At 52.7% G+C, this 54312-nt stretch carries 50 protein-coding genes and 3 tRNA genes (1 of these 53 cut by a window edge); 33 read left to right on the top strand and 20 right to left on the bottom strand.

Annotated elements, in window-relative coordinates; genetic code table 11:
- Nucleotides 1-89: 89 nt before the first annotated feature.
- A complete protein-coding gene (locus tag CX651_RS04245; RefSeq protein WP_101053858.1) occupies nt 90-2189 on the bottom strand; it encodes a M13 family metallopeptidase in 2100 nt (699 codons plus the stop codon).
- 290 nt (nt 2190-2479) lie between these two features.
- Between CX651_RS04245 and rsuA the strand changes: the two genes are divergently transcribed.
- Entirely contained in the window at nt 2480-3172 is a 693-nt protein-coding gene (gene rsuA / locus CX651_RS04240) for a 16S rRNA pseudouridine(516) synthase RsuA (protein WP_054744570.1), read from the top strand.
- A gap of 47 nt (nt 3173-3219) precedes the next feature.
- Here the strand turns inward: rsuA and CX651_RS04235 are convergent, their stop codons facing one another.
- Genes CX651_RS04235 through CX651_RS04225 form a run of 3 tightly spaced genes read right to left on the bottom strand, consistent with a single transcriptional unit; the run spans nt 3220 to nt 5230 of the window.
- Nucleotides 3220-4158, bottom strand: coding sequence for a DUF4097 family beta strand repeat-containing protein (locus tag CX651_RS04235; protein ID WP_101053854.1), 939 nt, complete (start codon nt 4156-4158; stop codon nt 3220-3222).
- Complete coding sequence (locus CX651_RS04230) at nt 4155-4676, bottom strand: hypothetical protein (RefSeq protein WP_044735059.1); 522 nt, start codon at nt 4674-4676, stop codon at nt 4155-4157. Before CX651_RS04230 ends, CX651_RS04235 begins: the two co-directional genes overlap by 4 nt.
- Entirely contained in the window at nt 4673-5230 is a 558-nt protein-coding gene (locus CX651_RS04225; RefSeq protein ID WP_371873330.1) for an RNA polymerase sigma factor, read from the bottom strand. Before CX651_RS04225 ends, CX651_RS04230 begins: the two co-directional genes overlap by 4 nt.
- Before the next feature lie 573 nt (nt 5231-5803).
- On the opposite strand from CX651_RS04225, the gene CX651_RS04220 reads away from it, so the two are divergent.
- Nucleotides 5804-7666, top strand: coding sequence for a methyl-accepting chemotaxis protein (locus CX651_RS04220; RefSeq protein ID WP_101053850.1), 1863 nt, complete (start codon nt 5804-5806; stop codon nt 7664-7666).
- A 211-nt stretch (nt 7667-7877) separates the two neighbouring features.
- Here the strand turns inward: CX651_RS04220 and CX651_RS04215 are convergent, their stop codons facing one another.
- From CX651_RS04215 to CX651_RS04195, 5 genes are all read right to left on the bottom strand, one after another.
- A complete protein-coding gene (locus CX651_RS04215) occupies nt 7878-9500 on the bottom strand; it encodes a methyl-accepting chemotaxis protein (protein WP_101053847.1) in 1623 nt (540 codons plus the stop codon).
- Nucleotides 9501-9665: 165 nt separating this feature from the next.
- Nucleotides 9666-9752, bottom strand: a tRNA-Leu gene (locus tag CX651_RS04210).
- A 33-nt stretch (nt 9753-9785) separates the two neighbouring features.
- Nucleotides 9786-9872, bottom strand: a tRNA-Leu gene (locus CX651_RS04205).
- A gap of 52 nt (nt 9873-9924) precedes the next feature.
- A tRNA-Phe gene (locus tag CX651_RS04200) sits at nt 9925-10000 on the bottom strand.
- A gap of 267 nt (nt 10001-10267) precedes the next feature.
- Nucleotides 10268-11029: an outer membrane protein assembly factor BamD gene (locus CX651_RS04195; RefSeq protein ID WP_101053843.1), complete on the bottom strand. Its 762-nt coding sequence runs from the start codon at nt 11027-11029 to the stop codon at nt 10268-10270.
- A 122-nt stretch (nt 11030-11151) separates the two neighbouring features.
- On the opposite strand from CX651_RS04195, the gene rluD reads away from it, so the two are divergent.
- From rluD to clpB, 3 genes are all read left to right on the top strand, one after another.
- Entirely contained in the window at nt 11152-12126 is a 975-nt protein-coding gene (gene rluD / locus CX651_RS04190) for a 23S rRNA pseudouridine(1911/1915/1917) synthase RluD (RefSeq protein ID WP_025012060.1), read from the top strand.
- A gap of 1 nt (nt 12127) precedes the next feature.
- A complete protein-coding gene (gene pgeF / locus CX651_RS04185) occupies nt 12128-12841 on the top strand; it encodes a peptidoglycan editing factor PgeF (protein ID WP_101053840.1) in 714 nt (237 codons plus the stop codon).
- Between the two features lie 96 nt (nt 12842-12937).
- Nucleotides 12938-15511 carry an ATP-dependent chaperone ClpB gene (clpB, locus tag CX651_RS04180; RefSeq protein ID WP_101053837.1) on the top strand — a complete coding sequence of 858 codons (2574 nt, stop codon included), beginning with the start codon at nt 12938-12940 and terminating at the stop codon, nt 15509-15511.
- 113 nt (nt 15512-15624) lie between these two features.
- Here the strand turns inward: clpB and ispB are convergent, their stop codons facing one another.
- Nucleotides 15625-16596 carry an octaprenyl diphosphate synthase gene (gene ispB / locus CX651_RS04175; RefSeq protein ID WP_101053833.1) on the bottom strand — a complete coding sequence of 324 codons (972 nt, stop codon included), beginning with the start codon at nt 16594-16596 and terminating at the stop codon, nt 15625-15627.
- 273 nt (nt 16597-16869) lie between these two features.
- Here ispB and rplU point away from each other — a divergent pair, with 273 nt between their 5' ends.
- From rplU to CX651_RS04140, 7 genes are all read left to right on the top strand, one after another.
- Nucleotides 16870-17181, top strand: a complete 312-nt coding sequence (gene rplU, locus CX651_RS04170) for a 50S ribosomal protein L21 (protein WP_025012063.1) — start codon at nt 16870-16872, stop codon at nt 17179-17181.
- Between the two features lie 14 nt (nt 17182-17195).
- A complete protein-coding gene (gene rpmA / locus CX651_RS04165; RefSeq protein WP_011760936.1) occupies nt 17196-17450 on the top strand; it encodes a 50S ribosomal protein L27 in 255 nt (84 codons plus the stop codon).
- A 135-nt stretch (nt 17451-17585) separates the two neighbouring features.
- A complete protein-coding gene (gene cgtA, locus CX651_RS04160; protein ID WP_101053831.1) occupies nt 17586-18752 on the top strand; it encodes an Obg family GTPase CgtA in 1167 nt (388 codons plus the stop codon).
- Between the two features lie 23 nt (nt 18753-18775).
- Nucleotides 18776-19537, top strand: a complete 762-nt coding sequence (locus tag CX651_RS04155) for a threonine/serine exporter family protein (RefSeq protein WP_101053828.1) — start codon at nt 18776-18778, stop codon at nt 19535-19537.
- The gene (locus CX651_RS04150) at nt 19537-20004 is read left to right on the top strand and encodes a threonine/serine exporter family protein (protein WP_263619378.1); all 468 of its coding nucleotides are present in this window, start codon (nt 19537-19539) and stop codon (nt 20002-20004) included. Before CX651_RS04155 ends, CX651_RS04150 begins: the two co-directional genes overlap by 1 nt.
- Before the next feature lie 23 nt (nt 20005-20027).
- A complete protein-coding gene (gene folA / locus CX651_RS04145; protein ID WP_101053823.1) occupies nt 20028-20510 on the top strand; it encodes a type 3 dihydrofolate reductase in 483 nt (160 codons plus the stop codon).
- A 132-nt stretch (nt 20511-20642) separates the two neighbouring features.
- Complete coding sequence (locus CX651_RS04140) at nt 20643-21032, top strand: DUF3718 domain-containing protein (RefSeq protein WP_101053820.1); 390 nt, start codon at nt 20643-20645, stop codon at nt 21030-21032.
- Between the two features lie 5 nt (nt 21033-21037).
- Here the strand turns inward: CX651_RS04140 and CX651_RS04135 are convergent, their stop codons facing one another.
- Both CX651_RS04135 and yjjX read right to left on the bottom strand, forming a co-directional pair.
- On the bottom strand, nt 21038-22015 hold the full coding sequence (locus CX651_RS04135) for a bifunctional helix-turn-helix transcriptional regulator/GNAT family N-acetyltransferase (RefSeq protein ID WP_101053818.1): 978 nt from the start codon (nt 22013-22015) through the stop codon (nt 21038-21040).
- 238 nt (nt 22016-22253) lie between these two features.
- Nucleotides 22254-22790: an inosine/xanthosine triphosphatase gene (yjjX, locus tag CX651_RS04130; protein ID WP_101053814.1), complete on the bottom strand. Its 537-nt coding sequence runs from the start codon at nt 22788-22790 to the stop codon at nt 22254-22256.
- A gap of 231 nt (nt 22791-23021) precedes the next feature.
- Between yjjX and CX651_RS04125 the strand changes: the two genes are divergently transcribed.
- From CX651_RS04125 to CX651_RS04115, 3 genes are all read left to right on the top strand, one after another.
- Nucleotides 23022-25583, top strand: coding sequence for an acylase (locus CX651_RS04125; protein ID WP_101053811.1), 2562 nt, complete (start codon nt 23022-23024; stop codon nt 25581-25583).
- 419 nt (nt 25584-26002) lie between these two features.
- The gene (locus CX651_RS04120; RefSeq protein WP_101053809.1) at nt 26003-27316 is read left to right on the top strand and encodes an aromatic amino acid transport family protein; all 1314 of its coding nucleotides are present in this window, start codon (nt 26003-26005) and stop codon (nt 27314-27316) included.
- Nucleotides 27317-27331: 15 nt separating this feature from the next.
- Entirely contained in the window at nt 27332-28696 is a 1365-nt protein-coding gene (locus CX651_RS04115) for an L-serine ammonia-lyase (protein WP_101053806.1), read from the top strand.
- A gap of 2 nt (nt 28697-28698) precedes the next feature.
- Here the strand turns inward: CX651_RS04115 and CX651_RS04110 are convergent, their stop codons facing one another.
- On the bottom strand, nt 28699-29148 hold the full coding sequence (locus CX651_RS04110) for a GNAT family N-acetyltransferase (protein WP_101053802.1): 450 nt from the start codon (nt 29146-29148) through the stop codon (nt 28699-28701).
- 288 nt (nt 29149-29436) lie between these two features.
- Between CX651_RS04110 and CX651_RS04105 the strand changes: the two genes are divergently transcribed.
- Nucleotides 29437-30759, top strand: a complete 1323-nt coding sequence (locus tag CX651_RS04105) for a dicarboxylate/amino acid:cation symporter (protein WP_039033182.1) — start codon at nt 29437-29439, stop codon at nt 30757-30759.
- Nucleotides 30760-30820: 61 nt separating this feature from the next.
- Here CX651_RS04105 and CX651_RS04100 read toward each other — a convergent pair whose 3' ends face one another.
- Nucleotides 30821-31234, bottom strand: coding sequence for an META domain-containing protein (locus CX651_RS04100; protein ID WP_101053799.1), 414 nt, complete (start codon nt 31232-31234; stop codon nt 30821-30823).
- 124 nt (nt 31235-31358) lie between these two features.
- Here CX651_RS04100 and CX651_RS04095 point away from each other — a divergent pair, with 124 nt between their 5' ends.
- The gene (locus CX651_RS04095) at nt 31359-31538 is read left to right on the top strand and encodes a hypothetical protein (RefSeq protein WP_101053796.1); all 180 of its coding nucleotides are present in this window, start codon (nt 31359-31361) and stop codon (nt 31536-31538) included.
- A gap of 56 nt (nt 31539-31594) precedes the next feature.
- Here the strand turns inward: CX651_RS04095 and CX651_RS04090 are convergent, their stop codons facing one another.
- Together CX651_RS04090 and CX651_RS04085 are read right to left on the bottom strand one after the other, a co-directional pair.
- Nucleotides 31595-32317, bottom strand: a complete 723-nt coding sequence (locus CX651_RS04090) for a diguanylate cyclase domain-containing protein (RefSeq protein WP_157822662.1) — start codon at nt 32315-32317, stop codon at nt 31595-31597.
- Nucleotides 32318-32575: 258 nt separating this feature from the next.
- Nucleotides 32576-33529, bottom strand: a complete 954-nt coding sequence (locus CX651_RS04085) for a nucleotidyl cyclase domain-containing protein (protein ID WP_101053788.1) — start codon at nt 33527-33529, stop codon at nt 32576-32578.
- Between the two features lie 129 nt (nt 33530-33658).
- Between CX651_RS04085 and CX651_RS04080 the strand changes: the two genes are divergently transcribed.
- The gene (locus CX651_RS04080; RefSeq protein WP_146225996.1) at nt 33659-34195 is read left to right on the top strand and encodes a GNAT family N-acetyltransferase; all 537 of its coding nucleotides are present in this window, start codon (nt 33659-33661) and stop codon (nt 34193-34195) included.
- A 25-nt stretch (nt 34196-34220) separates the two neighbouring features.
- A complete protein-coding gene (locus CX651_RS04075; protein ID WP_101053782.1) occupies nt 34221-34550 on the top strand; it encodes a hypothetical protein in 330 nt (109 codons plus the stop codon).
- Between the two features lie 59 nt (nt 34551-34609).
- Here the strand turns inward: CX651_RS04075 and metK are convergent, their stop codons facing one another.
- Nucleotides 34610-35761: a methionine adenosyltransferase gene (gene metK / locus CX651_RS04070; protein ID WP_071475766.1), complete on the bottom strand. Its 1152-nt coding sequence runs from the start codon at nt 35759-35761 to the stop codon at nt 34610-34612.
- 444 nt (nt 35762-36205) lie between these two features.
- On the opposite strand from metK, the gene tkt reads away from it, so the two are divergent.
- The 4 genes from tkt to fba all read left to right on the top strand — a co-directional run bounded on the left by tkt (nt 36206) and on the right by fba (nt 41792).
- Nucleotides 36206-38200 carry a transketolase gene (gene tkt, locus CX651_RS04065; protein WP_101053779.1) on the top strand — a complete coding sequence of 665 codons (1995 nt, stop codon included), beginning with the start codon at nt 36206-36208 and terminating at the stop codon, nt 38198-38200.
- Nucleotides 38201-38331: 131 nt separating this feature from the next.
- Nucleotides 38332-39348, top strand: a complete 1017-nt coding sequence (gene epd / locus CX651_RS04060; RefSeq protein ID WP_101053776.1) for an erythrose-4-phosphate dehydrogenase — start codon at nt 38332-38334, stop codon at nt 39346-39348.
- An 87-nt stretch (nt 39349-39435) separates the two neighbouring features.
- Complete coding sequence (locus tag CX651_RS04055) at nt 39436-40611, top strand: phosphoglycerate kinase (RefSeq protein WP_101053773.1); 1176 nt, start codon at nt 39436-39438, stop codon at nt 40609-40611.
- Nucleotides 40612-40724: 113 nt separating this feature from the next.
- The gene (fba, locus tag CX651_RS04050; protein WP_039033070.1) at nt 40725-41792 is read left to right on the top strand and encodes a class II fructose-bisphosphate aldolase; all 1068 of its coding nucleotides are present in this window, start codon (nt 40725-40727) and stop codon (nt 41790-41792) included.
- 163 nt (nt 41793-41955) lie between these two features.
- Here the strand turns inward: fba and CX651_RS04045 are convergent, their stop codons facing one another.
- Nucleotides 41956-43371 (bottom strand): aminotransferase-like domain-containing protein, encoded by a 1416-nt coding sequence (locus tag CX651_RS04045; RefSeq protein WP_101053769.1) that lies wholly within the window; start codon nt 43369-43371, stop codon nt 41956-41958.
- A gap of 141 nt (nt 43372-43512) precedes the next feature.
- On the opposite strand from CX651_RS04045, the gene CX651_RS04040 reads away from it, so the two are divergent.
- The 7 genes from CX651_RS04040 to CX651_RS04010 all read left to right on the top strand — a co-directional run bounded on the left by CX651_RS04040 (nt 43513) and on the right by CX651_RS04010 (nt 50130).
- Complete coding sequence (locus CX651_RS04040) at nt 43513-44910, top strand: cytochrome ubiquinol oxidase subunit I (RefSeq protein WP_101053766.1); 1398 nt, start codon at nt 43513-43515, stop codon at nt 44908-44910.
- 2 nt (nt 44911-44912) lie between these two features.
- Nucleotides 44913-45920 (top strand): cytochrome d ubiquinol oxidase subunit II, encoded by a 1008-nt coding sequence (gene cydB / locus CX651_RS04035; RefSeq protein ID WP_101053763.1) that lies wholly within the window; start codon nt 44913-44915, stop codon nt 45918-45920.
- Nucleotides 45904-46086 (top strand): DUF2474 family protein, encoded by a 183-nt coding sequence (locus tag CX651_RS20300; RefSeq protein ID WP_240904979.1) that lies wholly within the window; start codon nt 45904-45906, stop codon nt 46084-46086. Before cydB ends, CX651_RS20300 begins: the two co-directional genes overlap by 17 nt.
- Before the next feature lie 139 nt (nt 46087-46225).
- Complete coding sequence (locus CX651_RS04025) at nt 46226-46963, top strand: DUF481 domain-containing protein (protein ID WP_101053760.1); 738 nt, start codon at nt 46226-46228, stop codon at nt 46961-46963.
- 221 nt (nt 46964-47184) lie between these two features.
- Nucleotides 47185-48639 carry a sodium:proton antiporter NhaD gene (gene nhaD, locus CX651_RS04020; RefSeq protein ID WP_101053757.1) on the top strand — a complete coding sequence of 485 codons (1455 nt, stop codon included), beginning with the start codon at nt 47185-47187 and terminating at the stop codon, nt 48637-48639.
- A 110-nt stretch (nt 48640-48749) separates the two neighbouring features.
- Complete coding sequence (locus tag CX651_RS04015; protein WP_101053754.1) at nt 48750-49538, top strand: winged helix-turn-helix domain-containing protein; 789 nt, start codon at nt 48750-48752, stop codon at nt 49536-49538.
- A gap of 43 nt (nt 49539-49581) precedes the next feature.
- Complete coding sequence (locus tag CX651_RS04010; protein ID WP_146225997.1) at nt 49582-50130, top strand: hypothetical protein; 549 nt, start codon at nt 49582-49584, stop codon at nt 50128-50130.
- 6 nt (nt 50131-50136) lie between these two features.
- On the opposite strand, the gene CX651_RS04005 is transcribed toward CX651_RS04010, so the two are convergent.
- Both CX651_RS04005 and CX651_RS04000 read right to left on the bottom strand, forming a co-directional pair.
- Nucleotides 50137-50685: a hypothetical protein gene (locus CX651_RS04005; RefSeq protein ID WP_101053747.1), complete on the bottom strand. Its 549-nt coding sequence runs from the start codon at nt 50683-50685 to the stop codon at nt 50137-50139.
- Nucleotides 50686-50695: 10 nt separating this feature from the next.
- The gene (locus CX651_RS04000) at nt 50696-51517 is read right to left on the bottom strand and encodes a cytochrome c3 family protein (RefSeq protein WP_101053745.1); all 822 of its coding nucleotides are present in this window, start codon (nt 51515-51517) and stop codon (nt 50696-50698) included.
- Nucleotides 51518-51943: 426 nt separating this feature from the next.
- Here CX651_RS04000 and CX651_RS03995 point away from each other — a divergent pair, with 426 nt between their 5' ends.
- The 3 genes from CX651_RS03995 to CX651_RS03985 form a co-directional block, all read left to right on the top strand.
- On the top strand, nt 51944-52690 hold the full coding sequence (locus CX651_RS03995; RefSeq protein WP_101053742.1) for a winged helix-turn-helix domain-containing protein: 747 nt from the start codon (nt 51944-51946) through the stop codon (nt 52688-52690).
- Complete coding sequence (locus CX651_RS03990) at nt 52683-53192, top strand: hypothetical protein (protein ID WP_039033082.1); 510 nt, start codon at nt 52683-52685, stop codon at nt 53190-53192. The genes CX651_RS03995 and CX651_RS03990 overlap by 8 nt, the downstream gene beginning before the upstream one ends.
- Nucleotides 53193-53317: 125 nt before the next feature.
- Nucleotides 53318-54312 carry the 5' portion of a hypothetical protein gene (locus CX651_RS03985; protein WP_229839761.1) on the top strand. It continues 616 nt past the right edge of the window, so 995 of the gene's 1611 nt are visible here — the first part of the coding sequence; its start codon is at nt 53318-53320; the stop codon falls past the right edge of the window.

Genomic DNA, 54312 nt, shown 5'->3' with positions numbered 1-54312 from the left:
TTTTGATCCTTTCAGTGAGATCGTCAAGCGATCTGTCTTAACTGATCGGCATTAGGCGCCTTGAGGCGCCTTTCTGAGCAAGCGTAAAATTACCAGATTTTCACGCGCTGGGCCGGTTCAATATACATGCCGTCACCTGGCTTCACGTCAAATGTGCTGTAGAACTGCGGCATATTGGACAGTGAACCTATGGCGCGGAACTTAGCCGGTGAATGAGGATCTGTGGCCACTCGGTTGCGCATGGCTTCCTCTTTGATCTTGGCACGCCAGATTTGGGCGAAGCCGAGGAAGAAGCGTTCATCACCGCTCAGACCGTCGATTACCGGAGCCTCTTTGCCCGCCAAGGATTTTTTGTAGGCCTTGTAGGCTATTGTGACACCTGAGAGATCGCCGATGTTTTCACCCAGGGTCAGACTGCCGTTAACGTGCAGGTCGTCAAACACATAGTAGCCGTCATACTGGGCGATTAGCGCCTTGCCGCGGGCGGCAAACTCTTTCAGGTCTTGTTCGGTCCACCAGTCGCGCATATTGCCTTCGCCGTCGAACTTGGCACCCTGATCGTCAAAGCCGTGACCCATCTCATGGCCGATAACCGCACCTATACCACCATAGTTGACGGCATCGTCGGCAGCCATATTAAAGAAAGGTGGCTGCAAGATGGCGGCCGGGAACACGATTTCGTTCATGGTCGGGTTGTAGTAGGCGTTGACGGTTTGTGGCGTCATGTGCCATTCGCCCTTGTCTATGGGGCTGCCCAACTTGGCCAGTTGCTTCTGATGTTCCACTTCACCGGCGCGGATCTCGTTACCGACCAGGTCGTCAGCTTTGATAGTCAGCTTGCTGTAGTCTTCCCACTTGTCGGGATAGCCGATTTTCGGGTTGAACTTGGCCAGTTTTTCCTTGGCGGCGACTTTGGTGTCTGCGCCCATCCACTCAAGTTCATCTATGCTGTCGGCGTAGGCACCGCGCAGGTTTTCCACCAGATGCTCCATCCGCTCCTTGGCTTCAGGGGCGAAGTGGCGCTTGACGTATACTTTACCCACGACTTCACCCAGCAGGCTGTTGACCTTGGCTACACCGCGCTTCCAACGAGGTTCCTGTTCTTGCTGGCCGTTGAGTGTCTTGGCGAAGAACTCGAAGTTTTCTTTATCCAGCGGCTCGCTCAGATCTGAGGCGAAGTGGGTCAACAGCTGCCAGCGCATATATGTCTTCCAGGTCGCCAGATCTGTGTCTTTGACTATCTGGTTTAGGCCTTCGATAAAGCTGGGCTGATTGATGATGATATCGGCTTGCTTGTCGGCGCCCAGCGCAGTCAGGTAGGCGTTCCAGTCGATGTCCGGCGCCAATGTTGACAGTTCTTTGACCTCAAATTTGTTGTAGGTCTTGGTGCTGTCACGGCTTTCAACCACATCCCAATGCTTGGCGGCGATGGCGGTTTCCAGCTTCATGATGGCTTCGGCGCTTTGTTGTGGCTCGGCAAAACCGGCCAGGGTGAACATCTTGACGATATGCTCAACAAAGGCCTTGCGGATGTTGACGAAACGCTCACCTTCGTTGAAGTAATAGTCTTTCTCCGGCAGGCTCAGGCCGTATTGCCAGATATGGGTGGCATAGCGGCTGGAGTCCTTGGCATCAACATCTATATAGAAGGCCATGGGCGTGCCGCCACCGAGAATTTGACTCTTGCCGAAGTAGGCCGCCAGTGCTTGCTTGTCTTTGATGGCATCTATGATTGCCAGCTCGCTCTCCAGTGGCTTGATCCCCAACTGGTTGAGCTTATCGCTGTCCATAAAGGAGCGGTAAAGATCGGCCACTTTTTGCTCGTCGCTGCCGGGCTTGAGATCTTTGCTTTGCGCCACTTCTTCAATAATGGCTTTGACATCGTCACGGGATTTTTCCCTGAGATCATAGAAAGCGCCTGTACTGGTGCGATCTGCCGGGATCTCTGTGTTCTTGATCCAGCCGCCGTTGACATAGGTATAGAAGTCATCCTGAGGACGAACAGACTTGTCAAAGTTGGCAAATTCAATTCCTGAGCCCAGAGCTTGGCTGACGGCGGCGGCAGTTGCAGTTTTGGCGACTTCCGGCTGTTTGGCTGTTTCAGCCTGGGTCTCAGCCGTTTTGTCATTACAGGCAGATAGGCCTGCGATGAGTGAGGCACACAATCCCCCAATGAGTACTTTTCTCATGCTGTTTCCTTTTCTTTGTTCTTTGCTGTCCCGCGAGGGGGCATTTTTATCAGATTGGCTGCACACCCGTTTGTTCGGGAAAAACCGCAGTGATGCCTATGTTAAGGCCTGTGTGGGAATGTAAACAAGTCCCGCAGCGATGACAGCGAGCCTCGGCGCCGCGGGAGTTGTAAGCAAAGGTTACAGGCGCTTATTTGAGTGAGCGTTTGACAGTCTTTGCCCTTTAGCCCGTCAGGCTCCATAATGGCGCGCAATTGACACGGCATAAACTCAAGAGGTTGGATAGCCAAGTGCGTTTAGATAAATTTATCTGTGAGTCTACAGAGCTGACCCGTTCCATGGCCAAGAAGGCGCTGCACCGCGGTGAAATCAGTGTCGATGGTGAAATCGTCAAGGACTCCAGCTTCAAGGTGCGTGATGGCATGAGAGTGTGTTTCGATGGTGAACCTATCAGCTTGATAGGCAACAGATATCTGATGTTGCATAAGCCGGTCGATACCATATGCTCAACCGTGGATGAGGTCTATCCTTCGGTCATCAGTCTACTGGAGATAGAAAAGCCCGAGAGCCTGCACATTGCCGGGCGCCTGGATGCCGATACCACGGGCTTGGTGTTGATTACCGACGATGGCCAGTGGTCGCACAAGCTAACCTCTCCCAAGAAGGAATGCGGCAAACGCTACCGGGTGTGGCTGGCCAGCCCAGTTACTGAAGACTTGATCCCACAATTTGCCGCTGGCCTGGCGCTGCACCGGGAAGAGGGGCTGACCCGGCCGGCGCAGTTGCAGCTGATTAGCCCGACCGAAGTCTTGCTGACTATTACCGAAGGTAAATATCATCAGGTGAAACGTATGTTTGCCGCTGTGGGCAATAAAGTGGAAGCCCTGCATCGTGAGTCAATCGGCGCCATAGAGCTGGATAGTGAACTGGAACCCGGTGAGTGGCGTTATCTGACCGAAGCCGAGATAGCCTCGGTAGGCTGAAGAAAAGGCACCAAGGCCAGCCGGAGGCCTTGGTGCGATACCGCTGATTATTGCTGCAGTTTAATCCGGCCACTGATGGTGTTGATACTGACATCGGCCTGGCCGGAACCGCTTTGGAACTGCAGCGATTCAGCCTTGGTGTACTTGGCTTTTTTCGGTGAGTCCTGAGTCAGTTGGTTGTCAATCTTGCCACCTGGGCCACCGCTGATATCAAAGGCGGCATTCGGCAGTTTGGCAAACTTGAGTTCAATATCGCCACTGACGCTATCGACATGGGCATTGCCGGCCAGGCTTTGCATGGCAATACTCAAGTCGCCACTGACGGTTCTGGCCTTGAGTGACTCGGGAGCCTTCAGGGTCAATTGACTCTTGCCCGAGACCTGATCCAGCTCCACTTCAATGGCATCACTCTCGGCGTTCAGTTTGCCACTCACCAGGCGATAACTTACCTTGCCCAGACTCTGTTTATCCTCAATGTCGCCGGAAACAGTTTCCAGATACAGTTCACCCTGGTTGCTCTGGGTGTGGATACTGCCGGATACCGTGGTCAGTTGCAGATTGCCTTTGAGATCCTGGCCCTTGATATCACCACTGACATTGGCCGAGCTGATCTCACCCTCCAATCCTTGCAGGTCATAATCGGCGGAAACGCCTTTAAGCTTCATATTGACTGTGGCGGGCAGAAAGATCTCCAGCTTTGAGCCGTCTTTGTCCCGGCTGTTATAGCTCTTGGGCAGCTTGTCTTCGATAACAAAGCTGCCGCCCTGCTGACCAAACACCAGGCCTTCACTGAGCTCATCCAGCTTGCCCTTGATGGCGACTTCAGCCTTGTCCCAACTGCGGATCTTCACCTCTCCCCGTTGGATCTTGATATTCAATTTGGCTCCGGACTCCAGCGCCGCACTTTGATCGACCTTCTCGGCCGCATGCAATACCGGGCTCAGCAGCAGGGCTGAAGAGAGTAGGGTTAGTGATATCTTGTTCATATGCTGATTCCTTGTTGATCGAGTTGAGTGGGCAGTTGTTCACCCCGGGTGAGCAGTTCTATCTCCCTTTGCTGTACCCAAAGCCAGAGTTGCCAAAGTTGTTGATCGGTCGGGTCTTGTTTTAGTGCCTGGAATATCTGCGCTGCGGCTTCCCTGAGTTCATCTATGCCGCGACTGAGCGGCGTGGTCATGCTGACCTTTTGCCATTGGCCGAAATTGACACTGGCTTCCAGTTGTTTCACCTGTTGTTGGTGTTGATACTGTAACTGCTCCAGCATGGCCAGCATCTGTGGGTCGACGCGGCTTTGGGTTTGCTGCAATCCCTGATAGCCGAGCAGGGATACCAACAGCAGACTGCAGGCGATAGCCAGATTACGCCAGCCGTTGCTGGATTTTGCGGCCTTGGGTGGCTGAGATTGTTCCAGCCTGGCGGCGATTTCAGGCCAGAGGTCACGCTCGGGTGTTTTTTCCCGTGGCAGTTGTTCTATCAGTTGTTCCAATGTTGGCTGCTTGTTCATGACAACATCTCCTGAAGCAAGTTTCTTGCCCTGTGGTACTGCGCCTTGCTGGTGCCGGTACTTGTGCCCATCATGGCGGCTATCTCTTCATGGCTGTAGCCCTCAATGGCAAACAGCACAAACACGACTCTGGCCCGTTCGGGTAACTTGAGGATCTTGCGCTCCAATACAGAGGTTTCCTCCGTGTGGGTTGTGGTTGATTCTTCTGTGTCTGCCTCTGTGGTCACCGGCAGAAATCTGGCCCAGAAGCTGCGCTGTTTTTTCAAACTACTCAATGCCTGATTGACGCTCAGGCTGTGCAGCCAGGTACTGAATTTGCTTTCACCGCGGAATTGGTCCAGCTTCTCCCAGGCTCGGATAAAGCAGTCCTGGGTCATCTCTTCTGCCAGTGGCACCTGGCCGGCCAGGTGCAAACACAATGCATAGACTCTGCCATGGTGCAGGCGGTAGAGCTCGGCGAAGGCAAGCTTGTCCCCCAAACGGGCACGCTGCACCAGCGGGAAGTCCACTTCTTGCTGGTATCTGGTTTCTGTCAGCTGTGGGCTGGCATTCACTGGGCTGTCCTTAATGGTTTGGGCGAGTCATGGTAATTGGATAGTTTGACCCGCTTAAAAGGTTTAAAAAAGAATAAAAAAATCCCAAAAATTTATCTGGTGGATTAATCAATCTGCTCGATGTTTTCTTTATTTGGTTATTTGCATATCCCTTAAACAAGCTTCACTGAAATCAGTTGTTTGCTTTCCGTTCCCTGGGAGGCCGGGGAGCCCCCTGGAAAGCTATTGTGTTTGGCAACCTGAGCACGACACTAACCTGTGATAAGGGAGTCATTGGGGAACCTTAGATTTTTATTGGGTTCATTTCTGATTTTTGAATATCGCATGCAATCGCTGTTTGTCGGGTTAAAACCTTCCTTGAATGACAGATGCTTGGCGCTTTCGTTTTTTTTGACTCAGTTAATAGAAAAATTTTTAATTTTTTTTGCACTGTGACAAGGCTAGTGACTGTTTTTAAATAGGTTAATCATTGACAATATAAGATGACATTTTTGTTACCGGATTAACTCAACTGACACTGGGACAGAATTGCGACTATTTTTTTAGAGTGACTCTTTTTATTGAGGTAACACCATGCTTATTCGCCATAAGTTGTTGCTGAGTGCCGCCGTTTCGATCGGCGCCTTGGTATTGATGTTTGCACTGCAGCAATATTCCAGCTCAGTGCAGACAGAACTGTCCATCGCCATCCAGAAAGTGGTTGAACTGGATAAAGAAGTATTAAGCATGCGCAAGAATGAGAAGGATTTTTTTGGCCGCCAGGATCTCAAGTATGTTGAGATACATCAGCAGGAAGCACAGGCTACAGCGCAGTTGATGCAAGAACTGGCACTGATCTTCAAGGAGTATGATCTCCCCGAGGCGCCGATAAACAGCTTTAACCGTGATTTAGCCAACTACCGCCAGTTGTTTACCGAAGTGGTGAAATTGCAACAGGAGATAGGCCTGGATCCCAAGACTGGTCTTTACGGTGAGTTACGCTCTGCGGTGCATAATGTCGAAAGCTTGGTGGCAGAACATAACGTGCCTGAGCTTATGGTGTTGATGCTGCAGCTGAGGCGTAACGAGAAAGACTTTATGTTGCGGCGGGATCTCAGCTACCTCAATAAGTTTGATAGCAATATTGAACGCTTCAATGAAGCCTTGAGCGCCAGTTTGCTGGACTACAGTGTTCGTAACAATATTGAGCAACTGATGAGCAAGTACCAGCAAAGCTTCAAGAGTTTGGTGGCCAAGGAACAGCAGCTGGGACTCGACGAGTCCAAGGGCATGATGGGGCAGTTGCGAGAAGCGATCTTTGCCACGGAAAGCTCATCTACCAAGCTGAAAGAATTGGCAATAGCCAAGGTGGAAAACGAGCAGCAGCACAGCTTCATGCAGGGGTTGGCATTATTTGGTCTTATTGCGTTGTTGTTGGTGGTCAGTACTGTGATGATTATCCGCAGTATTATGAGGCCGGTTGAGCGTATCACGGATGTCATTTCCCGCATCGAGCTTCAAAAAGATCTGTCGCTGCGCTGTGATGTGGACTCCAACGATGAGCTGGGCATGATAGGACGCCATTTCAACAGTATGGTGGAGAGTTTCCAGAAGCTGATCGAGCAGGTTATCGAATCAGTGGATGGCATGCGCCAGTCCTGTGAAGAGCTGTCCCGCAACGCCATCAGCGCCTCGGAAGGCGTGTCGAAACAGCTCAATGAAACCGATATGGTTGCTACGGCTATCACCGAGATGGGGGCTACCATAGACGAGATTGCCAAGAATACTGAACTGGCCGCAGGTAAGGCAGAACAGACCCACAACAATGCCCAGGAAGGCCAAGTTGAGGTTGAAGATACTATCAATAAGATCCAGTCTTTGGCCCAGCAACTGAACGACTCTGCCAATGTGGTGGCCGAGCTTGAAAAAGACAGTCAAACCATAGGCAGCGTACTGGATGTGATCCGCGGTATCGCCGAACAAACCAATCTGCTGGCACTGAATGCCGCCATTGAGGCGGCCCGTGCCGGCGAGCAGGGCCGAGGCTTTGCCGTGGTGGCCGATGAAGTGCGCAGCTTGGCGATGCGGACTCAAGAGTCGACCGAAGAGATTGCCAGCATCATTCAAACTCTGCAGAGCCGTACCCATTCGATAGTGGATATTATGGAGCAGAGCCAGAAGCAGGGCGGTGAGAGCGCTCAGCAGGCGGCCAGTGCTGGCACCTTGTTGGCGCAGATCAATGCCGATGTCACCAATATCATGGATATGAGCACTCAGATTGCTGCCGCTATTGAAGAGCAGAGTATGGTGGCCGCTGAGGTGAATAAGAACGTGGTGGTGATCCGTGATATTGCCGAGGAGTCGGCTCAGGCGGCAGAAGAGAATGCCACTGCATCCGATGAGGTTCGCCACCGCGCTGATTATCTGCACCAGGCGGTGAGCCAATTCAAAATCTAGTTATCCGGTCACAGATGAAAAACCGCGGCAATGTCCGCGGTTTTGTTTTAGTTGCAGTCGTAGTCTTTAGCGGTTGTGGCACTTTCTTGCTCTGCTGTGCAGACGGCTTTTGTCGAGGAGTCTGTCAGGAATGGCGGCAAAGGTTTTTGGTTCACAAAAGGCTTGGAGCTGACAGGGAATAAAAAATAGGCCCCGAAGGGCCCTCAGAGAGTTAGAGACGAAAGCGGGCCACTTCGGCGCGCATGTTTTCCGCCAGATGGCTTAAGTTGCTGACCGACTCGGTCAACTCGTTGGCTGCCTGGGCCGATTGTTGGGTGATGTCGCTGATTGCCATAATGCTACGATTGATATCTTCCGCCACACTGCTTTGCTCTTCGGCTGCGGTAGCAATGTGGGTATTGAGCTGGGCGATGGAGTCGACTGACACCACTATCTCTTTCAAGGCTTCACCGGCCATATTGGCCTTGCTGTTGGCCTGCTCGACCTGAGTGATGCCTTGCTCCATGGCAGTCACCGCCTCCTGCACACCTGTCTGCAGGGTGGCTATCATGGACTCAATCTCCTGGGTTGAGCTGTGGGTGCGACTGGCAAGGGTTCTTACCTCATCGGCCACCACGGCAAAACCCCGGCCCTGCTCGCCGGCCCTGGCCGCCTCAATGGCGGCGTTCAGTGCCAGCAGATTGGTCTGCTCGGCAATTCCCTTAATCACATCCAGTACCCTGCCTATGTTTTGGCTTTCATTGGCCAGATGAGTGATCACCTGCGCCGTACCCTGAATTTGCGCCGAGAGTGCCACCATGCTGGCAATCGACTCCTGCACTATTGCATCGCCATTGGCGGCACTGGCATCGGCGCTGTGAGCCGAGTCGGCAGCGGCCGTGGTGCTTTGGGCTACTTCTGAGACTGTGGCGGTCATTTCATTCATGGCGGTAGCCGTCTGCTCTGTCTCGGCCTGTTGTCTGTGCATGCGCTCGTTGGTTTGTTGGGTGAAGCTGGAGAGCTCGGTCGCCGAGTCGCTGACTGTATTGGCGGCATTGGCGATATTATTGAGGATCCCTCTGAGGTGAGATATCACATCTCTTAAGTTATCGGATATCTGCCCCAGTTCGTCGGCGTTGAAGGTTTTGAACTGCACGGTTAAGTCCGAGTCGCTGCGAATTTTCTTCAGCTGGGTGAGGATATCGCCTATGGGTAACATGACGCTGCGGTTGACCCAAACACTGAGTAGTAAGCAGGCGATAATGGCGACACTGACCAGAGAGATAAATAGCACAACGGAAGAAGAGTAGAGGCTTTGGGCTTGCTCTCTTTCCTGTTTGGCGACATCCAATTGCAGGGTGACCAACTCGGCAATCTTACCGCTGATGGGATCTATTACCTGATAGAGAGGAGTGATCTCCTGATTGAGCTGGCCTTGGATATTGCCGCTCATGGTGGCCAATTTATGTTGCAGACGTTTTATCTGTTCATCGGCGGGAATAAATAACCGCTTGGCCTCATTGACCAGTTGTGACTCTCTGGCGGTCAACTGAGTGGCTGTGTAATCCTGCCACTTCTGCTTGATGCTTCTGTCGGCCTCATTGAGCGCGGTACTGGCTTGTTCGGCACTGAAGTCTCCGGCATTGGCCTTGTTGATAGCATCGATAACAAAGACGGCGTAATCATCACCTATGCTCTTGAGATCTTTGAGTGGGACAACCCGGTCGCTGTAGATATTTTCTACCCCTGAGTCGATTTCGTTCATGATATTGATGGCGATACCACAGAGTAGCAGCATCAAGAGAAGAGGCACGGCCATACCGAGCAACATCTTGTGTTTCAGTTGTAACTTCATGCTTGAGAACCTTGGTCCAGAAGGGAACTTGTCCTTGGATGAGGCCCTGTCAATCCAATTTGTTGAGCCATACAAAAGGTATAGCAAAAAAGTATGAAATGCGTGAGACGAGAGAGGGGCAAATTTTGGATACAAAAAAACCTCGCATCGCGAGGTTTAAATGATTGGTACAGGTGAGAAGACTTGAACTTCCACGCCCGTGAGGGCACCAGCACCTGAAGCTGGCGTGTCTACCAATTCCACCACACCTGCACTGTTTTCATTTCGACTCTTTCATGTGTTAATTGGTACAGGTGAGAAGACTTGAACTTCCACGCCCGTGAGGGCACCAGCACCTGAAGCTGGCGTGTCTACCAATTCCACCACACCTGCACTGTACTGCTTTGCAATTTCCTCAGTCGCCTGAGCACCTTAAAGTTGAAGGTGGTGCCCGAACCCGGAATCGAACCAGGGACACGCGGATTTTCAATCCGCTGCTCTACCAACTGAGCTATTCGGGCGACGGCGTGCATTAAAAGACTTTTACGGTTTTGAGTCAACTCTTTTCTGAGAAATATTTCAAAATAACGCGTGTTTGAGCAAGTTTTACTCGAAAAGGCGCATATTGCTTAGCTTTTGAACGAAAGCCGCGTCATTGCTGGGCTAGGGGTAAATTAGCCCAATCGAAAACTCAGCCTGTAAAGCCGGGATTTCGAGGTTTAAGGGGAGGCAGGTTTTATCTTCTTCTGGAAACAAAACGCCCCACGTTAAAGTGGGGCGTTAAGGGATTAATCCTTGAGGAGGTCGTTCCCCGGATAGTTGGCACGCATAACTGTCAGTACGTGCTGCTTTAACTGCTCCTGACCCAGTTCATCATAAGCGGTGACCATGATCTCAAGCGCGCGCTCTGTCGATGGAGTGCCGGGATAAGTTTCCATTACGGACTGTGCCCGAATGGCGGCTGCGCTCCAGGCATTCATTTTCAGATAATATTCGGCCACTTTCACCGAATATAGCGCCAGACGATTCTTCAGGTGCTGCATTCTCTTCTGGGCGTCGGCCGCATACTTGCTGTTGGGATAGGTCTTGAGCAGGCGTTCGAAGTCCTTGAAGGCATCGAGGGCAAATTGAGGATCCCTGTCGCTTCTGTCTATATTGAGCATGTCATGGAACAAATAGTTGTCGGCCTGCATATTCACCAGTCCACGCATATAGTAGACATAGTCTATATCCGGGTGGGTGGGGTTGAGGCGGATAAATCTGTCGATGTTGGCGACTGCCGACGGGGTATCATCCAACTTATAGTAGGCATAAATCAGATCCAGCTGAACCTGAGTCTTGTGTGGACCAAAGGGGAAGCGGGAATCCAATGCCTCCAGTGAACGCACAGCCTTGGTATAGTTACCCAGCTCCATAGAGGTACGGGCCTGGGAGTAGAGAACGTCCGGAGACTGCTTGCTGGTAATTAAGTCGTCTTCCGGTTTGCTGCTACAGGCCACAATGGCCAGCGAAAAAAAGGCTATGGCAGCGCCTTTGGCAATATTATGCATACTTGAATTCGATTCTTGAGTAAGTTGTAGTTAAGAATTTTTCCATTTCACGATAAAATGGCCGATTCCGAGTGTACCAGAAAGTACACAGTTTTTGACCCCATTAACTGGGGACGGTTCCTATGACGCAAGAGATTAATCTAAAAAGCGAGATATCAGCAACCCAAACCGGTCTGAGATTGGATCAGGCTTTGGCCGAGTTGTTCCCCGATTACTCCCGAACCAGGATCAAGGAATGGATCCTCGATGGCAAAGTGTCCGTCGATGGTACTGTGGTAAACAAGCCCAGAGAGAAGGTGTTGGAATCTCAGGAGATAGAGGTTCAAGCCACTTTGGAAGAAGAGGTGCACGCCGAGGCCCAGGCTATCGATCTGAATATCGTCTATGAAGATGACCATATATTGGTGATCAACAAGCAGGCGGGTTTAGTGGTGCATCCCGGTGCCGGTAATAGTGACGGCACCTTGATGAATGCCCTGCTGCATCATTGCCCCGAGATAGAACATGTGCCCAGGGCCGGTATTGTCCATCGTCTCGATAAGGACACCACAGGCCTGATGGTGGTAGCCAAGACAGTTGAGGCTCAAACTCATCTGGTGGCGGCGCTGCAGGCGCGCGACATTACCCGTGAATATGAAGCCATAGTGCTGGGCACCATGACAGCCGGTGGTACAGTGGATGAGCCTATCGGGCGTCACCCCACCAAGCGTACTCATATGGCGGTGCACCACAGTGGTAAGCCGGCGGTGACTCACTATCGTGTGGCGGAAAAATTCCGCGCCCATACCCGCTTGCGCTTGAGGCTGGAAAGTGGCCGGACTCACCAGATCCGGGTGCATATGGCTTATATAGGTCATGTGTTGGTGGGCGATCCCGTCTATGGTGGTCGTCCAAAACCCCCCAAGGCCGCCAGTGAAGCCTTTTTCGAAGTGCTGAAAAACTTCAAGCGCCAGGCGCTGCACGCGGTGCGACTGGAGTTGGTGCACCCCATCACCTGTGAGCTGATGAGCTGGCAGGCACCTATCCCCGAGGATATGGTCGAGCTGACCAAGGCGCTGCGTAAAGACACCGAAGAGCATCCGCCGGAGTATCTGTAACATGTACGGCTGTCTCTGGCCGCTGCCGGCCAATGTCAGAATCGCCATGACCCAGCGTCATGGCGGTGTCAGCCTGCCACCGTTTGACAGCCTGAATCTGGGGCTGCATGTGGGAGACATTTCCGCATCTGTGCAGGCCAACCGTGCTTTATTGGCACAGCGGCTGGCTCTGCCCAGCGAGCCGGCATGGCTGGAGCAGGTACATGGCACAGAGGTCGTCGATCTGGCGCGTGACTCCCTAAGGATTGCCGATGGCAGTTATAGCGACAGCAAGGCGCATGTGGCCGTGGTGATGACCGCCGACTGTCTGCCAGTACTTTTGTGTGACAGTGCAGGCACCCAGGTGGCGGCGCTGCACGCCGGCTGGCGTGGCCTGTGTGATGGCGTTATCGAAGCGGGAATTGCCCGTTTTCGTCCCGGCTCTGAGCTTATCGCCTGTCTCGGACCGGCAATAGGCAAAACGGCCTTCGAAGTGGGCGCTGAAGTACGTGCTGCTTTTTGCGATAAAGACCCCAAGGCCGACAACTGCTTTGTAGCCAAGGGGGATAAGTTTCTCGGCGATCTGCAGGGGCTTGCCAGGCTCAGATTGCAGCGGGCGGGTGTCCGGCAGGTATATGCCTTGGATATCTGCACCTATAACAACAAAGACTATTTTTCCTACCGCCGCGATGGCCGTACCGGCCGCATGGCCTCGTTGATTTGGCTTACTGATTGAGTGGTTATTTTATTCGTCTGACTTGAAATCGGTTAAAGCATCCTCATATTTAAGCTAACGAAGTAATACCTCATTTTGAGAGTTTCAGGAGGCTGTATGCGACTCGATCGTATGACCAATAAATTTCAGCTTGCTATCTCGGATGCCCAATCTCTGGCGCTTGGCCGTGACCATCAGTTCATAGAACCCGTCCATCTGATGATGGCTTTGTTGAATCAGGATGGCGGTTCAATTCATCCGCTGTTGACCCAAGCTGGTATCCAGGTCAGCACTCTGCGTTCCTTGATTAGTCAGGAACTGGAGCGCTTGCCCCAGGTGGAAGGAACAGGCGGTGATGTTCAGTTATCCCAGGCGCTGATACGTTTGCTGAATCTGTGCGACAAGCTGGCACAGAAGCGTAAAGACAAATATATCTCCAGTGAGCTGTTTATTCTGGCGGCACTGGAAGGTAACGACACCCTGGCACAGTGCCTCAAGCAGGCCGGTGCCACCAAAGAGCTGATGGAGAAAACCATCGAAGCCGTGCGTGGCGGCCAGAAGGTGGATGACCCCAATGCTGAGGATCAGCGCCAGGCGTTGAAGAAATACACCATAGATCTGACCGAGCGTGCCGAGCAGGGCAAGCTGGATCCTGTTATTGGCCGTGACGATGAAATTCGTCGCACGGTGCAGGTACTGCAGCGTCGCAGCAAGAACAACCCTGTGCTTATCGGTGAGCCCGGTGTGGGTAAGACCGCCATTGTTGAAGGGCTGGCGCAGCGTATCGTCAACGGCGAGGTGCCTGAAGGCATCAAGAACAAGCGAGTATTGTCGCTGGATCTCGGCGCATTGGTGGCTGGTGCCAAATATCGGGGTGAGTTTGAAGAAAGACTCAAGGCTGTGCTCAACGAGCTTGCTCAGGAAGAGGGCCAGGTGATCCTCTTTATTGACGAGCTGCATACTATGGTGGGCGCGGGTAAATCCGATGGCGCCATGGATGCGGGTAATATGCTCAAGCCGGCACTGGCCCGCGGTGAGCTGCACTGTGTCGGTGCCACTACCCTGGACGAGTATCGTCAGTATATTGAAAAAGATGCGGCGCTGGAGCGGCGCTTCCAGAAAGTCCTGGTGGATGAGCCCAGTGTCGAGGATACCATCGCTATTCTGCGTGGTCTGAAAGAGCGCTACGAGCTGCACCACCATGTGGAAATTACCGATCCGGCGATTGTGGCGGCGGCGACCATGTCCCACCGTTATGTGTCAGATCGTAAGCTGCCTGACAAGGCCATCGACCTTATCGACGAAGCCGCTTCCAGCATTCGGATGCAGATAGACTCCAAGCCGGAGCCGCTGGATCGCCTCGAACGCCGAATCATTCAGCTCAAGCTGGAAGAGCAGGCGTTGGCGAAGGAAAACGATGAGGCCAGTCGTAAGCGTCTCGAACATCTGCGCAGCGAGCTGGTGGAAGTGGAGCAGAAGGCTGCCGAACTTAATGAGATTTGGCACACAGAAAAAGCGGCACTGGCGGGCACTCAGCATATCAAGGCGGATCTGGAGCAAGCCAGACTGGATATGGAAGTGGCGCGCCGCGCCGGTGATTTGACCCGGATGTCCGAGCTGCAATATGGCCGCATCCCCGAGCTGGAGAAACAGCTGGATCTGGCGTCTCAGGCCGAGATGCAGGATATGACCTTGCTGCGTAACAAGGTCACGGATGTTGAAATTGCCGAGGTACTTTCCAAGGCGACCGGGATCCCGGTTTCCAAGATGCTCGAAGGCGAGCGGGAAAAACTGCTGCATATGGAAGATGCGCTGCATGAGCGGGTGATCGGCCAGGATGAGGCGGTCGATGCCGTGGCCAACGCTATTCGTCGTAGCCGCGCGGGTCTGGCCGATCCTAACCGGCCCATAGGCTCCTTCCTGTTCCTCGGCCCGACCGGGGTAGGTAAGACCGAGCTGTGTAAGTCGCTGGCCAAGTTCCTGTTCGACACAGAGAGCGCCATGGTGCGGATAGATATGTCCGAATTTATGGAGAAACACTCAGTCTCCAGGTTGGTCGGGGCGCCTCCGGGCTATGTGGGTTATGAGGAAGGGGGTTACCTTACCGAAGCGGTGCGCCGTCGTCCCTACTCGGTGATCCTGCTCGATGAGGTGGAAAAGGCACACCCGGATGTGTTCAACATACTGCTCCAAGTACTGGATGATGGCCGCCTGACCGATGGTCAGGGGCGTACGGTTGACTTCCGTAACGCTGTGGTGATTATGACCTCGAACCTGGGTTCCGACATTATCCAGGAGCAGTTCAGTCACCAAAGTTACGATGAGATGAAGGCTCAGGTGATGAATGTGGTGCAGCACCATTTCCGCCCCGAGTTCCTCAACCGGATCGACGAAACCGTGGTGTTCCACCCGCTGGATAGCGAGCATATCAAGAGTATTGCCGCGATTCAGGTCGAGTCGCTGCGCCAACGTTTGGCGGAGAAAGAGTTCGAGCTGGAGATCACAGATGCCGCGCTGAGCTTTATTGCCAGAGCCGGGTTCGACCCAGTGTATGGTGCAAGGCCGTTGAAGCGGGCACTGCAGCAAGAGGTGGAAAACCCACTGGCGCAAAAGCTGCTTAGAGGCGAGTTGCTGCCAGGTCAGCCGATCAAGGTGGACTATCGCGACGACAACTTGGTGTTTGAGCAGTAATCACACCATAAACAACAAACCAAAAACAAAAAGGAGCGCTTTGAGCGCTCCTTTTTTGCTTGGGTTAAACGACAAATTCAACTGATGGGTTTTAATCCGTCGTCTTTAGCCTATCAGTGACTGCGGGCTACGGCGATTTTAGCCAGGCTTATCAGCGCCAGCTTGTAGTCGGACTCAGGCAGTACCGAAAGGGCCGCTACGGCCTTATCGGCCTCTTCATAGGCCCTTTGCTGGGTATATTCCAGTGCGCCACAGGTGTTGAGTGCATTGATAATTTCTTCGATATGCTCGGTGCCATCACCTTGTTCAATCGCCTGGCGGATCATCTGGCGCTGTGGCTCTGTACCGTGGGCGATGGCGTAGATCAGCGGCAGTGTGGGTTTACCTTCGGCGAGGTCGTCACCTATGTTCTTACCCAGTTCTTCGGCGTCGGCAGTGTAGTCCAGCAGGTCATCGGTCAACTGGAAGGCGGTGCCCAGGTATTTGCCATAGTCGGCCAGCGCCGTTTCCATTTCGCTGTCGCAACCGGCCAGCACACCGGCCAGACGGGTTGCGGCTTCAAATAGTTTGGCTGTTTTGCAGTAGATTACCCGCATATAGCTGGCTTCTGTGGTATCCGGATCGTTGCAGTTCATCAACTGCAGCACTTCACCCTCGGCCAGTACGTTGGTGGTGTTGGCCAGTACCTGCAATACCTTCATCGACTCCAACTCTGTCATCATCTGGAAAGAGCGGGTATAAAGAAAGTCGCCGACCAGCACGCTGGCGCTGTTGCCAAACAGGGCATTGGCTGTCTCCCGTCCACGGCGCAGAGTGGATTCATCCACCACATCGTCGTGGAGCAGTGAAGCTGTATGAATAAACTCTATGATAGCGGCCAGCTTCAGGTGTGCTTCACCACTATAGTCGAGCGATCTTGCTGCCAGAATCGACAGTAACGGCCGCATACGTTTGCCGCCACCGTTGATGATGTAGAACCCCAATTGATTGATCAGGGCAACATCAGATTCGAGTTGTTTGTAGATCAGTTGATTGACGGCTTGCATGTCGGCGTCAGCCAGCTGACGGATAGCAGTTAAATCCATAGTAGACTCTAGGTATGAAGGAACGCCGAATCGGCAGCTCCCGATAAGCTTAAGTATTGTAATAGACCGAAGTTTACCTAAAATTAATGAACAAGACAGTAGCAGAGGGAGTAATGTGCGAGTTAATCCGGTCTTTTTTTCTTGAGCTTCAATTAGGGCTTGCCTGTAAGGGATTATTCGCGTAAACTCCGCGCCCATTGTCATTAAAGTTTTTGTAGCACCCAGCCTCATAGAGATGAGCCGGCGTGTTAAGAATTTCGGAGTAAAATAGCTATGTACGCTGTTTTTCAAAGTGGTGGTAAGCAACACCGTGTTGCTGAAGGCCATACTGTTCGTTTGGAAAAAATTGAAGTTGCCACTGGTGAAACTATCGAATTCGATCAAGTTCTGCTGATCGCTGATGGTGAAAACGTCCAGGTGGGTACCCCTCTGGTAGCAGGCGGTAAAGTTGTGGCTACTGTTGTTAGCCATGGCCGTGGTGAAAAGGTAACTATCCAAAAGTTCAACCGTCGTAAGCACCACGAGAAGAAAATGGGCCACCGTCAGTGGTTCACTGAAGTTAAAATCACTGCTATCAACGCTTAATAGGAGTCTGACTCATGGCACACAAAAAAGCTGGCGGTTCTACTCGTAACGGCCGCGATTCAGAAAGCAAACGTCTTGGTGTAAAGCGCTTCGGCGGCGAATCAGTTCTGGCTGGTAACATCATTGTTCGTCAACGTGGTACTAAGTTCCACGCAGGTGTTAACGTAGGTATCGGTCGTGACCATACTCTGTTTGCCCTGACTGACGGCAAAGTTAAGTTTGAAGTTAAAGGTCCTAACAACCGTAAGTTCGTTAGCATCGAAGATTAATCTTCAAACCAGAATTGCTTTGAGCCCCGCCATTGGTGGGGCTTTTGTTTTGGGCGAGAGCCATAGTTTCTGTTTTTTGGCGCCTTGCAGGGTTAGGCAGTATAATTGCCTCATTCCGTGGTGCCAGGAGTATGTATGAAGTTTGTCGATGAGGCAGTGATCAGAGTTGAAGCTGGAGATGGTGGTAGTGGCTGCGTCAGCTTCAGACGTGAAAAATACGTGCCGGATGGTGGTCCAGACGGTGGCGATGGTGGCGACGGCGGCAGTGTTTATCTGCAAGCTGACGAAAACCTCAACACCCTGATTGACTACCGTTTTGAGCGTTTCCATATGGCTGAGCGCGGTGAAAACGGCCGAGGCCGCGACTGTACCGGTAAAGGTGGTCAGGACTTGGTGCTCAAGGTGCCAGTGGGAACTCGGGCGGTTGATGAAGAAACCGACGAAGTACTCGGTGACCTGACCCAGCATGGTCAGAAGCTGTTGGTGGCCAAAGGTGGTTTCCACGGTCTTGGCAATACCCGCTTCAAGAGCAGTGTGAACCGTGCACCCAGACAAAAAACGCTGGGCACGCCAGGTGAAGTGCGCAGCTTGCGTCTTGAGCTGATGCTGCTGGCAGATGTGGGCTTGCTCGGTATGCCAAACGCCGGTAAGTCGACTTTTATTCGGGCGGTTTCGCGCGCGACACCAAAAGTGGCCGATTATCCCTTTACCACCCTGGTGCCTAATCTCGGTGTAGTAAATCCTCGCCCAGGGCAGAGCTTTGTGGTGGCGGATATTCCAGGGTTGATTGAAGGTGCTGCCGAAGGTGCCGGTTTAGGTATTCGCTTCCTCAAACACCTTGAGCGTTGTCGTGTATTGCTGCATATCCTGGATATTGAGCCTATTGATGGCTCGAGTCCTGCCGAAGCGGCCAAGGCGATTGTCACTGAGCTTGAGAAATACTCGCCCAAGCTGGCTTCCAAGCCACGTTGGTTGGTGTTCAACAAGACAGATCTGTTGCTGGAAGAAGAACTGCAGGAAAGAGTCGACAGCATAGTCAAGGAGATGGGCTGGGAAGGGGATGTTTACACCATCTCGGCTTATACCCGTGAAGGCACCAAGGAACTGGCTGAAAAGCTCTATGACTTTATCAGCAGTCTGCCGGCGGAAGAGCAACAACAAGATCCTGACGCCGATGTTGAGTTCAAATGGGACAACTACCATCAGGATAGCCTGGAAGATCTCAACGAAGACTATGATGATGAGTTCGACGATGACTTCGACGACGATGATTATGATGTTGAGGTTATTTACCAAAGATAATATCTGAGCGAGCCTGAACACCTGTGTACGCTGATACCCAAAACGATATCACCCGGCAGGTCGTCCGGGTTGCTCAGCTATTGCTGGCCTATGGCGCTGAATCTGAACTGGTTGAAGAGATCAGTCAGCGTCTGGGCCGGGCACTTGGCTTGGCCAGTGTCGAGCTATCCATCTCCTCCAATTCGCTGGTGCTCACCAGTTTGGTTTCCGGTCGTTGTATCACCACCACCCGACGCATTCGCGAGCACGGCATCAATATGACAGTGGTGTGCGAGCTGCAGCGCATCTGCCTGCTGGCCGAAAAAGGTCTGTATGGCCCCAATGAAGTCCGCAAGCGCCTCGCCAGACTGCAACCCAAAACCTACCCCAAGTGGCTGCTTATCCCCATGATAGGCCTCTCTTGCGGCAGTTTTTGTCATCTATTCGGTGGTGATCTGGCCGCATGTTTTATCACTTTCTTTGCTTCTGTGATTGGCATGTTTGTGCGCCTGGCCATGGCGCAACGTCACTTCAATGTGTTGGTGAACTTTGCCGTGACCGCCTTCGTCACCAGCTTGGCAGCCCAGTTGGGGTATCTCTATCCTGTGACCCAAACCCCTGAGCTGGCGATGGCGGCCTCTGTGCTGATGCTGGTTCCCGGCTTTCCGATGATCAACTCGATATCGGATATGGTTAAAGGGCATATGAATGTGGGGATCTCCCGCTGGGGGCAGGCGACCTTGATGACAGTCTCCTCCGTGATAGGCATTACCATTGCCATGCAGCTTGGGGGGATTTTCCTGTGATGGATACTCTGTTGTTGCTGCTGAATGATGCCTTTTTCTCGGCTATCCCCGCCATGGGCTTTGCCATGTTGTTCAATGTTCCCAGGCGTTATCTGCTTTATTGTGCTCTGGCCGGAGCCATAGGCCACAGCTCACGGACCTTGATGTTGCAGTTTGGTTTGCCGATAGAGTGGGCCACTTTTGCCGCTGCCGGCATCATAGGCATGGTGACCATAGCCTTTGCCAGGCGTCATCTGGCACCGCCGCTGCTGTATGCCGTGGCGGCGATTATCCCTATGATCCCGGGTTCTTATGCCTACAACACTGTGATTGCCCTGGTGCAATTGACCGCCCAGTCACAGCTCAGCACTGAGTTGTGGGAGCAGGTGGTTACCAATGGCCTGAAAACCGTGTTTATTCTCGGTGCTTTGTCTGTTGGTCTTGCCATGCCCAGCCTGTTGTATTTCCGTACCCGCCCGGTGATTTAATCCAATATTAACAAGGAGCGTATATGCGCATCGCCATGATTGCCGCCATGGCCCATGACAGAGTCATAGGCAAAGATAACCAAATGCCCTGGCACTTGCCGGAAGATTTGCGCCATTTCAAGCAGATGACTTTGGGAAAGCCAGTGGTGATGGGACGTAAGACCTTCGAATCAATAGGTCGTCCTCTACCCGGACGCCATAACATAGTGATCAGCCGTCAGAGCGACTACGCCCCGGAAGGTGTTACCCGGGTTTCTTCTTTTGAAGAGGCAGTGGAAGCGGCAGGAAACTGCGAAGAGTTGGTGGTAATAGGTGGTGGTCAGCTCTACCGTGAAATCCTGCCTCAGGCCGATAGGCTGTATCTGACAGAGATAGACTTACAAGTGGAAGGGGACACTCGTTTTCCTGAATGGGACGATGGCAGCTGGCAGCAAGTTTATGAGGAAAGTGGCAGCAGTGTAAATGGGTTGAGTTTTCGCTTTATCAATATGATTAGAAAATGTTAAATTGTAACGGACTTTTGAACCCTGAAACGTGAGTGGCACCGGCCACGAAGCGATCCTTATGCCAAGAGTCCCCGGCAGACTTGTCTGCCGGGGACTCTTGGTTTTAATAACTATTACAAAAAGGAGTGTCAGATGCGCCTGTTGCCCGTGGCCATTGCTGCACTGATTGCTGTATCTTCAGTGTCAACCCCTTCAACTGCTAAAGCCGAAGATCTTTTGGCTGCCAGTATCTGTGATTACGTCAAGTCCAACGACAAAAATCGCCTGCGTAAGAAATTGAAAGAGAACCGAGTGAAGCTGCGTAATATCTATTCCGGGCTCTCCTGTGACGGCGAAAGCCTGCTGCGTACTGCCTATCACAGCAATGCCGAAGATACCGGCGAGTTTATTGCCAAGCGCTTGTCAAAAACCGAACTGGAAGTGGTGGAAGCTGACGGCAAGACCATAGTCGATTGGGCCGACGCCAATGGTTTTGGCGCCAGCATTATTACCCTGGCCATCCAAGATCGCCTAGGCAGCTGAGTTCGTTACAGCGTCAACAACATGGGGATTTCGCAGGCGCTGTGGCCGGTATTGCCAAGGGGCTTGGGTAAGGTGGTAAAGCCCAGGCTGGCGTAGAGGCCAAGCGCTTGTGGCAACAGTTGGGTGGTTTCGAGATAGCAAGCCTTATATCCCTGCTCGCGGGCAAAGCTGAGACATTGCAGTGCCAAACGGCGGGAGAGCCCCAGGCCTCGCAGTGCGGGCATAAAGTACATCTTCTGCAACTCACAAATGCCTTCTTCGCCGGGCAATGGTGCGATACCTGCACCGCCAAGCAGTTGCTGCTGTTTTTCAATTATCCAATATTGGCTGCCTGGCTGACTATATTGGCGACTCAGGTGATCCAGGGTCGGGTCGGCTACACTGTAGCCCTTATCGGGAGTCAGGCCATACTCGGCCGATACTGCGCGTATCACGGCGGCCAACTCGGCATCATCTGCTGCCTGTAGTGCCCTGATGACCACCCCCTGTTGGCTCTTGGCTTTGGTAATCGCCTTATTGTAGCAGCGCAGGCTGGCTTCCAGTTGGGTCACCTCGCTCGGTGCCAACTGGGCAAGAATGTCCGCAAATTGGTTATCTTGCTGAGTATCCAACTGTTTCAGCATCTTATGACCGGCAGGGGTTAGGCTGACCTGCAGACAGCGATTGTCCCTGGGATTGGCCTTGGTTTGCACAAGTTGTTTCTTGACCAGGTGACTGACGGCACGACTGGCATTGGATTTATCGATATTGAGCAGGTTTCCCAGCTCCTTGATACTGAGATCTTTTTGTCCCAGCTCCAGCAGTGTGTGTGCCTGCACCGGGGTCAGCGGCAGTTGCCCACAGGCGCCGGATAACATGCCCAGTTGCCGTACCAGGTGACGTGACAGTTGTCTAAGTACAGGACTGACCTGGGTCAGATCATCCTGAGGTGATTCTTGCTGATTGCCGGTTTCAGTGACATGAGGCTTTATGTTGAGGGACATCTAAGGGGTTACCTCGCAAAAAGATAAATTGGTTGCGACAAGCAACTAATGCTAAGTTCAAGTTAGCTCAGTCTGTATCTATTTGCAACAGCTTGTTTCATGGATTGGGTGGGCAAGGGCCGGGCATCTTCACAGGTAATAGGAAGAAATGAGCGGAAGCCGGTCAATGTAAACACCACTGTGATTGATTGCGCTGCTCATTGGTAACAGCACCTATTAATAACAGTGGTGACTGGTATCAGTAAAGCTCCGGGTAACGCAGTGGCGCCGATGCGAGCAGCAAGGCCGAGTGATAAATACTCTCGCGAGTAGCTTGCCCTTGGGTCAAGAGCCCTATGGCGCCACCTGCCTGTTTGACATTGACGGTATTGAACAGCGAATCCATCACATCCCCCAGCTCTTCACCGGCCTTGAGCGCGGCATAAACCTTGGGCGGCAGGGGTAGGTGAGCACTGCGGCCGACGCAGAGGCGTTCTTTGGTGGCTATGACGACATAGGCAAAGGTGGCCGGCCCCTGGGGGAAATCATCCACCCCACCTTCCATTGCCAGATAGTAATCGGCATCTGCATTAGCTTTGCACCATTCGACCCTGTTGATGGCTCCCTGGCGGGTATCGGCATCTGTCATGGGTTGCTCCGCCACACCGGATGGCGCCTTCATGGCTTGGCAGTGGATTTCGGCGTCGGGATGCAGGGCGCGAACCGCATTCTCGGCGGCTTTGATTTTCACCGGGTTGGTGGAACCCACCACTATCTGTAACTGTTTTTGTTTCATATTTGTTTTTTAATGGATCTTTAATGTAGACGGGCGTTTGAATCGTTGTTTAAATGGTCGGAGGTGTGACCTTGAGTTGGGCGTCATTGTGACGCGCCATAAATCACAACGCAAGATGCACCGAGGGACACGACATAGGCGCCACGACAAACCCGTATGGCTTTGGGGAGTTGTATTGTTCAAGGGGCTGGGCCTTGTCGGATAAATGGCATTAAAAAAGAGATAATTATAATGAAATTCAACAAACTCATGTACGCCATGGGGCTGGCAGGCACCCTGGCACTCGTTGGCTGTTCGGATGACGATAATGATCAGAACCCGCCTCCGGTCGATAACACACTGCAGGCATTTGCACCGGACGGCAAGCTCTCGGTCAGCGTTCGGCGCACCAGTTTCGGTGTACCTCATATTCAAGCCGACAATTTGGAAAGCCTGGGATTCGGTAACGGCTATGTGCAGGCTCAGGATAATCTGTGTATCCTGGCCGATGGTTTTGTTAAGGCCAACTCAGAGCGTTCCATGTATTTCGGCCCCCATGCCAGCTTGGACTTCACCACAGGGATCCCGGCCCGGGAAGACAATGGCAACCTGATCTCCGACTTTGCCTACAAGGCGCTCAAGGTCAGAGCTCAGGCCGAGGTCAAATGGCCTGAATTCAGCGAAAACTCCCGGGCACTGATCAGCGGGTTTGTCGCCGGCTATAACCGGTATTTAAGCGATGTGGCCGAAGGCAAGCAACAGGCCGAGCCCTTCTGTGCCGGGCAACCCTGGGTCAAGCCTATTGAACCTGAAGATGTGGTGACCTACCTGTTTTCAATTGCCCTGTTACCGGGGGCGGCCAACTTCCTGGATCTTATTTTTTACGCCAATCCGGGTGATGGTGATGAATATCTGCCGCGAATAGTCGGCCCGGCTCCGGCCTCTGCCGCCCAGACCGCTTTTGTCAATGACATCAACAGCAAGCTGATTGCCAGAGCCGCCAATATTTCAACCCCGGAGACCAACCCGGGTGAACTGGGCTCCAACGGCTGGGGCCTTGGCAAAGACAAGACGGAAAACGGCAAGGGCATGGTGCTTGGGAACCCGCACTTCCCGCATACGGGTAACCTGAGGTTCTGGCAGTCCCATGCCACCATTCCCGGTCACCTGGATGTGATGGGCGGCTCTCTGGTAGGCATGCCGGGCCCAATCAATATTGGTTTCAACAAAGATCTCGCCTGGACCCATACCTTCTCCACCGCCGAACATTTTGTGGTCTATAATCTGGAGCTGGTTTCCGGCGACCGAATGCAGTATCTGTTTGACGGTGAGCCTATGCCTATCAGCAAGGAAACCGTGCAGGTGCTGGTCAATGCCGGTCCGGCGGGTATGCTGGTAGCCGAAAAAGATATCTATACCACTCCCAAGGGACCTATAGTCGAAGCGCCTGCCACCCAGGCACCTTTTGGCTGGGATGATGGCCAGGCCTTTATGTTGCAGGATGCCAACATGGCGACCATGGATCCCGTGGATCACTGGCTGGCGATGAACATGGCCGCCAACAAGCAGGAGTTTGTGCAGGCATTTAAAGACTATGACGGCATGATCTTCAACAACACCATGTATGCCGACAGGGAAGGCAACGCCTTCTATATCGATGACTCTACCGTGCCTGGATTATCCGAGGCGGCTGTGGTATTGCTGAAGACTTCCCCTGAGATCAAGGCGGCCAAGGCGCAGGCAGGCTTTACCATATTGCCGGGCAATACCTCATTGTTCGCTTTCGATGGCCCCACGCCTTTCGAGCGGGCGCCCAAGTTGGAACGCACAGACTTTGTACAAAACTCCAACAACTCCTTCTGGTCTACCAACCCGGCCGAGCCGCTGGAGTATTTCTCCCCCATGTATGGCCCGGAGCGTGGCCAACTGAGCATGAGAACCCGCATGGGGCTCAAGCTGCTTGGTGATGCCGCCGGTAGTGATGGCAAGTTCAACCTGGATGAACTGGAGGCGGCAGTGCTCAACAACCGCAGCTATCTGGCCGAAATGGTTTTGGATGATCTGATTGCCCAGTGCGAGGCCAAGGGCAGTGAACCTGTAATGGTCGGTACCCTTGCCAAGGATATCAGCGCTGCCTGCGCGGCGCTCAAGGCCTGGAATGGTCATCAGGACAACGACAGTAAAGGCGGCGCCTTGCTTCGGGAATTCGCCCACCTGTTCAATGACAAAACCATGTTGACCCAAGGCTTTGATTATTTGCAGCCGGCGACCACTCCCACAGGGCTGAGTCCTGACGGTTCGGCGCTCACTGCGCTGGCACATGCCGCGCTCAACCTGGAAGCGGCCGGTTTTGCCGTTGATGCGCCCCTTGGCAGTGTGCAGTTTGTCGAGCGTTCATTGCCGGATGGCAGTGCCAGTGGCGTGCGTTTGCCCTGGCCCGGCAGTCATCATGCCGAGGGTGGTTTCAACGTATTTTCCACCAAGACCAGTGGTGACGACACGCTTATCCCGCAGCACTCTTACGCTCCGGCAACCGATATTCTGAGCGGCAAAGCGCTGGATTCCGGTCTGAGCGCCAAGGGCTATCAGGTTCGTTATGGCTCCAGCTGGATGATGGCGGTGAGCTTTACCGATGAGGGCCCGGAGGCGAGAGGGATACTGACCTACTCAGAGACCAGCAATATTCTGCGTCCCGAGTTTGCCGATCAGACCGCGCTCTACTCCAGTGAGAAACGTTTCCGCCCCTTGCTGTTCAAAGAAGCGGATATTGATGCGGCAACCGTATCCAAGATGGAACTGACGCTCGAGCGTTAAGCGCTATTCTTTCAGCTTCAATGCCGTTCATCTCGATGAGCGGCATTTTTTTTGCCTGCTGCCGGTTTGTTAATAAAATTACAACTTGGACCGTGACCACTGTCGGGTTTTAATTCAGCCTTGTTGAGTCATGTCATATTTTTATCTCGAACGTGCCGGTGATCTCTGTTGCTGTTTTTCTCTGCAAACCTGATGCTTTACCGGCTGACATTCAAGGTAGCGTCTGTGTTTCCACGGCTTTGCGGGGTGGAATCAACTTGTTGCTTAATTGAAATTTTATTACAGCCAAAGGCCGATCTGGATCCCAGTTATGACGTAGAGCTCAAGTTCAGTGTCGTGAATGGCGGTTCAGATCAATTTCTTTGGTGGGCGATTGGCTATGCTTGCCGCCAATTAAAGCCGAAGTTAAGGTAATCCTTATGCAACAAGAGATCACAGGTACGCAGGTTCAAGACGCAGTACTGACCCCCACCACACCGGGAAAGGGACAAGTGTCAGGCTCACTGGCCTGGACGGCCCAGGATACCACCTGGATGCTGAGTCTGTTTGGCACTGCCGTGGGCGCCGGGATCCTGTTTTTACCTATGAATGCCGGTCTCGGTGGTTTTTGGCCGCTGTTGTTGCTGACCATTTTGATAGGTCCCATGACCTATCTTTCTCACCGGGGCTTGTCTCGCTTTGTTTGTGCCTCGAAGATTGAAGGCAGTGATATCACTCAAGTGGTCGAGGAGTACTTCGGTGTTGGCGCAGGTCGCGCCATTACCTGGCTCTATTTTTTGGCCATCTACCCCATTGTGTTGATTTATGGCGTGAGTATTACCAATACGGTTGACAGTTTTATGGTGCATCAATTGGGGATGGCATCTTTGCCGCGTTGGTTACTGTCCGGTGCTTTGATTGCCGGTATGATGGCCGTGATGGTGGCCGGTGAGCGGCTGATGCTCAAAGTGACTCAATTCCTGGTTTATCCTCTGGTTGGCATCTTGCTGTTTATGTCGCTCTATCTCATTCCCGATTGGAAGCTGGATGCCTTGATGCAGGTTCCTTCGGCCGGAGAGTTTCTCGGTATTGTTTGGGTCACCATCCCTGTGTTGATCTTCTCCTTTAACCATTCTCCGGCAATTTCCCAGTTTGCGGTATCACTGAAGCGGGAACATGGCGCCAATGCGGCCAAGAAGGCCGATATGATCTTGCGTAATACTGCCATGATGTTGCTGGGGTTTGTGATGCTGTTTGTGTTTTCCTGTGTACTGGCCATGAGTCCGGCACAGCTGGCACAAGCCAAGGCATCCAACTTGCCGATTTTGTCTTACCTGGCCAATATCCATGACAGTGCGTTTATCAGCTATGTGGGGCCGGTTGTTGCGTTTGTGGCCATAGTTTCCTCTTTCTTTGGCCACTATCTGGGAGCCACTGAAGGGTTGAAGGGAATTGCCTCCAAACAGTTGCCATTCGTTCGAGAGCGTTGCAGCGACAAGGGGCTGAATCGCGGTATTCAGCTGTTTATGTTTCTGACTGTTTGGGGCGCGGCAATCGCCAACCCCAGTATCCTGACTATGATTGAAGCTCTGGGCGGCCCAGTGATCGCGGCCATTCTCTACCTGATGCCTATGTATGCTGTTTACAAAGTACCGGCACTCAAAGCCTATCGCGGTCGTTTGAGCAACATCTTTGTGATAGTGGCCGGTTTGATGTCCATGACCGCCATTTTTTACTCCTTCTTCCAAGGATAAGTTACTGAGGTGAGCATGTTCAGTACCTTTGATATTTTCAAGATAGGTGTGGGCCCTTCCAGCTCTCATACTGTAGGCCCTATGAAGGCGGCGCGGGATTTTGTCGAGCAGCTGCATCTTGAAGGACGTTTGAGTCGGCTAACCCGGGTAAGTGTCGATGTTTATGGTTCACTGTCGCTGACCGGCAAGGGCCACCATACAGATATCGCCATCATTATGGGGTTGGCGGGCAATAGTCCGGAGGCTGTGGATATAGATGCGATCCCGGCATTTATCCAGCAGGTGCAGGCCTGTGGTGAACTCGTGCTCGGACACGGGCACAAGGTGGCCTTTCCGGCCGATGCCGTGCAGTTTCATAGTGAGACCCTGCCGCTGCATGAAAATGCCATGCGGCTCACCGCCTGGGCCGGTGAGCTGGTATTGACCAGCAAGACCTACTATTCCATCGGCGGTGGTTTTGTGGTGGAAGAGGCCGACTTTGGTAAACAAGTTGCGAGTGAGCAGAGCTTACCTTACCCCTTTACCAATGCCGAAGAGTTGCTGGCACTGTGCCGCGAACACGGCATGAGTATCAGTGCGCTGATGCTGGCCAATGAAAAGGCGTTGGCTCCAGAGGAGCGCATCTACCGCGGTCTTGGCAATATCTGGCACACAATGAAGCAAGCCATCGACAAGGGATGTCATACCGAAGGGATTCTGGCCGGGCCATTGAGAGTGCCAAGGCGGGCACCGGCACTGTTGCGGCAATTGCAAACCGGGGAGCGTCTCTCCAGCGATCCTATGGTCATAGTCGATTGGGTGAACCTGTTTGCCCTGGCGGTCAGTGAGGAAAATGCGGCCGGTGGTCGGGTAGTGACTTCGCCGACCAATGGAGCGGCCGGGATTATTCCGGCCGTGATGGCCTATTTTGACAAGTTCATTCGTCCTTTGGGGCAGAAGGAGTACAGTCGCTTTTTGCTGACCGCCGCGGCCATAGGTGGGCTTTACAAGCGTAATGCCTCTATCTCGGGTGCCGAAGTAGGGTGTCAGGGTGAGGTCGGGGTTGCCTGCTCCATGGCGGCGGCCGGTTTGGCCGAGCTGATGGGAGCCAGCCCAGCCCAGGTGTGTATGGCGGCCGAAATCGGCATGGAGCACAATCTGGGGCTTACTTGCGATCCTGTCGCCGGGCAGGTTCAAGTGCCCTGTATTGAGCGTAACGCCATTGCCGCCGTGAAGGCGGTTAACTCGGCCCGAATGGCGCTGCGGCGTAACTGTGAGCCCAGAGTCAGCCTGGATAAGGTGATAGCCACCATGTATGAAACCGGCAAGGACATGAGCGCCAAGTACCGGGAAACCAGTCAGGGTGGCCTGGCCATTAAGGTTACCAGTATCTGCGCCTGAACTTAGGTGGGCTTTTCTTCATACATCAAGTAGTGGCTCTGACTCATGCCCAGTGACTGGTAAGTTTGCTGGGCACGAGAGTTTTCCTGCTCGACATAGAGCCTGAAGCTGGCGGCGCCCCCCTGGCGCTCTGCCAGCGCTTTGACCTCCTGATACAGGGCGCGGTAGATCCCCTTGCGTCTGTGCTCGGGTTTGATATAGACACTCTGGATCCAGAAGTAGTCGGCGGCGCGCCAGTCACTCCATTCATAGGTAACCATCAAGGAGCCTGCAATCTCTCCATCGATCTCCGCCACCAGATAAAAACCTTTGGCGGGGTTTTCCAATAGAGTGCTGACGCCACGGCTCAGGGTGTCGCTATCCAGTGCCAATCCTTCGGTTTCCTGTGCCATCGCCTGGTTGAAGGCCACCAGGGCCTCGGTGTCTTTTGGGGTACCTTTTCTTAGCAGCATAATTATTCCTTTGAGTTCTGTTTGCTTCGGAGTGTTTGTGGGGCGGGGCACAATTTATCAGCAGTCAGGTGTAGGCGCAAAGGGGACTGGATCAAAAGTGTCACTTCCGGCTTTGCTCGGATTATCAAGTGCCAACTCATGGTTACTCCCTCAGGAACCGGGCAGCGTGATATAGATCATCCTTGCGGAAGGTGCTCTGTGCTAAACTCGCGCACCGGCCTTGATGTCTGATCTCGGCCATCTGCCAAGGAAATGGCCCCTCTCTTTTTCAAATATCAAGGTTTACACATGTCAAAACACGAACCTTCACGCATCGGCCGTCTGTGGTCACGCTGGTCGGGGCTGCCTTTGTGGCTGAAGATACTGATAGGTATGGTTCTGGGGATGAGCACAGGACTGATGCTGGGTAAAGACGCCATCTATCTCAAGCCGATAGGGACTTTGTTCGTCAACACTATCAAGATGCTGATAGTGCCTTTGGTGTTCTGCTCGCTGATAGTGGGGGTGACCTCAATGCAGGATACCGCCAAGATGGGGCGGATAGGTTTTAAATCCTTTGCTTTCTACCTGGGTACCACTTCCATTGCCATCAGCCTGGGGTTGATTGTCGGTTCTGTCATACGTCCGGGATCCGGCTTGAGCATGACACCTGAAATCGGTACCGAAAAGGTTGCCCAGGCCCCCTCTTTGATGGAAACCCTGATCAACATAGTGCCTACCAATCCAGTATCGGCTTTGGCCGAAGGGCAGATACTGCAAGTGATAGTGTTTGCGGTAGCGCTGGGGATTGCCCTGGTGTTGATAGGGGAACATGGCAAGCCTGCGATTCGGGTATTCGAGAGCCTGGCAGAAGCTATGTATAAACTGACCGATATGGTGATGAGTCTGGCGCCCTACGGGGTGTTTGGCTTGATGGCTTGGGTCGCCGGTGAGTATGGCATGGAGATGTTGTTGCCGCTCATTAAGGTGATTGTTGCCGTTTATATCGGTTGTTTCCTGCATATTGTCGGCTTCTACAGCTTGGTCTTGAGTGTCTTTGCCCGTCTCAATCCATTGCATTTCTTTAAGGGTATAAGCAATGCCATGGCTGTCGCCTTCACCACGTCAAGCTCGGCGGGGAGCTTGCCGGCCAGTATGAAGTGTGCCAGTGAGTACTTGGGGGTGAACAAGAAGATCTCCAGTTTTGTGCTACCGCTGGGTACCACTATCAATATGGATGGCACCGCACTCTACCAAGGGGTGACTGCGCTGTTTGTGGCTCAGGCCTTTGGCATAGACCTCACCTGGGTGGACTACATCACTATTATTCTGACAGCGACGCTGGCTTCTATAGGTACTGCAGGTGTGCCCGGCGCCGGTTTGGTGATGTTGACGCTGGTGCTGACCACAGTAGGTTTGCCGCTGGAAGGGGTGGCGATTATTGCCGGTATCGACCGTATTCTGGATATGGCCCGCACTGTGGTTAACGTCTCCGGCGACTTGGTGGCAACTACTGTGATTGCCAAGTCGGAAAATGAATTGGATATTGAACACTATAATGCCGATATGCAGCAGAGTGCTCTGATAGCTGAACAGAATGCCGTTGACACTATAGAGCATGGTCGTAATTGATATGAGTTACATAAATGAAAAAACCGCCTGAAGGCGGTTTTTTTATGACTGAAGGGAAAAATCAGAGGCTGCTGAGTTGCAGCAGAACCTGGCCGTCAACCCCCTTGAGCAAGAGTTTGCCATTGCTGATTTCACCTTGGGTCACCTGAGGTAGGGCCTGCATCACCAGTTGTTCTTGGGCCATCAGTGCATCGACACAGGCTTTCATTGTGCTGCCGGCGGGGGAGAGCTTTAACTTCAAGCCTTCCTGGGAATAGGTGCCGAAGAAGTTATTGCAGCTGTTGTTACCTGACAATTTGCCATCCTTGGTAAAAACCAGCTGGGCGGGACTGTAATCTATTGTCGGTTGTCCCATAATGCTTTCTACTTGCCAGCTGCCTTCCAGTGGCAGAAACTGACCTTGGGTATCCGGGGTGGTTTGGCAGGCAGCCAGACCAAATAGCAGCGCAGCAGCTACGAGAGTTTTCTTAATCATGGTCATTTTTCCATTAGTCTATAAAGCCTTTATAGTGTGACAAGAATAACGCGGATTAAAAAGGGGGAGAAGGGTGATATCCAATGCTAACTCAGTGATAGGCCTTCTAAAGTTGTTACATTGGATGGGAGTGTTAATGCTGCTTGGCGGTATTGGGCTTTATATGTTGACCACTATGGCGCTAGAGGTCAGCGGAATGTTGACTATTGCCTCGCTGATAGGCTTGGGCTTGGTATTTATGTCGCCATATCCTGTGGTTATCTTTATCCAATGGGCCAAGGCACAGGATCAAAAACCGCAATAATCGCCCAAGTTCGTAGCTTGGTTTACTCAACATAAGCGGCTTATGCCGGATTGGCGTTAAGTTTTATATTGCAGTAGATCTTGCTCTGCCTGTTCCAACATAGGTGAAAGTTTGAAGTGGGAGTCAGGTGCAAAGAAACTTCTCCCCACCAGTAATTGTAGGCCGCAATCGCTGCGACTGACCTGCTTTTTTAGGCGGCTGGTGAGAATATCCAAATGCGCTTGGTTGTCTACAAATGCCAGGATAATGAATTGGCTTTTATTCAACCTGGTGCAGATATCGGCTTCACGCATGTTTTCCAGTATCACCCTTGCCAGTATTTTCAGGGCCTTATCTTGTTGTAGTCCGGCAATACGGTTTGAGTTAAGTTCCTTGCCTTCCAACAGTAAAAGTCCGGCATGGGAGCCCAAACGGCGACTAAGACTCAACTGCCTTGGTGCCAGTAGATTAAAGCCCCTGGGATTGAGCATACCTGTGAGTTCATCTTGCAAAGACAGAGACTCCATCTGTTCCATCAGTTGCAACTGTCCAAGCTCACTCTTGAGCAGCGCCAACATAGGTTCCAGCAAAGACTGCAACTGCTCTATCGCCACCTTGGGTTTGCCATTGAGGATCAGTAATTCACCAAACAGCTTGCCATCGGACCAATGAAGTGGGTAATTGATGGTCTTGGCCGGGTTAGCAGCAAAGTGTTGCAGCATAGAGGCAATATCTTCAAATTCAGTTGGGATTTCAGCCGCCGAACTGTAGCTCAATACCTGAACTTGAGTATCAGGCATATACTGCAGCAGTAATACTGTTTGTGCATGAAATATTTCTCTGACAGTGGTTAAGCGGTTTTGCCAATGGCTGAGCTTTAAAGGGTCGTTGGGGTGGTCTCTTAAGCCAGTGGTTTTCTCCGTCAGTGGCGCATGCATATAGTTATCGTATTTTTGATGGCTGGGATTGCCTCAGGATACCTAACCGTTCTCGTTAATGAAATGCAAAGAATCGGTTATTGGATCTAAGTCTTTTTAATGCTTGTTCTGTGCTTTGAATCAAGGCTTTTCTGTTTCTTTCTTTTGTTTGGATGACTTGAGTCCTGCTCTGGCACTTTCCAGCATGGGTGCCAGCTTGGCTGCTGAATCCGGGCTGAAAAAGCAACTGCTGGAGTCCAACTGCAATGGTGCCGAAAACTGGTTCATCTGCCGTTCAAGGCGTTTGATAATGTGTTCCAGATCCCGTTCCAGGTCGACAAACACCAGCAAGACGTATTGGCTGTCGTTGTAGTGGGCGGCAATATCCGCGGTTCTTATGGTACTGAGGATCAGGTTGCCGAGTTCCTTATGATGACGTGCCAGCGTTTCGGCATCCATATTCACACCAGGTACCAACTCAAAAAAAATAATGCCTGAATGAGCACCGAAGCGGCGACCGAGATTGAGCTGTCTGGGCGCCATCATAATGAAACCATAACGGTTGAGTATGCCGGTATCCCGGTCACGCATGGATAGCGATTCGATTCTATGGCTTTGGCATAGGAGCGCCAAGTCTTGCTGTAGCAGAATTTGAAACGGTTCCAGCATATAAGGGCTTATGTGCTGCTGCTCGCTGGCATGGGCATTGATGACACACAGGCAACCGAATACTGAACCGTCGGGCCAGAGCACTGGCCGGGATAGAATTCCCAGGACATTGCTGAACTCTTTTGGGTTGTCATCATTGGTGGAGCGGGTGAGATCCAGATTGACGCCCTCGGGTGGGCTATCGACCATACGCTGGAATACACTTTCATCTGCAGAGAATACCTTGCCGGGCGGGAACCTGTGGCTGGCATCGGCGGCGCTGACAATGACTTCGAATCCCTGATCTGTCTTTTGCAGCACAAAGACTTTGTCGGCCTGGTAGTAACGTTTCATTAGCTCACATTGATGCATCCAGCGAATAAGGTTGAGTCTGTGGCTTTCATTTTCCAATAGGCTCTTGCCTGGGTCTATGGTATCCGGGAGCATGTCTCTTCCTGAGTGAAGTGGCTTAAGTTCAACTTTAAGTGTGGAAGCAGTATGGGAATTTCGCAAATCGAGTGCGGCTCAAACCTGCTTTGGCTATAATGCGGCTTCTTTTATTGCTGAGTCTTTTTAATGCCGAAAACCATGCAATACCGCCAGGCCGAGGCGGCCGATGTTGAGACGATAGCTTGTCTGGAGCAGCGCTTCGGCCAGGATGAATTGAGTGCCAGAGAGCGTACACAGGGCATGCAAGGGCAGGGTTTTTCGGCCAAGGAGCTTGAACCTCTGGTGGCTTCCGGTCATGTATGGCTGGCGTTGGACGCGACTAAAGTAGTCGGTTATCTGATAAGCGGCAGTTGGGATAAACTCAAGCATTCGCCTTTGTGTCAGGCCCTCTGTCGGCAACTGGCCCAGAATCGCTTTGACCTGGGGCTGAACTGGCAGCAGACTCTGAATTACGGCCCGGTTTGGGTGCATCCTGATTATCGTGGCAAGGGCGTGTTTGATAAGCTTTACGGCGCCGCCAGAGCCAACATCAGTGCGCCTTGGCTGGCACTGATCGCCGAGGACAACGAGGCGTCTATACGTGCCCATAGCCGGGATGGCCGCATGCGCACCCTGGACTTTGTCACCCTTTGTGGCAGGGATTTTTATCTGCTGCTGGGGTAACAGTTGCTTTTACGCGGGAGAGTAGATGCAAAACACGCCAGAAACCCTACTGCAAGCCTGTGAGTCGCTAAGGCTCTCTGCCTGGGATAATGTCAGATACCTGGTGTCTGTTTTAGCGCTGCAGGGCGAGCAGGCAAAGGCTTTTGAAGCCCAAATCGATGGCAAGCCGCATTATCTGCTGCAAGCCTTGGGCGTTTGTTTTGACTGTGGGCGCAGCAACAGTTATCAGGTGCAGATCCGTCTATTGACCGGCACCGAATTCACTCCAATGAAAGTGTTGGATATCACGCCGCTATCGGCCGAGCAGTTGGGTTACCTCTGTATGGAAACGGCCCATTTCGATCACTGTTACTGAGTGTCAGCCCGGCAGATATAAAAAAACCGCCCTGAGGCGGTTTTTACAAGCTGAGTCTATTACAGACCTGCGTCGGCGCGTAGGGCTTCAGCCTTGTTGGTTTGCTCCCATGGGAACTCGTCACGGCCGAAGTGACCGTAAGCGGCGGTGCCTTGATAGATGGGACGCGCCAGATCCAGCATCTCGGTCAGGCCGTATGGACGCAGATCGAAGTGCTGACGTACCAACTGGATAAGCAATTCTTGCGAGACTTTGCCTGTACCGAAGGTTTCCACACTGATGGAGGTCGGTTCGGCCACACCAATGGCGTAAGACACCTGGATTTCACAGCGATCCGCCAGACCTGCAGCCACTATGTTCTTGGCAACGTAACGGGCAGCGTAAGCGGCGCTACGGTCAACCTTGGATGGGTCTTTACCTGAGAAGGCGCCACCACCGTGACGGGCCATGCCGCCGTAGGTATCAACAATGATCTTGCGACCGGTCAAACCACAGTCACCCATAGGGCCACCGATAACGAAACGGCCGGTTGGGTTGATGAAGTACTTGGTGTCCTTGTTCAGCCACTGGGCTGGCAATACCGGCTTGATGATGGTTTCCATCACGCCTTCCACCAGATCCGCCTGACTGACGCTTTCGCAATGCTGGGTAGAAAGTACCACGGCATCGATACCGACAATCTTGTTGTCTTCGTAGGCGAAAGTCACCTGAGACTTGGCATCGGGACGCAGCCAAGGCAGAGCGCCGCTCTTGCGTACTTCTGACTGGCGCTTAACCAACTGGTGAGCGTAGGTGATAGGAGCGGGCATCAGCACGTCGGTCTCATTGCTGGCGTAACCGAACATCAGACCCTGGTCACCGGCACCCTGTTCTTTGGGATCGGCACGGTCTACACCTTGGTTGATATCGGGGGACTGCTTGCCGATGGCGTTCAGTACCGCGCAGCTGTCGGCATCAAAACCCATATCCGAGTGGGTATAACCTATTTCGCGAACGGTTTTACGGGTCAGTTCTTCAATATCGACCCAGGCAGAGGTGGTGACTTCACCGGCTACCAGTACCATACCTGTCTTGACCAAGGTTTCACAGGCTACGCGGGCCTTGGGATCCTGAGCCAGAATCGCGTCGAGTACCGCATCAGAAATCTGATCGGCGATTTTATCTGGATGTCCTTCTGAGACTGACTCAGAGGTAAACAAGTGTTTTGCCATAATTCGGAAAATCTCGTCTGTGGAATTCAAACGTGTAGAAGCATCTACATCTAGACGGCCATTTTAGTGGAATTCGACTGGGATGACACCCCTTGTCGCAAATATTTGTGCGCCATGGCGCAGGAATCGGCCCAAATGACTAAGAGCTTTTTCCACTGTTTTCAGCTATTTTGCTGAAATGTATCAGGTTCATCTGTATCTGGATGGGGTTTTTCCTATGGCGCTTTAACCCAGGCAGCCGCATTGAAAGCGATCAGCGGACAGGCAAGTTGACAGCTTTGTGAGCGGTAAGCTTCGTAAATGAGGTGCAAATGTAAACACAAAGCAAAGCCTGGGCTGCTTTTGCCGTCGTGAGAGGGTGAATTTTATTTGCGTCCTTCTGCCCGGTAGGGGAAAATATGACTCCATTTTGCCCAAGACCTCTAAGATCAAGCAGGAGAGAGCATGTCTTCCCGTAAAGAACTCGCTAACGCTATCCGTGTTTTAAGTATGGACGCTGTCCAAAAGGCCAATTCCGGCCACCCCGGTGCTCCCATGGGGATGGCTGATATCGCCGAAGTCCTGTGGCGGGATCACCTCAAGCACAACCCTGTGAACCCTCAATGGGCCGACCGCGACCGCTTTGTGCTGTCAAACGGCCATGGTTCCATGCTGCATTACTCACTGCTGCATCTGGCGGGTTATGATCTGGGCATTGAAGATCTCAAGCAGTTCCGTCAACTGCACTCACGCACTCCGGGCCATCCTGAATATGGTTATGCTCCCGGCATCGAAACCACCACAGGGCCTTTGGGGCAAGGCATCACCAATGCCGTAGGTATGGCGATTGCGGAAAAGGCTCTGGCGGCTCAGTTTAACCGTGACGGTCACGATATTGTCGATCATCACACTTATGTCTTCATGGGTGACGGCTGTCTGATGGAAGGTATCTCCCATGAGGCCTGCTCACTGGCCGGTACCCTGGGTCTTGGCAAACTGATCGCCTTCTGGGATGACAACGGTATCTCCATCGATGGTCATGTTGAAGGTTGGTTCAGCGATGATACTCCCAAGCGCTTTGAAGCCTATGGCTGGCACGTGGTTGCCGGTGTCGATGGTCACGACCCACAAGCTATTAACGCCGCCATTGAAGCCGCCAAGGCCGATCCGCGTCCATCGTTGATCTGCTGCAAGACCATCATAGGTTACGGTTCACCCAACAAGTCCGGTTCTCACGATTGCCACGGTGCGCCGCTGGGTGATGCTGAAATCGCCGCCGCCCGTGAATTCCTGGGCTGGAAGCACGACCCATTTGTGATCCCATCTGAAATCTATGCAGCTTGGGATGCCAAGGAAGCCGGTAAGGCCGCCGAAAGTAGCTGGAACGACAAGTTCGCCGCCTATGAAGCCGCTCACCCTGCGCTGGCCGCCGAGCTCAAGCGTCGCCTTAACGGTGAACTGCCAGCCAACTTTGACGCCGATGCCAACGCCTATATAGAGCAGTTGCAGGCTAACCCTGCCAATATCGCTTCCCGTAAGGCCTCGCAAAATGCGCTGGAAGCTTTCGGTAAAATGCTACCGGAATTCTTAGGGGGCAGTGCTGACCTGGCGCCTTCCAACCTGACCATGTACTCAGGTTCCAAACCTATTTCGGCCGAAGATGCCAGCGGCAACTACCTGCACTATGGTGTGCGTGAGTTTGGTATGACCGCCATCATCAACGGTATTGCCCTGCACGGCGGGTTTGTTCCTTACGGCGCCACCTTCCTGATGTTTATGGAATACGCCCGTAACGCCATGCGGATGGCTGCGCTGATGAAGGTGCAGAATATTCAAGTCTATACCCACGACTCCATTGGTCTGGGTGAAGATGGCCCGACTCACCAGCCGGTTGAGCAGATTGCCTCTTTGCGTATGACTCCCAACATGAGCACCTGGCGTCCATGTGACCAGGTAGAATCTGCCATCGCCTGGAAGTACGCCATTGAGCGCAAAGACGGCCCAACTTCACTGATCTTCTCGCGTCAGAACCTGACCCAGATGCCACGTAGCGCCGAGCAGCTGAGCGATGTGGCCAAGGGCGGTTATGTGCTGGTGGATTGTGAAGGCACGCCTGAGCTGATCATCATTGCCACCGGCAGCGAAGTCGAGTTGGCAGTTAAGGCCCAGGCTGAGCTGGCCGCTACTGGCGCCAAGGTGCGCGTGGTTTCCATGCCATCTACCGACGTATTCGACCAACAGGACGCGGCTTATAAAGAAGCCGTACTGCCAGCCAATGTCACAAAACGATTGGCAGTGGAAGCGGGCATTGCCGATTACTGGTATAAGTATGTCGGCCTGAATGGCCGCATTATTGGCATGACCAGCTTCGGTGAGTCAGCGCCTGCCAATCAGTTGTTTGAGATGTTCGGTTTCACTGTCGATAAAGTGGTTGAAGCCGGTAAGGCTCTGCTCGCCTGAGCCGCGCCTGCCTGATTGGAAATGACTGTGCGGCAACCAGGCAATGGAATGCCGCCCAGGAAGTGCAACGGCCTGTCAGGAAGACAGGCCGTTACCCAATCAGCATCCCTCATTAGAGGAACAGGATCTCCATGATCAGAGTCGCAATCAATGGTTATGGCCGCATCGGCCGTTCAATTCTCCGTGCCTTATACGAGTCGGGTAAAAGGCAGCAAATTCAGATCGTTGCTATCAATGAACTGGCTAAGCCCGAGGCCATAGTTCACCTCACCAACTATGATACCACCCATGGTCGCTTCCATAGCCGCGCGAGTCTTGCAGACGGCATGATGCAACTGGGGGATGACAGTATCAGACTGTTGGCTGAACCGGAGGCAAACAAACTGCCCTGGGGCGAGCTGGATATCGACTTGGTGTTTGAAGCCACAGGCGCCCTGTCAGATAGACAGAGCTGCGAGGCTCATCTTCAGGCCGGTGCCCGCCAGGTATTGATAAGCCACCCCTCTTCGGCGGATGTTGATGCCACCATAGTCTATGGCGTTAACCAGGAACTGTTGGCCGCCGAGCACACTGTGGTGTCCAATGCATCCTGTACCACCAACTGTATTGTCCCTGTCATCGATGTGCTGGACCGGCACTTCGGAGTCAAGAGCGGTGCTATTACCACTATCCACTCGGCGATGAATGATCAGCAGGTTATAGATGCCTATCACGACGATCTGCGCCGCACCCGCGCCGCCGGGCAATCGATCATTCCGGTCGACACCAAGCTGGCCCGCGGCATAGAGCGTATCCTGCCGCAGATGAAGGATAAGTTCGAGGCCATTTCAGTGCGGGTGCCCACTATTAATGTCACCGCCATAGATGTGTCTGTGACCCTCAACGACAGAGTGGATATTGCCAAGGTAAACCAGGTGCTGGAACAGGCGACCCATGGCAGGCTTGAGGGCATTCTGGGCTATACTGATGAGCCTCTGGTATCATGCGATTTTAATCATGATCCGCGCTCCAGCGTGGTCGATGGCACCCAGACCCGGGTCAGTGATGGCCAACTGGTGAAGCTGTTGCTTTGGTGCGACAACGAATGGGGCTTTGCCAACCGTATGTTGGATACGGCACTGGCGATGATCAAGGCCCGCAGCGCCTGAGAGGCTGCAACAGATTATTTCAGGGGGCAGGGAAGCTGCCGCCCTTAGTGAAACAGATTTGTTTTTGATTAAGAAGGAAGCGTAAAAATGGCAATTATCAAGATGTCAGAGCTGGATCTTCAGGGCAAGCGTGTGCTTATCCGTGAAGATCTCAACGTGCCTGTGGCCGATGGTGTAGTCACCAGCGACGCGCGTCTGCGGGCGTCACTGCCCACCATCAAGTTGGCACTGGAAAAAGGGGCTGCCGTGATGGTGATGTCCCACCTGGGACGACCAACCGAAGGCGAATATAATGAGGAGTTTTCCCTCAAGCCTGTGGTGGATTATCTGGCTAAGGCGCTGGACTGCCCTGTGCGTCTGGAAAAAGACTATCTGGAAGGCGTTGAAGTTGCCCAAGGCGAAGTGGTGGTGTTTGAAAACGTCCGCTTTAACAAGGGTGAGAAGAAAAACGACGAGGCGCTTTCCAAGCAGCTGGCGGCCCTGTGTGATGTTTATGTGATGGATGCCTTCGGTACCGCTCACCGCGCCCAGGCCTCGACTCATGGTGTTGGCATGTTTGCCCCGATAGCCTGCGCCGGCCCATTGCTGGCGGCTGAGCTGGATGCCCTGGGTAAGGCGATGGATAACCCGGCGCGTCCCTTGGTGGCGATTGTCGGTGGCTCCAAGGTGTCGACCAAGCTGACAGTACTTGAATCTCTTTCCGGCATAGTAGATCAACTGGTGGTGGGTGGTGGTATCGCCAACACCTTTATTGCCGCCGCCGGCCATCCTGTGGGCAAGTCGCTCTATGAAGCCGACCTTATCGATGAAGCCAAGCGCTTGGTGGCCAATGCCCAGAGCGGTGGCGGCGATATCCCCGTGCCTACCGATGTGGTGGTTGGCAAGGAGTTCAGCCCAGCAGCCGTGGCTACCTTGAAACCAGTGGCCGAGGTTGCCGACGATGAGATGATCTTCGACATAGGCCCGGACAGCGCCGAAGCCCTGGCAGCTATCCTGCAACAAGCCGGTACCATAGTCTGGAATGGCCCGGTTGGGGTGTTCGAGTTCGACCAGTTCGGCGAAGGTACCAAGCGTATCGCCCAGGCGATCGCCGAGTCACCGGCCTTCTCCATCGCAGGTGGCGGTGATACTCTGGCCGCCGTGGATAAATACGGTATTGCCGACAAGGTGTCATACATCTCTACCGGCGGTGGCGCCTTCCTCGAGTTCCTCGAAGGTAAAGAGTTACCGGCGGTGGCCATGCTCAAGGCCCGCGGTAACTGAGCAACAGCAAAAGAATTATAAAGAAACCGCTCCCGGCTTTGCCGGGAGCATCAAGTTAAATCCAAGCGATAGCGACCTCGGTGAAGCAATTCACCCTATTACTGGAGTAAAAAATGGCCCTTATTTCCCTACGCCAACTACTGGACCACGCCGCCGAACATGGATACGGTGTCCCCGCGTTCAACGTCAACAACCTGGAGCAGATGCGTGCCATCATGCAGGCCGCCGAAGCCACTGACAGCCCTGTGATTGTGCAGGCTTCTGCCGGTGCCCGTAAGTATGCCCGTCCTCAGTTCCTCAAGTATCTGATGGCTGCTGCTCTCGAGCAGTATCCGGATATCCCTGTGTGTATTCACCAGGATCACGGTACCCACCCTGACGTGTGTCAGCGTTCCATCCAGCTCGGCATGAGCTCTGTGATGATGGACGGTTCCTTGATGTCTGACGGCAAGACTCCTGCCTCTTATGAGTACAACGTCGATGTCACCCGCAAGACAGTGGCGTTTGCCCACGCCTGTGGTGTTTCTGTTGAAGGTGAAATCGGTTGTCTGGGTAGCCTGGAAACCGGTATGGCCGGTGAAGAAGACGGTATCGGCGCCGAAGGCACTCTGAGCCATGAGCAGATGCTGACCAGCCCGGAAGAAGCCGCCCGCTTCGTGGCCGACACTCATGTGGATGCCCTGGCCATCGCTATAGGTACCAGTCACGGTGCTTACAAGTTCAGCCGCAAGCCTACCGGCGATGTGCTGCGTATCGACCGTATTAAAGAGATCCACGCCCGTATCCCCAACACTCACCTGGTTATGCACGGATCTTCTTCTGTACCTCAGGAGTGGCTGCAGATCATCAACCAGTATGGTGGCGCGATCCCTGAAACTTACGGCGTGCCGCTGGAAGAGATTGTTGAAGGCATCAAGCACGGTGTGCGTAAGGTTAACATCGACACAGATTTGCGTCTGGCATCTACCGGTGCGGTACGTAAGTTCCTGGCCGAAAACCCAACTGAGTTTGATCCACGCAAATTCCTCAAGGCTTCCATGGAAGCCATGGCCGACATCTGTACCGTGCGCTACGAAGCCTTCGGTTGTGCCGGTATGGGTTCCAAGATCAAGCCGCTGTCACTGCAGGCCATGTACAAGCGTTATCAGACCGGCGAACTGGATCCACAGATCAACCTGTAATTCCGTTCTCTGTATTGAAAGCCCGCTTTCGCGGGCTTTTTTACTTTTAGTTTCCAGAGTGTAAACCTGAGGTGGATGCTTGGTGTTGATCTTTGGCGGCCACGATACACTCGGATGATAGGGCTGAGGTTGGCGGAGTGTTATCCGGATGGCTCTTGAGTCATCACAACGCCTTTTTGATAAGCTTGGCCAGGTTGGCGATTGATTGCTCCAACTTTGGTCCGCCAGGCAGTGAGGCATTGATGCGAAAACAGTGGCTGAACTCCCGGTGCGCCGAGAACATCTGCCCCGGCGCCAGGCTTATTCCTTGTGAGAGTGCCTGGCGATAAAGCTCTGTGGTGTCCCGCCCCTCGGGTAACTCTACCCAGAGAAAATAGCCGCCATCGCCATAATGCACTCTGACACTGTCGGGTAAGCGGCTCTTCAATGCCTGCCAGGTGGCGAATTTTCGTTGTTCCAAAGTGCGTCTCAATTGCCGCAGGTGGGTCTCATAGCTGCGGGTCGACAGGTAGTGGGCCAGCGCCAATTGCACCGGGGTGCTGGTGGCCAGGGTGCTCATCAGTTGCAGTTTTTGAATACTGAGCGCCATCTTGCCGGCGGCCACCCAACCGACGCGAAAACCGCCCACCAGAGATTTGGAGAAGGAGCCGCAGTGCAGAGTTCTGTCGTCTGGATCGAAGGCCTTGGCCGGCAGGGGCTTCTCCTTGCCGAAATAGAGTTCACTGTAGACATCGTCTTCAATCAAAAAGCAGTCGTGTTCCTGCAGGAGTTTCAGCAAACGACGCTTCTTGTCATCGCTCATACTGCAGCCCAAGGGATTTTGAAAGTTGGTCATTAACCAGCAGGCCTTGACCCTGTGAGTTTGCAGCGCCTGGGCCAGAGACTGTAGATCTATCCCTTCCTGGGGATGGGTGCGAATGGCGAGCGCCTTGAGGCCGAGGCGCTCCAGCGACTGCAGGGCGCCGTAGAAGGCGGGGTTTTCTATCACCACCCAATCCCCGGGACGGGTGACCGCTTGCAGGCTCAGGTTCAATGCCTCCAGAGCCCCTGCGGTGATCACTATTTCATCCGGCGAGATGCTCATTCCCTGCGCCGCGTAGCGCTGGGCTATGATATGCCTGAGCGCCGGGTTCCCGGGTGGCAGATTGTCCAGAGCGCTGGCGGAATCCAGGGTCTTGGCGCTTGAAATCAAGGCCCGGTTCAACTGTTTGTGGGGCGACAGCCCGGGATCCGGGTAGGCAGAGCCAAACCCTGTGATCCCCGGATCGCGACTGGCCTGCAACACTTCAAAGATAAAGGCGTTGATATCCACCGACTCGGCGCGGGTCACAGCACTGGACTGGTGCAGGCCTTGAGGCTTGGGCGCAGCCACTTTAGGGGCGACAAAGTAACCTGAGCGGGGGCGGGAGATTATCCAGCCCTGGCTCTCCAATACCTGATAGGCATGCATCACTGTCATTAAACTCATCTGGCTCTGCTGAGTCTGCTCCCTGAGTGAAGGTAAGCGGTCACCCACCTGCCAGACACCGCTCTGTATCTGCTGCCTCAATTGCTGGATCAGGGTTTCATATTTGGCCATGGTTTACTCTGCCTTATTGCCCTTACCCAGCATAACAATTATTCAATCTGTTATATATAAAATCGTATTTTCTGTATCTATTATAGTTTTGTCTCTGTCCTTAAGATGCCAGCCAGGTTTATTGACCCTTTGAGGTGGTTCATGTTTGGACTGGATGCACTCGAAATGGCACGCATACAGTTTGCCTTCACGGTTTCTTTTCACATTATCTTCCCGGCCATCACCATTGGCATGGCAAGTTATCTCGCGGTACTGGAAGGGCTTTGGCTCAAAAAGCGTAATCCGGTATACAAGCAGCTGTATCATTTTTGGTCCAAGGTATTTGCGGTCAACTTTGGTATGGGGGTGGTTTCCGGCTTGGTGATGGCTTACCAGTTTGGCACCAACTGGAGCGGCTTTTCCGAGTTTGCCGGCAGTATTACCGGCCCTTTGCTGACCTATGAAGTGCTGACCGCCTTCTTCCTCGAAGCCGGATTTCTGGGGGTGATGCTGTTTGGCTGGAAAAAAGTCGGCGATCAGCTGCACTTCTTCTCCACCTGCATGGTCGCCCTCGGCACCCTAATGTCCATGTTCTGGATCTTGGCCTCCAACAGCTGGATGCACACGCCCCAGGGCTTTGTCATTGAAGCCGGCCAAGTGGTACCTACAGACTGGCTGGCGGTCATCTTCAACCCTTCCTTTATACCGCGTCTTTCGCATATGGCGGTGGCCGCCTTTATCTGCTGCGCCTTGATGGTGGCGGCATCGGGCGCCTGGCATTTGCTTAAAGGCAACGACAACCCGGCGGTGCGCAAGATGTTCTCCATGGCGCTGTGGATGATCCTCGCCTGTGCACCTTTGCAGGCCTTGCTTGGGGATATTCACGGGCTCAATACCCTGGAGCATCAGCCGGCCAAAGTCGCCGCCATGGAAGGGCACTGGGACAACAGCTCAGGGGAGCCGACACCGCTTATCCTGTTTGGCTGGCCCAATATGGAGACAGAAACCACTGACTATGCTCTCAAGATCCCGGCGCTGGCCAGTTTGATCCTGATGCACGATAGCCAAGCCCAGGTGCCGGCGCTGAAGGAGTTTGCCGTGGAAGACAGGCCCAATGTCCCTATCGTCTTCTGGTCATTTCGGGTCATGGTCGGACTGGGCATATTGATGCTGCTGCTCGGTGTCGTCAGCCTTTGGCTCAGACGCAGTGGTGGCCTGTACCAGAGCCGCTGGTTTCTGCGCTTCAGTCTGTTCATGGGACCATCGGGACTCATAGCGCTGTTGGCCGGTTGGATAACCACGGAAGTGGGGCGGCAACCCTGGATCATTCATGGGGTAATGCGCACCCAGGATGCGGTCTCCGCCCATGGCGAGCTGCATATGAGCCTTAGCCTGCTGGGGTTCTTTGTGGTCTACAGCCTGGTGTTTGGTTTGGGGTATCTCTATCTGCTCAATCTTATCCGTCAGGGGCCCAAGGTCGAGGAAGTCTTATCCGAAAGCCCTGCGTTGGTCGGGCGAATTTCACAGTTTCACAGCGACGAGTTGCATAAGGAGAGCTGAGTATGGGTATCGATCTGGCTGTTATCTGGTTTGTGATTATTATTTTCGCCACCTTGATGTACATAGTCATGGATGGTTTTGACCTGGGCGTGGGGATACTGCTGCCCTTGGTTGAAGACAGGCATGACAAAGATATCATGGTGAACTCGGTGGCACCTGTGTGGGACGGCAATGAAACCTGGCTGGTACTGGGCGGGGCTGCACTGTTCGGCGCCTTTCCGCTGGCTTATGCGGTGATTATCGATGCCTTGGCGATTCCGCTGACCTTTATGCTGGTGGCACTTATCTTTCGAGGCTTGGCGTTTGAGTTTCGCTTCAAGGCGTTTGAAGGCCACAGAAAAGCCTGGGACAGGGCATTTGCCATCGGCTCTGTGGCAGCGACCTTCTTCCAGGGGGTGGTGCTGGGGGCTGTGATATCCGGTTTCCCCGTCATAGATCGCAGCTTTGCCGGCTCGCAGCTCGATTGGTTGGCGCCTTTCCCGCTTTTATGCGGTGTCGGGCTGGTGGTCGCTTACGGACTCCTTGGCAGCAGCTGGCTGATCATGAAGACCCAGGGGCATCTGCAGCAACAGATGTTTCTGCTGAGCCGCTCTTTGCTCATAGGCTTACTGGTGGCCATAGTGCTGGTCAGTATCTGGACGCCTTTGGCACATCCCCAAATCGCCGAGCGTTGGTTTTCGCTGCCGAACCTTATTTTCCTGTCACCCGTGCCTTTATTGACGGCGCTGCTGGGCTGGAATCTGTACCTGGGCCTGCAAAGGCAAGATACTTACCAACCTTTTGTGATGACGCTGCTCTTGGTGTTACTGGGGTTTTGCGGTCTTGGGATCAGCATCTGGCCCTATATTATTCCACCGGGCATCAGCATCTGGCAGGCTTCGGCGCCGCCACAGAGCCAAGGCTTCATGCTGGTGGGGGCGTTGTTTATTATCCCGATTATTCTGGTTTATACCTGCTGGACCTATTATGTGTTCCGCGGCAAGGTGAGCGCCGATGATGCCTATCATTAATGCTTTGAGGGGCCGGGCCATCCGGCTGTTGGCCCCCGCTAAGGCTTGGCTCGATAGCCGTCCAGGCTGCTGGATGCTGCTGCTCTGGTGCTTGAGTGTGCTTTCTTTGCTGAGCGTCTCTTCGCTGTTGCGACTACTGATGTCTGCGGCCGGGTTGAAGGCCTGATTGGGGGCCATTGTTATCAATATGGTGTACGCAATCAGGTTTTTCGGCTGAAAAATGCGAGCTGTTTCGTATTTTTCGCTGTAGATGTTAAGATGGCGCCCGTTTTTTTAGGGATTGCTTTGAACGGAGATGCACAAGAATGAAAAAACTGCTTAGCGCTGCAGCCATTCTGCTGGTCGCACCATTTGCTCACGCAGGGGCCGACTTTGTCGAAGGTGATAAAACATTTGCCGGTGAGGCGGAGTTGGGGGCCACCCTGACCACAGGTAACACTGATACCTCTTCGGTGAAGGCCCGCCTGGCGATGAAACATGAACTGGGCAACTGGGAAAACCAGTATCTGCTCGAAGGTCTGTATAAGGAAGATTCTGAAGAAGTTACTGCCAAGCGTTATTTTGGTGGCGTTCAGGGCAACTACCGTCTGGATGAGCGCAGTTATCTGTTTGCCAACACCAGTTACGAAGCCGATCCCTTTACTGGTTATGATTATAAATTTAACAGCGCAGCCGGTTACGGCTACCGTGTATTCCAGGGCAGCAAGAGCTTCCTGGATGCCGAGATAGGTCCTGGTTACCAGTATCAGCGCCTGGACAGCGAGCAGCGGGCTATTTTGGGTTACAACTCAGATGCCAGCTGGGTGGCTCACGGGGTGATTAACTATGAGCTGGAGATCAGCAAGACCTCCAAATTCCGTCAAATGTTTATTGCCGACTATGGTGACAAGCTAGACGCCCGCTCCGAGACTTCGCTGACCGCCAACATCATTGGCGCCCTGGCAATGAAGTTTGCTGTGATTGTGCGTTATAACAGCGATCCGCTGGACGATAAAAAGAGCACTGACACTGAAACCAACATGACACTGCTGTACTCCTTCTAAAAAGTCGTGAGATAAAAAAGTGTGAACCAGATAAAAGCGCCTACGGGCGCTTTTGTGATCTATGGTGTTTTTTTACCAGTCCTTGGCAATCTTTCTCCGGTTATCTGCCGCTTAAGGCTTGGGCTTGCTCACTTAAATTACAGAAATTTGCGTTTTATCAAGATTTGCTTTCTTGTCTCTGTGCTAGGTTTTAGTTAATTTCCTACCGAGAGATCATTGAAATGAAGTTGATGCGTTTGCATGGGGGCTGCGCAGCCTTAGGAGGAATTTTGTCCGGACTGTTTTCGCCTGCGGTCCTGGCTAGCACGGAAGCCGTAAATAATCTGAACCTGACGGACTCAACCGTGGGGTATTTGGCACTGACCCTATTTGCCATCGCCTATTTGCTGGTGATGGGAGAGGAGAAGTTGCACCTGAGGAAGTCCAAACCTGTATTGGTTGCCGCCGGTCTCATCTGGGGCATGATAGGTTATGTCTATACTCAAAACGGTATGTCGGAAGTGGCCGAGGCAGCTTTCAAGCATAACTTGCTTGAATATGCCGAACTGTTGCTGTTTTTACTGGTAGCCATGACCTATATCAATGCGATGGAAGAGCGCAGGTTGTTTGATGCTTTACGTTGTTGGATGGTCGGCAAGGGCTTCAGTTTGTATCAGATATTCTGGCTTACCGGCTTATTGGCCTTCTTTATATCACCTATCGCCGACAACCTGACCACGGCATTATTGATGTGTGCCGTGGTGATGAAAATGGGCGCCGATAATCGCCATTTTATCACCCTGTCCTGTATCAACATAGTGGTGGCCGCCAACGCCGGTGGCGCCTTCAGTCCCTTTGGGGATATCACCACTCTGATGGTGTGGCAAAAGGGTATGGTGCACTTTTCCGAGTTCTTTAAGCTGTTCCTGCCATCACTGGTGAATTTCCTGGTGCCGGCGCTGATTATGAGCCTGTTTATTTCCAGGGAAAAATCCGATGCCTTGGTTGAAAAAGTTTATACCAAGACAGGCGCCAAGCGGATAGTGCTGCTGTTCCTGTTTACTATTACTATGGCTGTGTGTGCTCATTCATTGTTGGGGCTGCCACCTGTGCTTGGCATGATGACAGGTCTTGGACTGCTGCAGTTCTTTGGCTTCTACCTGAGGAAGAATTTCCCTAAAGCATTGGCAAGGGCGCAGGAGAAGGCGCGCCTGATGCAGGATGAAAAGCGTTTGGAACAACTGGGTAACGTTGTGCCTTTCGATGTCTTCAGTCGTATTGCCAGAGCCGAATGGGATACTTTGCTGTTCTTCTATGGCGTGGTGCTCTGTGTTGGCGGCTTGGGCTTTATGGGCTATCTGAATATGGTGTCTCACGCCATGTACACCCAGTGGGATCCCACTTATGCCAATATCGCCATCGGGGTGTTGTCTTCTATCATAGACAACATTCCTGTGATGTTTGCCGTATTGACCATGAATCCGGATATGGCTCTTGGCCAATGGCTGCTGGTAACCCTGACTGCCGGAGTCGGGGGCAGTTTGCTGTCTATCGGCAGTGCTGCCGGGGTCGCTCTGATGGGGCAAGCTAGGGGCATTTATACTTTTGGGGCTCATCTCAAGTGGACGCCTGTTATCGCCCTGGGTTATATCGCCAGTATTCTGATACATCTCTGGCTTAACAGTTCTACATTCTAGAAAAGCATGTATCATATTGTTAATTAACAAAGTTTTAATCGTGAGAAAAGTCTGAGAGACGGTTCACGCTTTTCTTAAAAGCCTAAAAACACCCATGCAGATCACTCTGGATGGGTGTTTTTTTCCCTTATACTGCCGCCATTCATTTGCTGCTGAGCAATGCCATGCAGATAGGTTGCTGTTGGTTTGATGCCGATACCGGCACGCTCAAACATACTGGGTCCGGTAAGATTTGGGTCTTGTCTGAAATAGAACAATGTGTGTTGAGTGTTTTGTTGAGCCATCAGGGCAAGGTGGTTTCCAGAATGCAATTGCTGCAGGAGGCGGGCATTCCCGTCAACCAAGAGCATTTATTGGAACAAGCTGTGGCCCGTATCCGCCAATACCTGGGACCTGAGCACTGTCGCCTGTTGGAGCCCATAGACAGGCAAGGTTTTTTGTTGCACAGCAAAAATCGAAAAAGTAAACCAATCTCTCTGTTTTTAAAGGGAAAGGCACCCTGGTATCATTTTTTTTGGATGTTACTGCTGAGTGGGTTGGTATTGTTTTTTCTATCGTCCAGAGTCGGACCGCTGCGCTATCTGGAAACGCCGGATGAGGTGATTAAACTCGTGCATCCTTCGGGCAGTACTACCTTTTTGCGTCTCTATGGCGAACCCAAGGCATTGGCGGCATTGAAAGAACTGACTCAGAGCATTGAAGGCTGGCTGGCGCCTTGCCCCGATAGCTGGCATACAATTTCTATTTCCCTCAGTGATGACAGTAAGGTATTGAGTATGGTGCTCAAGGGAGAAAGTGACCAAGGGGAGTACTTTAAAGCTTACAAGCTGACCATGTCCCAGATGAATGATTGTGCCCCCGAGCATACTTGGTTGAAGGAGGCACTGCGCTGTGACTGAGTCGCCTCTACCGCGGCGCTTACGCCAAAATCGGAGCTGGATATTGCTGTTGTTACTGCTGTTATTTATTGCAGGTATCCTGGCTGTCGACACCTTGATTTCCAAATATCTAAACCCAAACTTCAATTGTGAAGCGAGTTTAATTAGCCCCGGCAAAGCCGAAGAACCGGGGGGAGGAGAGAAACTTAGGCTTGGGATAACCACAGAAAATGGGCAGACCAGACTGAAGGTCAGTTATCGCTATGATAATGAGCCGTGGGCGGCTATCGAGCTGGCCGGCACTATAGAAGAGGTTGAGCTTGGTTCACTAAGCTATCTGATGAGTCTTGAGCCCTATCAGGATAAACTGCTATTAGTTGAAGAAGAACTCCCTCCGTACTTGATGGCAATGCGGGAGACTATCAATAATGCCTTGGCTCAGTCGGGCAAATTGGAGCTCAGGTTGCATGTTCTTGAGATGGATATTTTGGCTGACTATTCACTTATTCAACTGAGCCCAGGCAATCACCTTTGGGCCTGTCGTATGACTGAGTTTGAAGAGGATGAGTCCCAAATGCCGTTGCTCTCATTGATCAGCGGCATTTGGGATTAGTGAAGTTTAGTTTATGTCTGTAGTGGGAGAATAGAGCGTCACTTCATTGCTGATCTCAGCCCCGAACACCTCTATGGCTACCTTGTAACGGGTAACCGCGCCAGTGGCAGCATTGGCATCCCAATCCAGCCCTGATGGACTGAAGCTGTAGCTGCCGGCACTGTCCAGAGCTTGCAGCGGCTCGGCGCACTCGGTTGCCGGATCGCAGCTGTAACCATAGGTCACATGCCAGCGTTTCCAGGCCTTGGGCTTGGTGGAAGCTTGCTCTTCTGCCGGATAACCAAAGTAGGTGATTTGGTACTTAGCGGCATTGGTGAGCGCCTTGCCTTCGGCGTTTTGCAGGGCAAAGATAACTTCTCCCGAGTCGGGATCGAAGCTGTTGAGGGTCAACTCAATACTGCTGGCCTCGCCGATATCCAAGCTTGGGGTCTCAACCGGAGGTGGTGGTGGCGGTGGCGTGATCTCTCCGCCACCATTATTGTTGTCATCATCGCTGCCACAGCCTCCCAAGAGCAGGGCCGAGCCGAGCAGCAGGCTCAGATAGCTGATTTTCATCGGATAATCCTCAGTTAAAGTGCCCGGTATGACAGGTGGTACATTCCATGTCTGTCTTGACACTGGCGGCAGGTCCCATGGTACTTGTGGAGCCATGACAGCTCTGACAGCTCTGGGCTTCTGAGCTGGGTTTACTCTCAGGCAGGGCGCCCAAGTCTTCACCCTTGTGGGCTCGGTTCAAGAGTTCCACCAAGTGATAGGCAATAGAGGCCGACAAACGATAGCAACGTTCACCTTTTTCAGAGAAGGTCTTGCCTGAGGCCTTGGACCAGTTACTGATAGAGGAGTGACACAGTACGCTGTTGGCAACCGAGGATTTGACCACCAGAGCAGTCTTTTCGGCGGTGGAGCCGATACCGGCAACGAACTCATCGCTGGACAGCGGCAGCTCGGTATTCTCGTAGTAGCGGAACAGGGAACCTATGACGGCGGCATTTTGGCCATTGATGTCATCGAGAATATTAACCAACATACCTACCGCATTGAGGTTACCGCAAAGCGTGCCTTGGCCGGTAACACCGGCAAAACCGTAGCCGGCCAGCGCTGTTGGAATAGTGGCAAACTTGTCGGCATCGACACTGGCAGACCGAGCCAGCATGGTTACAGTGGCGTGAAATACCTGATGCATACAGCCACCGCCGGTTTCATAAGCCAGTTTGGCTGTCTCCATAGGATCCAATGGAGCATATTTGAGTTTTTCACCCAGCTCCAGGCGGTAGTTTCCTGACTCATCCGTGGCAGCAAAGGCGCAAGTGGCCGTAAGGCTGGCTCCGGCTGCTGCGGCGCTAATTCCGATAATCTGGCCCAGGGCCTGACGTCTGTTAATGCTCATATTTATCACCCTTTGTTGTCTTTGTTTTTCCCGACCGGGTCGGTTGCATTCAGATTAGGGGGATAAGATATGAAGGTTGTGATTTAGCGCGCATGAATATTGAGTTGTCAAAGACTGGGGTTTGAACTCCTTTAGGTGATTAGCATTGATGTTTTTAATCCTTTTTGGGGATTAGTGGTTGAGCAAGGTCACTTTATTTGTTTTATTCATGTTAATTAACGGCTGGTTTATCAACCTTCAAGCCTGTTTTCGAAGCCTTCAACCATGGGAACTGGTTCACAAAACGCTACTTGCTTCCCTCTTGCTTGCCTCCTTGTCTGAGGAGGATCACTTTTTAAACTTTTTCCTGTGTCAGGGTTATGAGGATCACAGTAGTGATTAGATTTCTTGCATACACTCATGTTCATATAAAACAGGAGGAAGATGATGCAGATAGGCGACTGCTGGTTTGATGAAGCCAGCGGTGAGTTACAACACAAAGGCAGGGGAGACAGTTGGCATCTTCCTCGGGCGGAGCTGCAGGTGCTGAAACTCCTGCTTGCTAATCAGGGACGTTTGGTCTCCCGTATTGAGTTGCGCGCCGGTGATGACAATCATCCCCCTTTGAGTGATTCGTCTGTAGCCCGTGCTGTCTGTATGTTGCGTGCCTTTTTGGGGCCAGAATATGAGTCTTTGATTGAAACGGTCAAGGGGCAGGGGTACCTGCTGCGCTCATCTGTGGCCCGTAAACCCCCAGGAGTGCTGGAGTCCAGGTTAAACGCCGGTCCCAAGCAACTGCTGGTGGGCTTGGTACTGATACTCATGCTTGGTCTCAGTGTCTTCTATCTGTATCGTTTACCCAGAGTGGTACCCACCATCCCACTGAACAAGCAGGAATTGACACTGCTATCTGGTCAGAGAATGGAGCTGTTTTTCTACTCCAATTCCCGTACCAACAATCAGTTGCTGACCGAACAGGGCAAGGTGCTGACCTCGGCATTGGCTCAGTGCAAGAGCAGCCCTTGGCGTAAATTATATGTGTCTCTTTCCCATGACAAACAAGTCCTTAACCTCACACTGAGAGGCGAGTATCTGGGACAGTCTGTAGTACGCAATCTCAAAATAAGCGATGGACGTCAGGTCAAGGAATTTGTGAGTGTACCTTGGCTTAAGGAGGTTGATCTCTGTGGCTAGACGTTGGCTTTGGGTGATAAATCTGCTGATCCTGATCTTTTTGCTCGGCTGTTTGTTGGTGATCTATCGTTTCAGCCAAACCGCGCCCGCTTTGGCGCTTAATTGCAGCTCCGAACTCTACGACCGGCAGTTGAACGAAGGTGAAGATGCGCAGCACTACCTGCTGCTGGATCTGCAGACCAAAGGCAAGCGAGCCCTGGTTAACTATCGCTACTTCAATATGGATGGCACTCCTGCCGGTAGTATTTTGATGCAGGGGCAACTGGCTTCGGAAGAGGCAGGGCGTTATCAAATCCTGGTCACAGATAAACAGGAACTCTCCGGCAAGGGCGCAAGGCCCGCCCATATGCAATACCTTTCCTATGTTTCCAGCTTCAACCTCAGTAATGAAGGTCTGCATCATTTGGCACTGGAAATTCTCGATGCCGATGAAGCCAAAGACTATGCTATTGTGTTGTTCCAACCGAGTAACACAGTATGTGGCTGCCGCTTGATCCATTGACGGCTGAATTTTTGCTGACGATTTCACCGTTTCCTTTCAGTTAACGCCTGTGCGCTATCCCATTCCCGTGTTGCTTGGGCTATAGTCAGGTTCTTTCATCAATTCATTGATAGTGTTCCATTATTGTGTCCAAACTACGTATCAAGCAGGAAGAAAATCTATCCATCAAATTCAGTCATCTGATGGGTGTCGGGGAGCAGCGCAAGCTGGATCTCTACTTTTCCCTGCCTAAGGAGATGGGCATAGGGCCGCAGAGTCTGAATGAAGAGGAATACTACTTCAGCGCCATTCTCGGACGGCGTTCTTACTACTCGGATGGTCTGCATCTGCCTCTGGTACAATCCAGGTTTGTAAGCCAGAAGAAGCGTACCGTCGAAGAGTTTCGTCTTTATCTTAATCTGTTTGCCTACCAGTTTGTTGTGGCGATGGAGAATGATGCCAAGGAGATTTCACGGCAATCCGAACCGGAAAACTTTTATCCCTTGCTGGAGGAGTTGACTGAACAAACGGCGATTTTGCTGAAGAAGTTTCGCCGTAACGAACCGGCTGATGCCAGATGGAAACACTATTTTGAGAATGCCGATAACTACTTATCCTGGTTTTGTGAACAGCAGTTGTTGAAGCTGTTGGCCCATGGTCCCAGAAACAGTGATTTCAACCATGTTTCGGATAAGGTGATCACCCTCTGCCGGGTCGAGAATAACTATCGGGCAGAGCGACTCTATAACTCGGCGCAAACCCTGCAAGATCCCAATCGTATTGCCAACAAGATGTTGTTGCTCAGGCGGCTTATCCAGCAAGGGGTGGTGCTCAAAGAGGAGATTAAGCCCCTGAATACAGGGCTTAAAAAGCTGACCACAGGATTGGCTACCGCCCTGGTGATGTTGGTGGTATCTGCCTTGATTATTAAGGCGCAGGGGATATTTAGTGGCGTGACCCTGGTGTTGGTGTTGGTGTTGGCGCTGATTTACGGCGCGCGCGAGATCTTTAAAGATGATGTCCGTAATGCGTTGTGGCGTTATATCCAACGGGGACGCCCCCGTTGGAGCCGGATATTGAGGGATACTACCAACCAGAAATTTATTGCCAAACAGTTGGTTTGGCTTGAATTTATGCGTAG

Source organism: Shewanella chilikensis, assembly GCF_002836945.1.
GTDB classification, from domain to species: Bacteria; Pseudomonadota; Gammaproteobacteria; order Enterobacterales; family Shewanellaceae; genus Shewanella; species Shewanella chilikensis.
Note: the sequence above shows the minus strand (reverse complement) of the source record. Positions and strands in the feature narration are given on the sequence as shown.

Excerpts from the sequence above, each read along its gene's own strand:
- CX651_RS04110 (WP_101053802.1), bottom strand. The coding sequence starts at position 29,148 with ATGCTGCTAAGAAAAGGTACCCCAAAAGACACCGAGGCCCTGGTGGCC.
- ispB (WP_101053833.1), bottom strand. The coding sequence starts at position 16,596 with ATGGATTTAACTGCTATCCGTCAGCTGGCTGACGCCGACATGCAAGCC.
- CX651_RS04045 (WP_101053769.1), bottom strand. The coding sequence starts at position 43,371 with ATGGCCAAATATGAAACCCTGATCCAGCAATTGAGGCAGCAGATACAG.
- fba (WP_039033070.1), top strand. The coding sequence starts at position 40,725 with ATGGCCCTTATTTCCCTACGCCAACTACTGGACCACGCCGCCGAACAT.
- tkt (WP_101053779.1), top strand. The coding sequence starts at position 36,206 with ATGTCTTCCCGTAAAGAACTCGCTAACGCTATCCGTGTTTTAAGTATG.
- pgeF (WP_101053840.1), top strand. The coding sequence starts at position 12,128 with ATGTACGGCTGTCTCTGGCCGCTGCCGGCCAATGTCAGAATCGCCATG.
- CX651_RS04085 (WP_101053788.1), bottom strand. The coding sequence starts at position 33,529 with ATGCTCCCGGATACCATAGACCCAGGCAAGAGCCTATTGGAAAATGAA.
- metK (WP_071475766.1), bottom strand. The coding sequence starts at position 35,761 with ATGGCAAAACACTTGTTTACCTCTGAGTCAGTCTCAGAAGGACATCCA.
- CX651_RS04000 (WP_101053745.1), bottom strand. The coding sequence starts at position 51,517 with ATGAGCATTAACAGACGTCAGGCCCTGGGCCAGATTATCGGAATTAGC.
- CX651_RS04115 (WP_101053806.1), top strand. The coding sequence starts at position 27,332 with ATGTTCAGTACCTTTGATATTTTCAAGATAGGTGTGGGCCCTTCCAGC.
- CX651_RS04005 (WP_101053747.1), bottom strand. The coding sequence starts at position 50,685 with ATGAAAATCAGCTATCTGAGCCTGCTGCTCGGCTCGGCCCTGCTCTTG.
- CX651_RS04230 (WP_044735059.1), bottom strand. The coding sequence starts at position 4,676 with ATGAACAAGCAGCCAACATTGGAACAACTGATAGAACAACTGCCACGG.
- clpB (WP_101053837.1), top strand. The coding sequence starts at position 12,938 with ATGCGACTCGATCGTATGACCAATAAATTTCAGCTTGCTATCTCGGAT.
- CX651_RS04095 (WP_101053796.1), top strand. The coding sequence starts at position 31,359 with ATGGGAGTGTTAATGCTGCTTGGCGGTATTGGGCTTTATATGTTGACC.
- CX651_RS04235 (WP_101053854.1), bottom strand. The coding sequence starts at position 4,158 with ATGAACAAGATATCACTAACCCTACTCTCTTCAGCCCTGCTGCTGAGC.
- CX651_RS04040 (WP_101053766.1), top strand. The coding sequence starts at position 43,513 with ATGTTTGGACTGGATGCACTCGAAATGGCACGCATACAGTTTGCCTTC.
- cgtA (WP_101053831.1), top strand. The coding sequence starts at position 17,586 with ATGAAGTTTGTCGATGAGGCAGTGATCAGAGTTGAAGCTGGAGATGGT.
- CX651_RS04120 (WP_101053809.1), top strand. The coding sequence starts at position 26,003 with ATGCAACAAGAGATCACAGGTACGCAGGTTCAAGACGCAGTACTGACC.
- CX651_RS04075 (WP_101053782.1), top strand. The coding sequence starts at position 34,221 with ATGCAAAACACGCCAGAAACCCTACTGCAAGCCTGTGAGTCGCTAAGG.
- CX651_RS20300 (WP_240904979.1), top strand. The coding sequence starts at position 45,904 with ATGATGCCTATCATTAATGCTTTGAGGGGCCGGGCCATCCGGCTGTTG.
- CX651_RS04140 (WP_101053820.1), top strand. The coding sequence starts at position 20,643 with ATGCGCCTGTTGCCCGTGGCCATTGCTGCACTGATTGCTGTATCTTCA.
- CX651_RS04025 (WP_101053760.1), top strand. The coding sequence starts at position 46,226 with ATGAAAAAACTGCTTAGCGCTGCAGCCATTCTGCTGGTCGCACCATTT.
- yjjX (WP_101053814.1), bottom strand. The coding sequence starts at position 22,790 with ATGAAACAAAAACAGTTACAGATAGTGGTGGGTTCCACCAACCCGGTG.
- CX651_RS04125 (WP_101053811.1), top strand. The coding sequence starts at position 23,022 with ATGAAATTCAACAAACTCATGTACGCCATGGGGCTGGCAGGCACCCTG.
- nhaD (WP_101053757.1), top strand. The coding sequence starts at position 47,185 with ATGAAGTTGATGCGTTTGCATGGGGGCTGCGCAGCCTTAGGAGGAATT.
- CX651_RS04055 (WP_101053773.1), top strand. The coding sequence starts at position 39,436 with ATGGCAATTATCAAGATGTCAGAGCTGGATCTTCAGGGCAAGCGTGTG.
- CX651_RS04195 (WP_101053843.1), bottom strand. The coding sequence starts at position 11,029 with ATGCATAATATTGCCAAAGGCGCTGCCATAGCCTTTTTTTCGCTGGCC.
- CX651_RS04135 (WP_101053818.1), bottom strand. The coding sequence starts at position 22,015 with ATGTCCCTCAACATAAAGCCTCATGTCACTGAAACCGGCAATCAGCAA.
- CX651_RS04015 (WP_101053754.1), top strand. The coding sequence starts at position 48,750 with ATGGGTGTTTTTTTCCCTTATACTGCCGCCATTCATTTGCTGCTGAGC.
- folA (WP_101053823.1), top strand. The coding sequence starts at position 20,028 with ATGCGCATCGCCATGATTGCCGCCATGGCCCATGACAGAGTCATAGGC.
- CX651_RS03995 (WP_101053742.1), top strand. The coding sequence starts at position 51,944 with ATGCAGATAGGCGACTGCTGGTTTGATGAAGCCAGCGGTGAGTTACAA.
- cydB (WP_101053763.1), top strand. The coding sequence starts at position 44,913 with ATGGGTATCGATCTGGCTGTTATCTGGTTTGTGATTATTATTTTCGCC.
- epd (WP_101053776.1), top strand. The coding sequence starts at position 38,332 with ATGATCAGAGTCGCAATCAATGGTTATGGCCGCATCGGCCGTTCAATT.
- rluD (WP_025012060.1), top strand. The coding sequence starts at position 11,152 with ATGACGCAAGAGATTAATCTAAAAAGCGAGATATCAGCAACCCAAACC.
- CX651_RS04090 (WP_157822662.1), bottom strand. The coding sequence starts at position 32,317 with ATGCCTGATACTCAAGTTCAGGTATTGAGCTACAGTTCGGCGGCTGAA.
- CX651_RS04245 (WP_101053858.1), bottom strand. The coding sequence starts at position 2,189 with ATGAGAAAAGTACTCATTGGGGGATTGTGTGCCTCACTCATCGCAGGC.
- CX651_RS04100 (WP_101053799.1), bottom strand. The coding sequence starts at position 31,234 with ATGATTAAGAAAACTCTCGTAGCTGCTGCGCTGCTATTTGGTCTGGCT.
- CX651_RS04220 (WP_101053850.1), top strand. The coding sequence starts at position 5,804 with ATGCTTATTCGCCATAAGTTGTTGCTGAGTGCCGCCGTTTCGATCGGC.
- CX651_RS04105 (WP_039033182.1), top strand. The coding sequence starts at position 29,437 with ATGTCAAAACACGAACCTTCACGCATCGGCCGTCTGTGGTCACGCTGG.
- CX651_RS04150 (WP_263619378.1), top strand. The coding sequence starts at position 19,537 with ATGGATACTCTGTTGTTGCTGCTGAATGATGCCTTTTTCTCGGCTATC.
- rplU (WP_025012063.1), top strand. The coding sequence starts at position 16,870 with ATGTACGCTGTTTTTCAAAGTGGTGGTAAGCAACACCGTGTTGCTGAA.
- rpmA (WP_011760936.1), top strand. The coding sequence starts at position 17,196 with ATGGCACACAAAAAAGCTGGCGGTTCTACTCGTAACGGCCGCGATTCA.
- CX651_RS04215 (WP_101053847.1), bottom strand. The coding sequence starts at position 9,500 with ATGAAGTTACAACTGAAACACAAGATGTTGCTCGGTATGGCCGTGCCT.
- CX651_RS04080 (WP_146225996.1), top strand. The coding sequence starts at position 33,659 with ATGCCGAAAACCATGCAATACCGCCAGGCCGAGGCGGCCGATGTTGAG.